Raw genomic sequence first — 57671 nt, 5'->3', positions numbered from 1 at the left:
CGACCGGCGTGACTACTTCGAGTCGGAAAAAGACGTCTGGGCAATGGTGCGCGCTATCATCGAACATCGTAAACGGCGTGAAGTAGACCCCACCCTGGAAATGCTGCGTGAGTGCGTCACCGAGGCAGAAAGCGGTGATATCGATGCCTACACGGTCAGCCGGATGAAAGAACTGCACGAGCTGATGGAATCCATGGCGCGCTTGTTCGATCAGGTCTCTACCCTGCCATTGCCGGCCCAGAAGAAAGTCCTGAAGATGGGCAACAAGATCCGCAAGCTCACCACCAGTTGATGCGCAAGCTGCTGGCGATAGTGGTTGCACCATTTGGCGCACTGGCGGCGATACTCCTGGTCACCGTGGTGCTGGGAGCCTTTGATGCAGACCAGATACTCCCTCGAGGCAGCTTCCACGAGCTGATGTGGTTCGCCTTTACGGTCGGCGTAGCAGCAACCGTGTTCGCCTACCCGGTCATGCTGACGCTGGGCCTGTTGCTGATCAGTTATGCCAATCACCGCGGCTGGAAAAAACCAATGCACATGGCGCGATTGGGAGCCGGCGCCGGGGCGCTGCCGTTTGCCTTGTACTTCAGCGTGATCCTGATTGATGTCGGCACCAGTAGTCAGCATGCGCTGCATGCGATGTTAGAGCACAGCGGTGCAGAAGCTGCTCAATGGCTGCTTTATGGCGGCGCAGCCGGCGCCCTTACGGCACTGTGCTACTGGTGGCTGGCCTGTCCCGACATCGCGGACACAGAAACGTACAGGGATTCGGCCTATACGAAGCAACTGCACGGCTGACCCCCGCCACAACCGACGCCCGCGGGTTCCGCCCGGCGAGTGCAAAACCGGTGGATTCGGATATAGTTCGCCCAATGAGTGCCAGCCTGCCCGAATTCCTGCCGAGCGGTCCGTTTCGGAATCCGCATTTCCAATCGATATTAGCGAGCATTCCGCTGCGCAAGCCTTTTGTTGCGCATCGCGCCCGCCGGCTGATCGATGCCTCGCGTGTGGAAATCATTACCACCGGCGACGGCGTCCGGCTGAAATGCCTGCGCGCGCGCCCGGCGGCGGCGGCACCGGTTGCCGTGCTGATCCATGGCTGGGAAGGCAGCGCCAATTCCTTGTATATGCTGTCGGCCTGCAGCGAGCTGTACAACGCCGGTTTCGACGTGTGGCGACTGCAGCTGCGTGACCACGGCAACACGCATGAGCTCAACGAAGGAATTTTTCATTCCTGCCGCATCGATGAAATGGTCGACGCGGTCGGCGAGATCCAGCGACTTGTCGACGGAAGGCCGCTGTGCCTGGGAGGTTTTTCGCTCGGCGCAAACTTCTCGATGCGTATTGCTGCACGTGCCGACGCTGCCGGGCTTGCGCTGGCACAGGTGGTCGCGTTGTGCCCGGTGCTGCATCCACCGGCGACACTCGATGCGCTGGAGAATGGTCCGGCCAGCTATAACTATTACTTCATGCGCAAGTGGCGCAGGTCACTGCGGCGCAAGCACCGCTTCTGGCCACACCTGTACGACCTGGAAATTCTGGATCAGCAACGCACCATGCGTGCACTCACCGAGTTTCTGGTAACACAATGCAGCAACTTCCCGGACCTGATGACTTACCTCAACGGCTACTCACTGCTGGGCGACGCACTGGCTCCGCTTACCGCACCTACCCTGCTGGTAGCAGCCGAAGATGACCCGATTATCCCGATCACCGAACTGGCACAACTGGCCCGGCCCGCAAATCTCGAGATTCTCACTACCGAGCTCGGTGGTCACTGCGGTTACCTGTATTCCAGCTTCGGCCCGACCTGGGCTGACGATGTGCTAATCCGGAAGTTCTGTGCCGCCACCGGCTACCGGCCAGCCAGGCGCGACGCCGCCTGAGGAGCAAACGCATGTACCGCCTGTATGACTATCTTCCGTCCGGCAACAGCTACAAGCCACGCCTGCTCCTGTCGCTGCTGGGTATCGAGTACGAGCGTATCGACGTCGATATCATGAAAGGCGAAACCCGCACGCCGGAGTTTCTGCTCAAGAACCCGAACGGACGTATTCCCGCGCTACAGCTGGAGAATGGTGAAGTCCTGTGGGAATCAAACGCGATCCTGTACTACCTGGCCCGCCACGGCACGCCCTACATGCCCACCGATCCGCTGCCGGCGGCGCAGGTCATGCAGTGGATGTTCTTTGAACAATACAGCCACGAGCCGTTTATCGCAGTCGCCCGCTTTATCCTGATGCATACCGATGTCGACAGCCCGCGCCGGGCAGAGATGGAACAAAAGATGACCGGCGGATACGCCGCTCTCGATGTGATGGAGCAGCATCTTGCCAGCAACAGCTATTTCGTCGATGACACCATGAGCATTGCGGATATCGCGCTGTATGCCTACACCCATGTTGCTGACGAAGGCGGGTTTGACCTGTCAGGATACCCGGCGGTCAACAGCTGGCTCGCTCGTATCGCGGCAACACCTGGCTACGTCGGTATCGACGCGGCCTGAACCATCCGCGCTGCGCGCACTCCCAAACTTCATGCGCACCATAGTCTTGTTGCTGATTGGCCTGACCGGCGGGCTGCTGCTGGCCCAGTGGGCGCAGAGACCGTCACCGGATCCGGCCCCGGGTCTGCAGCTGCAGACTGAGCCGGTTGCAGCCGAAACTGCCATCGAAGCGGCGCCGGCAACAGTTGCACTGCAGGTCGCGCGTCATGGCGAACGAACTGTTACAGCGCTGGCTACGATAGTAGGCGACGAACGCACCCTGCTCGCCCCTATCGCTGCTTTCGTCGGTGCGCAGCGACTGACGGCCCGGTCGGCATCCGGCCACCAGGCCGAGGCACCGGTAGTGCTGGCTGCAGACGAACGTACCGGGATAGCATTGCTGCAGCTGGACCGCCCGCTGCCCGACACGCAGACCCTGCAGCCAGATACCAGCGATGGTTCTTTATACATGGGACGGGAACTGCTTCTGCTTACCGGCGGCCCGCCGTACCGGGCAACAGTGGCGGCGGCTGGCGTGCGTGATGAACTCGGAGCGTATAACTACCAGCTGAGCATCGGCTCCTTTACCGGCGAGGGACCGGCCAGTGCCATCGTTGATCCCGCACAACAGGCTCTGCTTGGGCTGGTTCGGGGCGACCACAGCGCGACGACTGCGGTGGCGCTCGACATTGGCCCGGTAAACGCCCTGCTCGCACAGGCACAACGCGCGCCGCAACCGATGACATTGACTGAGTACGCCGACTATTACTACCGGCAGACCAGCGTCGGCCGCATTGCCTGGCTAAAAAACAGAATTGCGGTTGGCGATTACGAACAGGCAGTGGAATTCGGTCGACAGACTTTGCATCTTGACGAATACACCCGGCGGCACGGCAGCCGGCTGATGCATCAGGCCTACGCCTTTGCTGCGCAGCAACTGTTACAACAATCCGACTGGGCAGCAGCATTGGCGCTGCTGGATGATGCTGCCGTAACGGTTGGCCTGAGCGACAGCCTGCGTCTGATGCGGGTCGAGGCTCTTCAGGCCGTTGGCGACCTGCGTGGCGCGCTCAATGATCTGCTTGCGCTGTCAGATCCTGAGCCCCACAGGGTGCGCAGGCTGGTCATCGAAAACGCGCTTGCAGCCGGCCAGGATAGCGGCACCAGCCTGTCTTTGCTGCGCGAAGCGCTTGCTGCCGACCCGGACTACGCGCCCTATCACCGCCTGCTCGGTGAACTGCTGGCAAGGCGCGGTGATATGCAGGGTGCGCTGGCCTCACTGGAGCAGGCCCTTGCGCTGGATCCTGCACTGGCTGCGGAAATCGATCCGCTGCTGCAGCGGCTGCGGGCCAGGCGCAACACGCCACCTGTCACCACCGTACCAATCCAGCGCCGCCGCAACACGCTGTTCGTCAACGCACGAATCAACGGTTCAACCGAAACCTATCGCTTCCTGTTCGATACCGGAGCCAGCTACACCGCGATAACGTCCGCGACCGCGCTGCGTCTTGGCATTAATGATATTTTTTTCCGCGCCCCGGTTGTCGCACTGGAAACCGCCAACGGTCGGATCTATACGACCACGGCGCGGCTGCAGTCGATCGACGTCAGCGGAGCGCGGGTCGACAATGTCGAGGCGGTGATACTCGAATCAATGGGCGGCGTCGATGGCCTGCTCGGTCAGTCGTTCCTGCGCCACTTCGACATCAACATCGATCGCAGTGCAGGCGTCCTGGTATTCAACCGCCGGATAGGCGACTAAACCTACTGCGTGGCGCCCGGTCCCGGGGCCGAGAGAAAATACGCCCGCAGTATGGCCAGATCCTGCAAGTCCGTGTTGGCATCGCCGTTAAGATCGGTATCGAGGTCGCCGGCGGCAAGGAAGCTCGCGCGGAACAGCGCCAGATCCTGCAGATCGACAAAACCACTGTTATCGACGTCCGGGTCGCACATGTTGCCAAGACCATCGGCGTTGGTATCGCGCTGATCGCTGTTGGCAACCGTCAGACAATTATCCAGCGTGTCGATTACGCCGTCGGCATCGGTGTCGCCGGCGAGCACGCACTGGCTCCCGGCACCGCGCAGCCGGATGTCGTCAAGGTACCAGCCATCCTCGGTGACCGAAAAATCACTTTGCAGGCGGAAACGCACCTGGAAGTTTGCGGCACCTGCGTACTGGCTGAGACTGATAACCTGGTCCTGCCAGTCGGCGGCAACGCCGTCGTAACGCGCTACTTCTGACCAGCTGGCACCATTAGTGTCGCTGACCTCGATGATGCAGTAGTCGTAGCTCGCCTCCGTACGACACAGGCTGGCAAACTCCAGCCGCAAATCGCTGAGGTCCGTCACCATGATAGTCGGTGAGGTCAACGTGCTGTTTATGTTGTCAGAATACTCGCCGCCCGGGGAATCACTCCACGAACGCGTGGGCGAATTCGCGGCTTCGTCAGTAATAGCCCAGGGTGCCGCGGCCGACCAGCCCTGATCGCCGTTTTCGGCGTCATCGCTGAACACGTCGCAGTACGGCAGTAACTCAAAGTCCTGCACAATCGACTGTCCCTCTGCAACGGTGATTCCGCTTACGGTCGCCGGCGCGTAGTCGGGTGAATCAGGTGTTGCGGTGATACTGTATTCGCCCGCCGGCAACAGCAACGAATAGGTGCCACTTACATCGCTGGTGGCGACGAACGGCGCGCCCGCATCAATACTTGCAGCAACAGGCTGCCCGCTGCCCGCGGCAGTGACGGTACCGCTGATGACCGGTGCTATTGCCGGATCGACGACATAGACAAAAGCCGCGCTCACCGCACCCCAGTTGCCAGCGCTGTCCTGGCTGCGCAGGTAAATAATGTGCCGTCCCATCGCCAGGCCAGCGGTATTGATGCTGGCGGTGAGAGTCTCGGAGCTCGAATCAAAAGCGCCATCAGCGGCACTGACCGGCAGCGCCGTCGCCGCGGCCCCCGACCATGGCGGGTTGTCCAGGTAAAACTCCGCTGCACTGACGGACTGCACAGGCTCGGTTCCATTGGAATTATTGAACCGCGTGTCATCAGCAACTGCCGTCAGCTGCACGGTATCGCCTGGCGCAACCGCACCGGCCGACAGGTTCAGCGCCAGCGTGTCCGGCCCGGCCGGCGTCTGGTATGGCGTTCGCGCTACCTTGGCTGCGTAAAGCAACGATTCGAGATTATCCGGCAGGATAGTGTTTTCGAACGTGCTGCAATCCTGGAAAAAAGATGTTCCCAGCTCGTAGGTATAGGCCGCCAGACCGAGTTCGCCGTAGGCAAAATCGTCGGTGGTACCGTCTGTCGGGTAAAGACCAATCGCCTGCTCGGGGTAATAGTCGCTGAACCAGCTGAGCTTGCGCCCGAACGTCTGCAGCGCGGTGCCATTTGGCGCAACGGTTGGGCCCCAGCCCCACGGCCACAACACCAGCTGGCCATAGCTGTGCACGTCGAGAAATACGCCGGTAGCATCGTCAGGCGCCGGTGTCACCAGGTCGTCGGCACGCTGGTCGGGAAAAATGGAGCTCACATAGTCGCGGATTGCCATGGTCTCCGGCTCCGATCCCGCCGCGGTGCCGCGATAGGTCTCGCTGCACGGACTGGAACTGGAGCCACCACAACAACCCCATTGATAGGGGAAATTACGGTTGAGATCGATGCCACGACTGTTTGAAGTCGTCCCGCACGCATTCTGGTTTGTGTTCTTGCGCCAGAACAACCCGGTTTGAGCCTGTTTACGCCCATCCGGATTCGATTGCAGCGACAGATGTATCTCGTGCTCGTCGAGTAGCCAGGTAACATCGGCGTCAACGCCATAGTTGTCTACCAGGTACTCGGCAAAACGCGTGTTGAGTTCAGCGGTAGCCAGCTCGCGCGCGTGCACCGCGGTCATAACGAACAGTTTTGGCCGGTCGCCAGTACCGGCATCGTTGCCAAGCACCAGTACGCGCAGATCTTCGCCGTCCGACCCGTTTTGTTTTTCCCAGCTGTCGCCGATATCGAGCCAGCTGACCAGCCCCGGATTGTCCTGCGCCAGCGCCGCAGCATCAGCATAGGTTTCCGCCACTGTGCGATAGCAGGGAAAGCCTGCGATGCCGCGATTCTGGCCCGGCAGGCGTGTGTAGCTGCGGTTCAGTTGCCCGGTAAGGCGCTGGTCTATCTCGACGCGAAAACCTGCTTTTACCAGTGCGTCATAGTCCTGCTGCGTTGCCTCGATGGTGATGAAGTTCTTGTGGTAATCCACCTGCCACGGTTCGCGCTCCTGCGCTACCGCAGCGACCATCGCCGGGTCGTCAAAAAATGCGTTGACCACAACGATATCGTGTGAGAACCCGGGCTTGGCGGCACCGGACACGGACGGCAGCAGGCACGCCAGCAGGCAGGCGGCAATTAGGGAGCGCAGCATCAGGGAGTTGCCTCGTCTTGTAGTTATAGCCTGCGGTCGCAGGGCCCAGGAGCACAGGTTAGGTGACGGGGCTGGCGCCCGCAAGGCCGGCTCTTGCCATAATCGCCGCGAAACGCGGCGACTTGTTGTCAGGACGCTAAAACTGGGGGAACAGGTCGTCGAGCTCGATTTCGCTGTCGTCATCGCGACACAGCAGCCGCGCGCCTTTTTCGACACATATTTTCAACTGCTGCCGGGCAACGCCGATCGCCACCGTCAGTGCGCTCCACGAATCGGTACCGAGCCCGTCGCTGACGCTGCCAAGACCATCGAGTTTGAGCGGACAGGTCCAGGTCTTTTCGGCAACCTTGTAGGGGCGGCCGATTCGCACCTGGATCGGCGTGCGATCACCCTCGGGGGATTCGGCAACCAGCGCTCTTTCGGCGACAACTATGTCCATGTGGGGCAGCTCCGGAGTCAGGTCCTTAAACTTGGTTGGCAAGTTAGCACCGACCGGGCGCAGACACCTTGAAATGCATCACAGCTCGCGTGCATCGCACGGCTTATTGTCAAATAGGTCTCAAAGAACTGGTCGCAAGCTGTCGCGGCTGGAAGCCGCTCCCACAGGAACCTGTCGCTGGCAGTCGCGGCTGGCCGCACCTTAGTCTGAAGTCAGCGCCCCGGTGTCAAACCGGCATGGGCCGATAATTCCGTCGATACTGACGGTATAGCGCTCGACCACCCGCATTTCGCCGGTCTCGAATTGCACCAGCTGCTCGCGGGCAACAGGAAGGGCGGTATCAGGCTCGTACCACAACGTCACGGCGCCGGCAGGTTCGCCGGCGACAATCAAATCAAAATGCAGTCCGGCAACGGTGCGGCCGCCGATTCGGCGTGGCTGGTCGATAGCGCGAACGTTCGCCACGGTCACCCAGTCGCGAATGCTGCCGTCAGTCGCATCCGGCGGCGCGTCCTGAGTCAACATCGCGATGTTGTGCAGGACACCCATTCGCGTCAGTCCCAGCAGCAGCCCGTCACGCAATTGCGCCGGCGCCGGCTGCGAGAAATAACTGGCCGTTCCGCCGCGCATCGTCGTGCCGTCGGCAACCAGCAATGGCTGTACCGGCTGCGTCGCGAAATCGCCTGTCGCCCGCAAGGCTGCCAGTGCCGGCTGCTGCATTAGCAGGTCGCCGCTGATATCAGCCGACACCGCGCCGCGCGCCTCGATCTCGTAATCGATTCTCAGCACGCGGGCATCGAGCAACTGCTGTTCGATACGTGCCAGGGTCGCCTGCGCCTTCTTGTCCTTAACCGGTGTCGCTACGCAGGCGCAGAAGGCCAGCGACAGCAGCAACACGCACATTCGCACCCGCATCAGTCTTCCTTGAAAATCAGTACCACCGGATTGCCGGCACCGAGCCGATAGCCGCGATACATGCCTTCGCTGTTGAACGGCATGGCAATGTTGCCCTTGGTATCGATCGCGACTACGCCACCACTGCCACCGGCAGCAACGAGTTTTTCCATCACAACGTAGTCGGCCGCGGCAACCAGTGACGTGTCCTGATAGGCAAACCGGGCACAGATGTCATGCGCCACGGCATGACGAATGAAATACTCGCCATGACCGGTGGCCGAAACTGCACAGCTTGCGTTATCGGCATAGGTCCCGGCACCGATGATCGGCGAATCGCCCACCCGGCCCCAGCGTTTGGCTGTGGTGCCACCGGTCGACGTCGCGGCAGCGAGATTGCCACTCTTGTCCAGGGCGACTGCACCGACGGTACCAAACTTGTCGTCCGCATCGAGCGGATTAAGCATTGCCTGTGGATCTGCTGCCTTCTTTGCCTTGTTAAGCTGCTGCAGGCGAAAATCGGTATTGAACCAGCTGTTGTCGACCAGCTCGACGCCGGACTCGAGCGCGAACTCCTCTGCGCCGACACCCGCCAGCATGACGTGTGGCGAATCTTCCATCACCCGCCGCGCCAGCACGATCGGATTACGCACGTTGCGCACCGCAGCGACCGCACCCGCTCCGAGATCGCGCCCGTCCATCAACGAGGCGTCGAGTTCGTGAGTTTCCTCCCAGGTGTAAACGGAACCACGGCCGGCGTTGAACAATGGTGAATCTTCCATCACCGTCACCGCGGCGACCACCGCATCGACGCTGTCGCCACCACCGGCAAGGATGCGGTGGCCGGCATGCAGCGCATCGGTCAATACCGCACGAATCTGCTCCTCGGCCTCGGGCGTCAGGTTCTTGCGCTCGATGGTCCCTGCCCCGCCATGTATCACTAACCCATAATTGTCTTCAGCAGCCACACTTACCCCACTCGCCAGGACTATCGTCGCCGCGGCCAGGATCGTCCGGACAACGCTCAAAATGCCTGTATTCATGAATTCACACCCCCGACAGGACGCCGATTCTAACGCTTTAGCAGCCCCGTGGCTTTCCTTGACAGTGCGGGGCGGCGCATTCCTCTATAATGTGCGGCCCCGGCCACCGGCTCTGTGCCCGGCCGGCCTGGGTTTGTAGTTGGGCTGATTCAATAACAATGTCGGATACATGGCGGCGTTTCCTCGGTGCCGTATTGCTGGTTGTGACCATGGGCTTTGCTTCGTGCTCAGCCCTGTTGCACGTCAATGCCACTGACGGGCCAATATATATAAAGTCGGAGCGCTGAGCGGTGCCCGAGGTATACAAGCACGACAAGCACAAGGCGCGCTGGCCCGGTCGCGCCTACCTGCTGTACCTGCTGGCCATGCCGCTGGTGCCGGCGCTGATTGTCGTGCTGTTTATGGGCTCGCTTTCGAAGCTGCTCATTTTTGGCGGCGCCTTCGCCTCGTTCATCGCCGCTGCCCGTTTCATGCGCAAGGGACTGGTTGCCGAGGCGGAGTTTAATAAACGCAAGATCGCGCGGGCTTCGCGCACGCCACTCAAGGCCATCGGCTCGATGTTTGCCGGCCTCGGCACCTTCATCTGCAGCTGGCTTGCCATTGGCCACTCTCTTCCGTTCGCCGCTGTAATCGCGCTGCTGGCGTTTATCGGCAGCACTCTGTTTTACGGCCGCGACCCGGCCGGCAGCAAATTATCAAAATTGGGCAGCCACGGTTACACCACCGAGGAGATCATTGCCACGCTGAAAGAGGCCGAGAGCAAGATTCTTGGTATCGATTCGGCGCGCCGCGATATCCGCAATGCCGAACTGACCAATCGCCTGCGCCGCATAACGCAACAGGCACGCAAGATCCTCGGCCTTATCGAAGACGATCCCGGCGATATTCGTCGCGCGCGAAAATTTCTCAATGTCTACCTGGACGGTGCCCGCCGAGTCACCGAGGGATACGCCCGCTCACATCGCCGGGGCGCGCAGGTTGACGAACTTGAGGGCAATTTCCGCAATGTGCTGAACACAATCGAAGGTGTATTCGAAGAACAGCACCAGAAACTACTCGAACACGACAAGCTCGATCTGGACGTGCAGATCGAGGTGCTTTCCACGCAACTGAAAAAAGAAGGCGTAATCTGATTTTCCTGCCCCGGAGCTAGACTTATGAGTGACCAGACTGACACCAGGACAACCGTACAGACCCAGGCCACGGTGGGCGCAACCGCCGTTTCCGTGCCCGAGCTGAAAAACGAGGTGGTGCCCTACGCCGAGAGCCAGGGTGAAGATCGCCAGAAACTGGAAGCGCTAATCGCCGAACTGGACTTGCGCGATTCCAATTCGATCATATTCTTCGGCAGCAAAGCCCAGGAACAGCTGACCACGGTCTCCGACCAGATGCTCGAAGGGGTCAAGAACAAGGACCTCGGCGCCGCCGGTGATGCGCTCAGCGAGATGGTCACCACCCTGCGTGGCTTCGATACCGACCCGCTGGAGAAACCCGGCTTTTTTGCCCGCCTGTTTGGCAAGGCAAAGCCGGTGGTCAAGTTCCTGCAGCGTTACGAGGGTGTACGTCGCCAGATTGACAAGATCACCAACGATCTCGACAGCCACAAGACGAAGCTGCTCACCGACATAACAATGCTCGACCGGCTGTACGATGCCAACCTCGAGTACTTCCATGAGCTGGAGCTGTACATCGCGGCTGGCGAGGAGCGGCTACAGCGGCTGGATACGCATGAAATACCAGCGCTGGAACAGGCCACGGCCACTACCGATGAAGTTATCAAAGCGCAGGAGCTGCGTGACCTGCGCAGCGCTCGTGACGATCTCGAGCGGCGCGTCCATGACCTGCGCCTGACCCGCCAGATCACCATGCAGAGCCTGCCCGGTATTCGCCTGGTGCAGGAAAACGACAAGGGCCTGGTCACAAAGATCAATTCGGTTATGGCCAACACTATTCCACTATGGCGCCAGCAGCTGGCCACGGCCGTGACGATCTATCGCTCGGGGCAGGCTGCCGATAGCGTCAAGGCCGCAACCGACCTGACCAACGAGCTGCTCGAGTCGACATCAGAAGCATTGAAGACGGCCAATGCCGAGACCCGGCGACAGCTGGAGCGCGGCGTGGTCGATGTAGAGTCGGTCAAGACGGCAAACCAGAACCTGATCGACACGATCGAAGAGAGCCTGCAGATTGCCGATGAAGGCAAACGTGCCCGCGCAGAGGCGGTCACCCAGCTGCAGGAAATGGAAACACAATTACGCGAAACACTGGCGGCGGCCTCTGCCCGCGCCAGCGGCAAGACAGGGAGCTGAAGCATGGCATTCTGGGACAAAATCTTTGGTGAGTTCGTCGATGTAATCGAATGGACAGACGCCACCAGCGACACCATGGTGTATCGCTTTGAGCGGTACGGCAACGAAATAAAGTACGGCGCAATGCTCACGGTACGTGAGTCGCAAATCGCGGTGTTCGTCAACGAAGGCCAGATTGCGGATATCTTCGAGCCCGGCTTGTACAAGCTCGATACCAACAACCTGCCGATCCTGACCACGCTGCAGAGCTGGCCGCACGGCTTCAACAGCCCGTTCAAGGCGGAAGTCTATTACTTCAACATGCGTCAGTTCACTGACCTGAAGTGGGGTACAAAAAACCCGATCATGCTGCGCGACAAGGAGTTCGGCCCGGTGAGGCTGCGCTCATATGGCACTTACGTCGTAGCCATTGGCGATCCGGTGACTTTTCTGAAAGAGGTCGTCGGTACCGACGGACGTTTTACCACTGACGAAATAACCGCGCAGCTGCGCAATCACATCGTCTCGTGGTTCGCCACCAGTCTCGGCCAGTCAGGCATTCCGATACTGGACCTGGCCGCCAACTATGACGATCTCAGTGACTTCGTTACCAACAAGATTGCCCCCGAGTTCGGCTCGTATGGACTGGACCTGCGCAAGCTGCTGGTAGAAAACATTTCACTGCCGTCGGAGGTCGAGCAGGCGCTGGACAAGCGCACCAGCATGGGCCTCATTGGCAATCTGCGTGACTACGCTACATTCCAGGCGGCCGAAGCGATGACCGCAGCGGCAGAAAACCCGGCCGGCGGCGGTGCTGCTGCCGGCATGGGCATGGGTATGGGTTTCGGCATGGCCAAGCAGATGGTCGACACGATGTCCGCCGGCAGCGGTGGCGGCGGCAACGCGACGCCACCACCGGTACCACAGGAAACTCCGTGGTACCTGGCCAGCGAGGGACACCAGACCGGACCGTTCACCAAGGCGGAGATTCGTAACAAGCTGGAAACCGGCGACGTCAATCGCGACACGCTGGTCTGGCGCCAGGGCCTGGAAGAGTGGACCGCGGCCGAGCGGGTCGACGAGCTGGCCGCTATTTTCGCCCAGCTGCCGCCACCGGTGCCAAAGGGCTGAGCCGGGCCGGCTGAGCTTTTTTCGTGCCAAGCGAGGTACGCGCGCCCGGTACCGATCAGTTTCCGTGCGAACGCTGTGGGGCGCTGCAGACGTTTCAGCCCGGCACTGATCAGATCAGCTGCCCGTACTGCGGGCATACGACGGATATCGAGTCCGGCAGCGGCGTCCTGCGTGAATACGGTTTCCGCGAGGCGCTTAGCGAGCTGGCACAGGCACCGCCGGCCGAAGAGCGCGAAACGACCCAGTGCGAATCCTGCGCGGCCGAGTTTGACCTGGGTTCGCACATTCATGCCGGCGAGTGCCCGTTTTGCGGCACCCCGGTGGTCGAAGGCACCGGCACCGAGCGCCACATAAAGCCGGAATCGCTGCTGCCGTTCGAGATCGACGAAGAAAAAGCCCTCGCCAGCTTCAGGAAATGGCTGGGCAAGCTGTGGTTTGCGCCTGGTTCGCTGCGTCGTTACGCCGAGGGTGATGCGAGGCTTACCGGTGTTTACGTGCCGTACTGGACTTACGACAGCGCAACGGTGAGCCGTTATCGCGGACAGCGCGGCACGATCTATCACGTGCCACAAACCTACACCACAGTTGTCAATGGCAGACGCGTTACCCGCACCCGCATGGTGCAGAAAGTGCGCTGGAGACCGGCATCCGGCAGAGTGTCGCGATTTTTCGATGACGTGCTGGTCGGCGCCAGTCGCTCGCTGCCACGCAAGATTACCGACCGGCTTGCGCCGTGGGATCTTGCCAACCTGGTCAGCTATGACGAGCGTTACCTCAGCGGTTTTCGCAGTGAAGCCTACCAGGTCGGCCTGGACGAAGGATTCAAAACCGCAATACAAATTATGGATCGCGTGATTCGCCAGGATGTTGCCCGTGACATCGGTGGCGACCTGCAACGCATCACTCACGTTGATACACGCCACAGCGAGACTACCTTCAAGCACTTGCTGCTGCCGGTATGGTCGGCAGCATTCCGGTTTCGCAACAAGGTCTACCGCTTTGTGGTCAACGGCCGCACCGGCAAAGTGCAGGGCGAACGACCCTACAGCAAGTTCAAGATCGCGGCGGCCGCAGTAGCAGCAGCAATCGTGGTTGTGATCGTGCTGGTGCTGGGCAGCGAGTCGGGTGTAATTACTTTCTGACGAAGAAGTCCGCGCCAAAGCGATCGTAATGCCATGCAAATGCTGTTAGCGGAAAGAACAGCACGAGCAGCAGAGAGAAGTCCCACTCCAGCACCCGCTCCACGGTGTCCATGTCAGACAAGAACAGCGGCGCCGGTATTACTGCAAGCCCCAGCAACAGCATTGCACCGCAAAGCGACAGCTTTGCCACATAGATCCATCGTGGAATAGCAAGGCGACCCTCGCGCATCAGGGTTGCGATACGGCTGACAAACAGCAGCTGACCAAAAAATGTTGCCGACAGGTAACCCACGACGCCGATGCGCCGCTGGATCGCAAACCATTCGCCAACATGGCCGAGCACCGTAGTGTAAACCACCAGGAATACAGCAGCGACCAGACCCAGCCACGGCAGCGCCCGGCAGCGCAGCGACCTGTCACCGTGCGCGGCCAGCCAGCGACCGGCCAGGAACCAGTACACCAGCATAAACACAGCGGCCGGCATCATGGTGCCCTTGTAAACGAAACTGCCGGGCGGATTGCGACCGGTGGCACTGACCGAGGTGCAGCCGGACAGGTAAGGATTGCACTCCGGCACGAAGCCCGCGCTGGCTGACAATACATAAGCCGCGTTCGCCCCGACCAGCGGCAACAGCCCGGCCAGGACGGCTACTGCCAGGAAAGCGTGATTTGCCCGCATGAGTCTGTTTCCATGTTGCCCCGATTCTAGTGCGCCTGCCGCGTGACTGCACCGCTTTGTGTAAAGTGTTTTTCTCCCTATGCCTTGACATAACTGGAAGACGTCCTGCAACAACGTGACAACGATCACGGTCGTGAAACTTATGTTTGATACTTCGTCATTCGAAACGCGCAACTGATCACAGCAACAAACATGCAACGCTGATAACGTAGCCAAAGTTTCGTTAAGTACTACGGTGGTTTTTCAGTGATGCGTTTTGGCCTGGCTTGCATGTTGTTTCTTTGTGTCGGTATCGCACATGCTGATTTGTATGCAAGCCACCAGGCTGATGGCGTCATCAGCTACAGCGACCGGGCCAATTCGGACGCGGCGCGCAGCGATGTAGAGATTACTCACCCGCTTGAGGCCGCGCAGCTTCCCGGAACCTGGCATACCGACGCAGTCGACGGGGAACGAGCCGAGCTGCAGCTGGGCAACGACGGTTCTTTTGTATTTAACCAGTTTGGCGACAGCACGCGCACGTATATGTGCGGCGCCTGGAACGGCGATGTCGAGACGCTCAACCTCACCGTCAAGGCACTGAAGCGGCAGACTGAAGATGGCGCCATCGAACAGGCCGCCGGCACTTACCAGGAAACCGCGCCTATCCTTTCGTCGCAACGCGATCGCATGATCGTAGTAATCGACGGACAAAAACTGGTCTTCAACCGCGCCGGCTGACGGCTGACTATTACCCCGCGTCAACCTCGCCAAAAAATGCCAGCAGTGCGGCATTGACCTCATCCGGCTTTTGCAGGTGCATGGCGTGGCGCGCGCCAGGGAACGCCTGCACTCTCGCATTACTCATCAATGCAGCAAATGCAGCCTTCTCTTGCGGCGGAGTAAAGTCGTGCTCACCGGCCAGGAACAGGACGGGCGCTGTGATACGGTCCAGCCGGTCCACGACCGTCCAGCCGGCTACCGCATCGATGGCTGCCAGGTAAGGCGCAAGATCATTCCTGAACCGGCCCTGCAGGCGGCGTCGTGCCTCACGGTTGGCGGCCCCCGGGAAGTTGCGATAGAGCTGGATACGCGCCTCACGCTCCAGCCCCAGCCGGCGCGCCATCCAGCGCCGCGATGCGGCCATCATCCGTTTCCTGAATGTGTTGAGCTCGAAACTCGGCTGGCTGTTGATGATCGCCAGGCTGCGTACCCGTTGCGGATCATCAACGGCTAACTGGAACGACACTGCACCGCCCATCGAAATACCACAGAAGTGGGCCCGGTCAATTTCCAGGTAGTCCAGCAGCGCGCACAAATCCGCCGCATATCCTTCGATTGAATACGGACCCGGCGGGCGGGTGGAGCGGCCAAAGCCGCGCTGGTCCGGAGCGATTACACGGTAGCGCGATTCCAGCGCAGGATACTGGTACTGCCAGTCGGCACTGCTGGTACCCAGACCATGCACCAGCACCAAAGGACGGCCGGCGCCGCGATCTTCGTAATATAATTCGATGCCGTTGACGTTTGCGTGGGGCACGTGCGCACCTTGCCGGGCCAGCGGGCAATTTACACCACTGCAGCCGGTGAAGGCCAAAAACACATGATCAGTGAAAGTGACAGGACATTCCGTGAGCGGGTCGAGGCTTGTGACTGGAATGAGCCATTTACACACGAACACCACATACGGCTGGCATGGATCTACCTGCAGGAATTCGAACTCACCCAGGCCACCGGGCGGTGTCGTGCTGCCTTGCGTGGGCTTGCCGAATCCCATGGGGATTTCGACAAATATCATGACACTTTGACGGTTGCCTTCATGCAGCTGATTGCCAGGCACCGCGCGGCGGCGGCCCCTGGCGAAAGCTGGCCGCAGTTCCGCCTGCGGGCGCGGCCCTTGTTCGAGTCAGGCCGCCGGCTGATCGGCCGTCACTACAGTGACGAACGGCTTGCACATCCCGATGCCCGCCACGGCTTTGTGCCACCGGACCGGGAGCCGTTCTGAGCAAGGCAGTGTAAACTGTGCGGCCCGCCACATCGGGGGCCAGGAAAACACAGTGACCCGGGTAGCCGTAGCAGCCAGTTCCAGCATCGCCGCCGAGGCAGGCATTCGCATTGCCGCTGAGGGCGGCAATGCCGTAGACGCGGCCGTCGCATCCACAATGGTCTCGCTGGCGACAGAACCGGGCGTGGTTTCACCCGCTGCCGGCGGCTTTGCCACTGTCTGGCCGGCGCAGCAGCAAGCCACCGTCTTCGACGGTGTGCTGACCATGCCGGGCAACGGCATACCACCAGACCGTTTCGGCCGAGGCGCCTGGGAAGTACACATGACATACGGCGGTGGCATGTCCACCGTTATCGGACATGGCTCGGTCGCAACCCCGGGCGGCTTTGCCATGCTGGAAAGCTGCTGGCGTGAGTATGGCAGCCTGCCGTGGGAGGCCCTGATGCAGCCAGCCTACGAGCATGCGCGCGACGGTTTTCCTCTGGGTCAGGCGTCGTATAACTACCTGGTGCATTGTGGCGAGTCGGTATTTTCATGGCACGAAGACAGCCGCAAGGCATTATTCGATGAAGACGGCACTCTGAAGCCGGCCGGCGCACTGATTCACGTCCCCCATCTGGACGAAACACTGAAACGAATCGCTGACGAAGGGGTAGCTGCCTTTTACACTGGCGAGATCGCGCGCCGCATCGTTGCCGACATGGAAGCAAATGAAGGCCTGGTCAACGCCCGCGACCTGGCCGGGTACGAACTGGTGCGACGCGAACCGCTTTGCTTCCGGGTGGCTGACTGGACGATTGCGACGAATCCGCCCCCGGCCGTAGGTGGTGCTGCGCTTTGTGCCATGCTGGAGCTGATGGAGGGACGTCCTCACGGCGCCTGGACAGCTGCCGATGTAGCTCGCGCCGCTGAAGTGCAGAACGCTGTTTATGGTTATCGCCGCAGTCAGCTGGACCTAAGCGAAGATATTGCGACAGATATCGCCCAGCTGCTGCAACTGTGCCGTGACAATCCCCATGCACTGTTATCCCCATCGACCATACACGTATCGTCAGTCGACGCCGACGGGCTGGCATGCTCGACAACGATGTCGGCTGGCTACAGCTCGGGCGTTATGCCACCGGGCACCGGGCTGTGGATGAACAACGGGCTGGGCGAGCTGGAGCTGAACAAGCGTGGCCTGGTACCCGGACCACCGGGCACCAGGCTGACATCAAATATGGCGCCCTCCGTGGCGCGCAGCGATGCCGGGTCGGTTCTGGCAATCGGATCGCCCGGAGCCGACCGGATAACGACAGCGATCAGCCTCACACTGCTCAACCTGGTGCATGCCGGCCTGACGCTGGAGGCCGCGATAGAGCACCCGCGCCTGCATGTCGAATTTGCCGATGCCGGACCACGTATTGCCCTGGAACCTGGTCTCGATTCCGGCGACTGCCGTCTGCCATTACGCCAGTTCGACAGCCTGTCTATGTTTTTTGGCGGTGTCGGCGCGGCGCAACTCGATGCCGACGGGCGGATGCATGCTGCATCGGACAGTCGCCGCACCGGCGGCGCCCGCGTAGGCGGATGAACAGGCAACAGCGCTGGCGCATACGGCTGATTGCCATCGCGGGTGGCGCTGCCGTAGTCGGCGCATTGATCACAGCCGCATCCCTCACACCGCCCTATGACGGCCCCATCAGCGATAATTTCGACGGCAAGCGCTTTGCCAATATCCCGGCAAGTGCGACCATCAACAAGTCAGCGCTGGAAATCCTGCGTTGGGCGGTAACCCGCGAACCTGGCGCGTGGTCAGATCAGGCGGATGTTGTCTATCACGTCCCACCGCGCCGCAGCGCAGAACTGCGCGTCACCTTCGTCAATCACGCCAGCGTGCTGATCCAGGCTGACGGCCTGAATATCCTTACCGACCCGATCTGGTCGGAACGCGCCAGCCCGGTGCCGTTTGCCGGCCCGCAGCGATTCCGCCCGAGCGGTATGCGCTTCGCCGACCTGCCGCCGATCGATGTCGTACTTATCAGTCACAATCACTACGACCACCTGGACAGCGCCACGATTCGCGATCTGGCTGCAGCACACGATCCGCTGTTCCTGGTTCCGCTCGGTAACCGTCACCTCCTGGATAACACCGATACGCTGCAGATCGAAGAACTCAACTGGTGGCAGGAGTACGACGTTGATGGCGTCACCATATACGCCGTGCCGGCGCAGCACTGGTCGCGACGTGGCCTGTTCGACACCAACCGTGCGTTATGGGCCGGCTACGTAATCAACACCGTCCACGGCCCCGTTTATTTTGCCGGTGACACCGGCATGGGGCCGCACTTTACCGAGATCAGCGCACGTTTAGGTGCGCCGCGCCTGGCGATTCTGCCGATTGGCAACTACCTGCCGCGCTGGTTCATGGCACCTCAGCATATCGATCCGGCAGAAGCCGTGTCGGCGCATTTGTTGCTTGGCGCAGCGCAAAGTATGGCCATACACTTCGGTACATTCCGCCTCGGCGACGACGGCCAGACCCAGCCGATTACCGATCTGCGGCTCGCGCTGCGCGATGCGCAGCTGCCAGATGACATTTTCTGGGTACCATTCAATGGAGACTATCGCGTTTTCCCATCAGACCATGAACCCGTTGCAAGACTCACTTCCCGCTAACCCCCTCCAGGTTGTATCTGACTGGCTGGCCGACGCGCGTGACCGGGCGCTGACGCCAAACAGCAACGCCATGGTACTGGGCACCGTGGCAATGCAAAAGGGCGAAATATTGCCCTCGGCCCGAGTGGTACTGTGCAAGAAGCTCGATGTTACAAACGGCTACCTGGTTTTCTACAGTAATTACAATTCGCGCAAGGGCGACGAGCTGCAACAGATTGCAAATGCCGCTGCTGTTTTTCACTGGGATGTGCCTGGTCGGCAGGCACGTGTGGAAGGAATCGTCCTGCGCGCCCCGGATGACGAGAGCGACGGCTATTTCGCCGGGCGGCCACGCGAGTCGCAACTTTCAGCCTGGGCCAGCGCGCAAAGTGAACCGGTAGCAACACGCGCTGCGCTGAGCCAACAAATGGAGCAGGCGCGACAGCGCTTTGCGGGCGTCGATCCGGTGCCGCGCCCACCGCACTGGGGTGGCTATCACCTGTGGGCCACCGCAGTCGAGCTCTGGGTCGAGGGCGATAACCGGCTGCACGATCGGGCCCGCTGGATTCGCACTGTAGCCATCGATGACAACGGTGTTGCTCATCCGGACGCCTGGACTGCCAGCCGGCTGCAGCCGTGATGCAGGATTTACTGATCGACTGCACTGTCCGCTGTCCCACGTGCTGGGAACAACATACGGTGACGATCGATGTCACCGCACCGGATCGCTCGATAATCGAGGATTGTCATGTGTGCTGTAACCCGATGCAGCTGAGCTTCCAGCTCGATGGCGAAAATGCCTTGTACGACGTCGCGGTCGACAGCGCCTGATGCGAAACTTACGAATCCTGCTGCTGATTTACCTTCTGCTGTTTGTCGCTCTTGGCGCCTGGCTGGCGCGGGCGCGAACCACCGACTGGGATGACACGCTGTATGTCGGCATTTACCCGATTAACGGCGATAACAGCGAGGTCTCGACGCGCTATATCGGTGCGCTCGAACCCGGGCACTTTGCCGATGTCGAGGAATTCGTCAAACGCGAAGGGTTGCGCTACGGCGTAACTTACGCCGAACCGCTGCGCATTGAGCTTGGCCAGCCCGTTGCTGACTCGCCGCCGCAACCGCCGGCTGACCGCAACATAGCCGGCGTCATGTACTGGAGCCTGAAACTGCGCTACTGGGCCTGGCAGCAGCAACGCCAGCAGCCCGGGCCGGATCCCGATATTCGTATTTTCCTCATTTACAACGACCCGGCACAAAATCCGGTGCTGGCACATTCGCTGGGGCTGCAAAAAGGCCTGGTGGGCGTAGTCAATGCTTTTGCCAGTCGACGAATGGCCGGCAGCAACAACGTCGTGATTGCGCACGAGTTGTTCCACACGCTGGGCGCCACAGATAAATACACCCCCGTCACTAACCTGCCGTTGCACCCGCACGGCTATGCCGAACCGCTGCGCAACCCGCTGCACCCGCAAACATTTGCGGAGCTGATGGGCGGGCGCATCCCGCTCACTTCAACGCTTGCCGAAACGCCGGCGAGCCTGCGCGATGTCATTGTCGGCCCACTTACCGCCGCCGAAGTGCGCTGGAGTAACTGATGCAGGAGCTGCTGGGATGCCGCGAACTGGACGTTGCTATTGGCAGCATCCAACTGATTGCCGGCCTCGATCTGGAGGTCCATCCCGGTGAACTGGTTTGCGTGATCGGCTGCAATGGTGCGGGGAAGACCACGCTGTTACACACGCTGGCCGGGCTGCGTAGCGCTACCGGCATTACCCTGCTGGGCCAGCCGCTGGATTCGCTGTCACGGCGCAGTGTCGCAAGCAAGATCGCCCTGCTCACCCAGCAACAGGAAGACGCTTTCCCGGCCACGGCGCAGCAGGCAGTTCTGCTTGGCCGAAATCCGCATCTGGGGTTTTTCGAATGGGAATCACGCGACGACATCGCTGTCGCTGCTGATGCCTTGCAGCGCGTGGACATGACCGGGTTTGGCGACCGTGAGCTGCACACGTTATCCGGTGGCGAACGCCAGCGAATCGCGCTGGCAGCAACGCTGGCCCAGCAGCCGCTGCTTTACCTGCTGGACGAACCGCTCAACAATCTTGACCCGCAACACCAGCTCGGTGCACTGCGTTGTTTCAGCCAGCTTTGTGCGCAAGGCAAGGCTGTCCTGGCCAGTCTGCATGACCTGAACCTGGTGGCGCAGTTTGCCGATCGTGTCGTGCTGCTTTTCGGTCCGCAGCGTAACGGCGCATGGATGTCTGGCACCGTCGAAGAGTGCATGACCGCACAAAACTTAAGTGACCTCTACGGGACGCCGATCGAACGCGTGGCGAACGCAAACCGCAGCCTGTTCGTACACGCCTGATGCCGGAGGGGCCGGAAATTCGTCGCGCCGCCGACGAGGTTGCGACGGTGCTGCTTGATCAGCGAATAGTCAACGCCAGCTTTTCTTTCCCTGAGCTTCGCCGTTTTGAACCACGCCTGCGCGGCAGCCGCGTGACTGTCGTCGACACGCGTGGCAAGGCAATGCTGACACGATTCGCCAACGGGCTGACACTGTACAGCCACAATCAGCTCTACGGGCGCTGGTATGTCGTGCGTCGCGGCGACCGTCCTGAAACCGGGCGCAGCCTGCGCGTCGCCCTGCATACAAAAACGCACAGCGCGCTGCTTTACAGCGCATCCGATGTTGCTGTGCTAACGGCGCGCCAGCTTCAGGGTCATCCCTACCTGAGGCGCCTGGGGCCCGATATTCTGGATGCCGGGCTGGACAGCGCCTCGATTTACGCGCGTTTGCGGCAGCCCGCGTTTTGCGGTCGGAAGCTTGGCACCCTGTACCTGGATCAGTCGTTCCTGGCCGGCAACGGCAACTACCTGCGCTCTGAAGTACTTCACGCGGCAAGGCTGCATCCGGCCTGGCAGCCGGCCGGGCTGAAAGCGCCCGCGCTGCAGCGCCTGGCACGGCAGACACTTGCGGTTGCGCGACGCTCGTATCGCAGCGGCGGCATCACCATCGCGCAATCACGAATACGCAAGTTGCGTGCTGACGGGTTCTCGCCGCGACGTTTTGCCGTTTTCAGCCGCGAGGATGCGCCCTGCTTTTGCTGTGGCGACGACATCGTGCGTCAGACGTTCGCCGGCAGGCGCCTCTACTTCTGCCCCACATGCCAGCCGTCTCCGCAATGAGCACACAGGTGTTGCCACTGAATTTGTAACTGTCTTGTTACAAAACTGTTTCAGCGTGCGATTGATTTGCGCCGTCAACGCCCGCAAATTAACAGCATCCTTCGGTTTCAACATGGAAACGCAGAATGAAAGATGCATCTGACAAGGCCCCCAGGTCACCTGCCGCCAGTGGCGACTCGCTCGGCCGCTATCTCGACGCGGTTGGCCAGCATGACCTTATCGATGCTGCTCAGGAAGTGCGTATCGCACGTCGAATCGCCCGTGGCCGCAGCAGGACCCGCCGGCGGCTGGCACGATTCCGGCCGGCGCTGCAGCAGCTGCAAGCAGACCTGCAGCGCGTCCGCAGTGAAGAAATCAGGCCGACAGCGATCTTTACCAGCAGTGAAACCGAAGGCTACGCAGACAGGGTGAGCCTTGCCCTGGAGAGCATCGAGGCGGCTCTACGGGACAGCGGCCGGCCGTCGATCGTGCCGTTACGCAAGCTGCTCGCTGCACTGCCGCTTAATCCCGACTACCAGGACAGCCTGGTCGGGCTGTTACGCAGCGCGGCGGCCCGGGTGCGTGAGCAGGTCGAACGCGCCACCAGCCAGCTGGTCACAGCCGGGCTGCGTGCGGCGACCCACGACGACGCCACCCCCGTCCGCCCCCTCAATGCGACGATACTTGCGCACCTGATGCATGAGCACAATGCAGAACTTGGCAGCCGCCGCGCAGGACTCGCGCATGCGCAACGGCAGCTCGCTGCGGCCGAGTCAGAGTACGGTGTGCCGGCCGATGTATTGCTCGACCTTGACCGTACTGTAGCCGTCACTGAGATCGTCATGCGCCGGGCCCGCAATGAAATGGCGCGTGCCAATCTGCGACTGGTCGTATCCATCGCTCGGCGTTACAACGGAATGGGGCTGCCACTTGACGACCTCATCCAGGAAGGCAACCTGGGTCTGCTGAAAGCCGTCGAGAGATTCGATTACAGCCGCGGCTTCAAATTCTCTACCTACGCAACCTGGTGGATTCGGCAGGCCGTTGGTCGCGCGGTTGCCGACAAGTCACGCACCGTCAGGCTGCCGGCGCACATCAACGAAAAAAAGCGCGTCCTGGCAAATTGCCAGCGTGAATTCTTCCAGATCCACGGCCGCAAACCTGCGGTTGCCGAGCTCGCTGAAGTATCCGGATTTCCGCAGTGGAAGGTACGCCAGCTGCTCGGCCTGGCCGACCCGGTCTCGTTGCAAACCCCTGTCGGCAGTGACGGTGATTCGGAACTGGCAGACCTGATTCCCGACAGCGTGCAGCCGTCTGCAGAAGAGCTGCTGCACCAGCATGACGTTATTGAAACCACGCGCGAGATTGTCAGCCGCCTGCCTGATCGCGACGCCAATATACTGCGGTTGCGACACGGCTTTGACACCGGCGACGAGCCCAGCCTGCGCGACGTCGGCGCTGCGGTCGGTCTCAGCCGCGAGCGCGTGCGCCAGCTGGAAAAAATGGCCGCAAATCGGCTGCTGGATGAATACGGCGACGAGCTCGGCGCCCTGCTCGACTCCGATGGCTGAACGCAACGGCCGGCACGACTAGAGCCAGCGTCTTACCCGCTTCCTGTACTCAAGATAAGGCCGACCCAGAGACTGTTCCATGAACTGCTCTTCGGGCAGGATAAATCGGTAATGCATTATCAGCGGAAATACCGGCAGCAGCAGGAACGCGCTCAGGTCGCCCGTGATTATCGCCACGCCGGTCAGGCTCACCGTCATGCCCAGATACATCGGATTACGCGTATGACCAAAGATGCCGCTGGTTACGACGGTCGTTGCCTTGTCAAACGGCACCAACCCGGTGCTGGCCTTTCTGAACAGGACCACACCGGCTATGACGATCGCCAGCCCGCCCACCAGAACCAGCGCACCAAGGTAGCTGACCGGCGGCTCCAGCAGCGTAAACAGCGTTAAAAATTTTTTCGCCAGCACCATGGCCACGCCAACAGCAGCGAAATACATTGGTGGCAGTATCAGCGGTCGCTTATGCGCTGCCATTGAGGCGCTCGAAGATAACCCCGTGCAGCTGCCGGTTGGCAGCCAGAACGCTGGTTGTCCCGAGCGTCACTGACTGCCCCTGCAGGTCAGTAAAAATGCCGCCAGCTTCTGTAACAAGCAAACTGAGCGCCGCGATGTCCAGGATATTCACGTCGGACTCGATGACCGCATCGATACGACCGGCGGCCAGTAAATGATAGTGATAGAAATCGCCGTAGCCACGAATCCTCGATGACTCCGCCACCAGTTCACCAAGCCGCTGCCACGCCGGTGTGCGCGCGATGCTGTGGGTGTTTCCCAGTGACAGGCTGGCATCGGCCACGCTGCCGACATCACTGATGTGCGCAGCGGCACCGTTGATAAAGGCACCCGCACCTTTTTCTGCGTGCGCTATCTCGTCAAACAACGGGGCGTTTGACACACCAAGCACAATTTCGCCCGCATGCAGTAAAGCAATCTGCACCGAGAAGAACGGGTAACCGCGAACAAAACTCTTTGTACCGTCCAGCGGGTCTACCAGCCAGACGTAGTCGGCATCCATCGCGCTGCTACCGGTTTCCTCACCGTAAAAACCATCATCGGGGAAAGCACTCGTCAGCACTTCGCGAATAGCGCCTTCACTTTCCACATCAGCGACGGTAACTGGCGTCTTGTCAGCCTTTATTTCTACTTCGAGGTTGGCGCGAAAATAACCACGCTGGATTTCAGCCGCGGCAGCAGCGGCCTCCAGGGCTTTGGCCATTCGAGTATTGCCGTGCACTACATTGATTCCTCACACTTTGCGCATCAGCAGTGTAACGCAACCGGCCCGGCTTCTTGACACGCCGGATACAACTCAACCATCATCCCAGCGCGCCAGGTAACGGGAAGCCGGCACAGCCTCAGGGCCATTCCGGCGCTGCCCCCGCAACGGTGTTCGAGTCGGTCGCTGAAAGCGACCGTGACGTATCAGCGGTTTTTTCCGCAGCCACTGTGCTTATTGCATGGGAAGGTGACACGTCAGGCACAGCCGCTCGTCAGCCCGGAGACCGACCTGGCGCCAATGACCCATGCCGCGGCGGGCGGTGCAGTCGATAATCGACGCATCCTCCCCCCGGTTCAGCTCCAGTGTGCGGGAGGCACGCGTGAAAAAACTTGCACTGCTATTTCTCTTCCCTGTCCTTTCCGGCCCGCTGGCGGCTGGCGATCAGCTGCAACCCATAGTAGTTACGGCAACCCGCATGGAGCTGCCGGCAGATGAGGTTCTGGCGCCGACGGTTGTGATTGATCGCGAGCAGATCGAACGCAGCATGGCCAGCGATATTGCCGAGCTGCTACGGTTTCACGCCGGTCTGGAACTCGGCCGCAACGGTGGGCCGGGGCAGGCGACTTCCCTGTTCATCCGCGGCAGCGACAGCAATCATGCTTTGGTTCTTGTCGATGGCGTCGAGATTAACCCCGGCACCATTGGCGGCGCTGCTCTGCAGAACATTGTGCCGCACCTGATCGAACGCATCGAGATTGTCAAAGGACCACGCTCTGCCCTGTACGGCTCTGAAGCCATCGGCGGGGTTGTCAATATCATCACGCGCCAGAACGCAGGACTGGAGCTAAGCATCGGTGGCGGTCGCTACGGCACCCGCAGCGCCGCACTCAGCGCCGGGCTGGGGAATGACGAACAGACGGTGTCGGCATCCATTGGCACGCTAAGCAGCGACGGTTTTCCTACTCGCGACACCGATGGCGCGCCTGATCGGGGCTATACCAACAGGTCGGCCGGACTGAACGCGGCAACAACGATTGGCGGCGCCGACCTGTCACTGCGTCACTGGCAGAGCGAGGGCAATACCGAGTACCTCGATTTTTTTGTCAATCCTGTCGACCAGGATTATCGCAATCGCGCCACCGCCTTGACCGTTACGCTGTCCCCGGCAGCGGGCTGGTCCAGCAGCATCATGCTCAGTGCCATTGCTGATGACATCGATCAGCAGCAGAGCGCCGATACGGCCCGCACCGATCGCAATGTGGTTGACTGGCAGAACAACGTGCAGGCTGGAATGCACAACATCGTTGCCGGTCTGTATGCCGCGCGCGAGCAAACACGTGCGCTGAGTTTTGGCACGGGCTTCGATGAAAACACCGATATCGATGCCCTTTACCTGCAGGACTACATTGACCTCAGCCATGGCGAACTGCTGCTGGCAGCCCGCTACACCGACCACGAAACAGCCGGGAACAACACGACATGGAATGCGGAGTACGGCCATCGGTTTGCCAATGGCTGGCGGCTGATCGGGGCCATCGGCTCGGCATTTCGCGCGCCCGATGCCACTGACCGTTTCGGCTTCGGCGGCAACCCGCAGCTGCAGCCAGAGCAATCGGCCAGCATGGAATTTGGCCTGGACCGGGTCATGGGCCCCCACACGCTGCGCATTACGGCGTTTCGTAACACCATCGACAACCTGATTGAGTATGTCTTTGACCCAGTCAGCTTTGCAGGCAGCAATGTGAATATCGCCCGGGCACGGATAACCGGACTGGATGCCGGCTACCGCTGGCGCAATGACTACTGGCGTGTCGCGGCCAGTGTGCTGCTGCAGAATCCGCACGACCTGCAAAACGACACACAACTGGCGCGTCGCGCCAGGCGCAGCCTGACACTCAACGCCTCGCGGGTCTTTGACGTTTACACCCTGGGTTTCGATGTGCTGGCTACTTCACAACGCAGGGATTCACCGTTTAGCGATACAATCAATTCTGGTTATGTGCTGGCAAATCTCAGCGCCCAAATGCAGCTGACCCGAAACTGGTCGCTGCAGGGAAAAATCGAGAACCTGCTCGACACCAATTACCAGACTGCCGCCGGGTTTCGCTCGGCCGGCCGCGGCCTGTACCTGGCCGCTCGTTACCGGTTGCATTAACTGAGGCACAAACCAGTGGGACACAGACTGAGCAAGATCTATACGCGAACCGGAGACAGTGGCACCACCGGCCTGGGGGATGGCAGCCGGGTCGAAAAGGATAATCCGCTGGTCGAGGCATTCGGTACCGTCGACGAACTGAACAGCATTATCGGTATGGTGCTCGCACAAGATGTACCCGATGCGATTCGTGATTGCCTGGTCGTGGTGCAACACGACCTGTTCGACCTCGGCGGTGAGCTGTGCCTGCCTGGCACCATTCTGCTCAGCGCCTCGTATGTAACACGCCTGGAAGACCTTCTCGATCAACACAATGAAGCGTTGCCGCCGCTCAAGGAATTCATCCTGCCAGGCGGTGGCCCTGCTGCGGCCGCCTGTCACCTGGCGCGCACGGTTTGCCGGCGCGCTGAACGCCGCACCTGGACGGCCAGCCGTGACACGGATCTCAACCCGGTGGCGCTGCAGTACCTCAACCGGCTGTCCGACCTGCTGTTTGTCATCGGCCGGGTGCTGGCACGCCACGAGAACGGACGCGAAGTGCTGTGGCAGCGCGATCGCCAGCCGCCGCCGTAACCCCTTGTTTTAGCGCGCCTGGAAGTCATCCGCCCCACCCGCGGCTGACGGCATCCGCCCGATTGTGACCTGTTTCTCATTCGCTATGTCAATGAGTTGATAGGATTTTTTGTACCGGCAGCGCCCGCCGGAACGTACCGCGGGCCGGCAAGGGAATGTCACCGGGGTTATTCGCATCCAGGTGTCGCCCTTGCTTCGACTTCTTTGCATTTTTCTGGCCTTCACGGCCATGACCCTGCCGTCGGCCGCGCTGGCGGTGACAGTGAGCGTGCAGGTCAACAGCAACACTGACGATGCTGAGGAAGACCTGCCGGCAAGCGATGGCAGTGTCAGTCGCGGCAGCTCCGACCTGGAACTGGCCTATGAGGGCAGTCAGCCACAGCTGATTGGCATGCGGTTTCGCAATATTGCCGTGCCGGCCGGCGTTACCATTCTGAATGCCTACATCCAGTTCACGGTTGACGAAACCGATAGCGGCAGCACAAACCTGAACATTTTTGGCGAAGCCAGCGACGATGCGGGCGGCATCGGCGGCGGCACGCATGAATTATCGAACCGTCCACGTACGGCTGCCAATACAGCCTGGAACAACGTTCCGCCGTGGAACACTGTCGGCGCGGCCGGCCCCGACCAACGCACCAGCAACATCGCCAACATCATTCAGGAAATCACTGATCGCCCCGGATGGGCCAGCGGCAACGACATGCTGATCATGATCGAGCCGGGCAGCGGTTGTACGTCGTCGGCCTGCCAGCGCACGGCCGAATCACACAACGGCAGCAATGCCAACGCGCCGATACTGGTTATTGAATACGTCACGGTGGTACCAAACACCGCCGACCTGGCTATCACAAAAACCGACGCCGCCGATCCGGTAGCGAATGGTGACATAGTGAACTACACAATTACGGTCACCAATAATGGTCCGCTCGACGCCACCGGCGTCACGGTTACCGATGTGTTGCCGGCCGGCGTCGGCTTTATCTCCGCCTCGGCGAGCCAGGGCAGTTGCAGTGAGAACCTTGGCACCGTCACCTGCAACATCGGTGCAGTCAGCGCAGGCAATAACGCAATGATTTACCTGGTGGTAACCATGCCTGCTGTCGGCGGTTCAATCACCAACACAGCATCGGTTACCGGTGACCAGCCTGATGCCAACCCGAACAACGACACCGCTTCGGAAACGACCAGCGTCCGGCCCCTTAACAGCAACCAGCTATGCTACTTGGTTGCCGATAGTGGCGGCGGCGGTGGTGGTGACGACCTGCTCACCCGTATCGACACATCGGATCCTGACCCGGCTACCAACGAAACCGACATCGGCTCCGGCACAGGCACCAGCGCCGTGGAGGCTATAGCCTGGGACGCTGCTGCCGGCGTGCTCTATGGTGCCAATGCCGGGCGGCTGGGAACGATCAGCACCGTCAGTGGTGTGTTCACCAATCGACCGCAGTCGTTTGGCACCGGCAGTGGCTCGGCCGGCAACATCACGTTGGATGATATCGACGGACTGGCCTGGGATGCGACCAGCGGCTTACTCTATGGCTCGCACAGCCGCGGTGGCAATGACCTTCTGCTGGTGATCGACCCGGTCAGCGGCGCCCACATCCCGAATGCATTCGGGCCTGGCGTCGATTACGTCGAAATACAGCCGGTACTGGGTAATGACATCGTCGACGATATTGCGGTCGACCCCACCACCGGCGTCATGTATGCCGTCCTCAACTCGGGCGGGAATTCCGACCGGCTGATTATTATCGACAAGGCTAACGGTGCAACCACCGATATCGCGTTGCTGACCGTCCCGGATATCGAGGGCCTGGGTACGGACGCTTTTGGCCAGCTGTGGGGCACCAGCGGTACGCAGAATATTCTTTACGAGATCGACAAGAATACGGGCACCGGCTTCAACCCGCGCGCGCTGGACAATGGCAGCGATTACGAGGCGGTAGACTGCTATGCATCTTCGCCATCGGTTGTTGCTGATATCGGCGTTGTCAAAATCGTCGACGACCCTGCGCCGGCACCTGCTGACAACATCGCTTACACGATTACTGTGAGCAATGCCGGGACGGGCAATGCATCGATACTGCAGATAAGCGACGTGTTACCGGCCGGCGTTACCTACACCAGCAGCTCGACAGCGACCGGTGTCTATGACCCATCCAGCGGGGTGTGGTTTATCGGCACACTCGCTGCGGGCGCATCAACCATTTTGCAAATTAATGCGGATGTCGATACCGACGTCGATGGCAGCACTATCACTAATACAGCCAGCGTGCTGACGCTGTTCCAGATCGATCCGAATCCGGCCAATGACTCTGACTCGGCCGACATAAATCCTGCCGTTCCGGTAATCAGCTCATTCAAGCAGGTTACCACCCTGTCAGATCCGTTTAGCACCGGCGGCAATCCCAAAGCGTTGCCGGGCGCGATCGTCGAGTACCGCATCGAGGTCAGCAACGCCGGCACCGGCCTTACCGACTCGGGATCGCTTATCGTCACCGACCAGATTCCGGCAAACCTGGCGCTGGTCGTCAGCGATTTTGATGCGACGAACCCTGGTCCGGTCGCATTTGTCGATGGCTCGCCAGCCAGCGGGCTCAGCTACAGTTTTATCAGCCTGGGCGACGCCACTGATGACATTCGCTTTTCAAACGATGGTGGCGTCTCGTTCAGTTACACACCGGTAGACAGCGGTAATGGCACTGACCCTGCCGTCACCCACTTCCAGGTGCAGCTTGGCGGAAGTTTCCTGGCCGCTGCGGCCGGTGACCGTCAATTCGAACTGCGGTTCAAGGCCGAGGTTCAATAGCAACAGGGGGCGTCTCTGCGTCGGGGCTGCTGATACGCACCGCCTCCAGGTGGGCACAAAGCTGCTGTAGCCCCTGCAGCATGCGGGTGCTCGGCCGACTCACCAGCGACGCATCGACTGTATACAGCGCCTCGCCCGCAACCGCTGCCATGTCGGCCCAGCGGTGCCACTGCTGCAGCTCGCCACCGGGCATGGCAGCGATAATCACCTGCGGATCCCGGGCCAGTACCGCCTCGAGGCTGACAGCCGGTGCCAGCTGTTCCAGGTCGGCAAAGACATTCTGCCCCCCGCACAGCCTGATCATTTCACTGATCGGATGGCGTCCGCCTACCGTATAAAGTGGTTGCGGCGAGATCTGGTAGAACACCCGCAGAGGCCTGCCGGTCATGCTTTGCCGACGACGCTGCTCCAGCACCTGCAGGTACTCGTCGGCCATTGCCCGGGCCACAGTTTCGTGCCCTGTCAGCGCACCGATCTGCACCAGGTTGGCAGCCACGTCTGTCAGCGCGTCAGCTGGCAGACTGACTACGCGATAACCGCGATCGAGCAGCTGGTTGACCGTCTCTGCAGGATTACCCCCCGCCCACGCCAGCACCAGGTCAGGCTCGACGGCTGCCAGGCGCTCCGGGTCGATACGAAACGCATCACCAATAACAGGCAGGGACTGCGCCGCCTCCGGGTAATCGCTGTGCGCCACCACGCCAACCAGCTGATTGCCGGCGCCGACAGTAAAAACCAGCTCGGTCAGGTGCGGCGCGAGCGTGACGATGCGACTGGCCGGGCCGATATCTGCCGGGCCTTCGTGCCGTTCGCCGGTACAGCCACCCAGGCAGGCAGCAACCAGCATCGCGGGCAGGAGCTTCACACGGCAAATCCGAAAATGGTCAGAATTGCTATTGCGGTCAGCCAGATCCACAGCGTGCGTGATACCAGGCTCATTGCGCTGCGCGCGCCACGAATCTCCAGGCTGCCCGGGTCGCCGGCTTCACCGACTACATTGCCCAGGGCGCCCAGACCGGCGCAGGCAATTACATCGTCGTTCACATGGAAAAAATTCTCGGCACAGTCATTGTAGTACTCGCGCCAGTCGGCAACGGCGCTCTCGAAACTGCCGGCGAGCGCAAATGACAGAGCCAGCAGCCGCGCTGCCGGCCAGGCAATGACGCCGTGCACCCTTTGCGCCACCTCCAGGTAGCGCGGCGTGGTGCCATCATCCTCAGCGGCCCGCCCCGCTTCGAACATCGCACGCCGCCGAAACATGTCTGTTACCCGAAACAGCCAGGCACCCGCCGGGCCCAGCAGCATGAACCACAGGACTACACCAAACAGGCGATTGTTTGACTGCACAAATATTGCTTCTTCAATCGCCAGCGATCGTTTTTTCTTTTCCCGGGGCGCTTCTGTCTCGAGCAGTTCCTTGGCAATCCGGTCGGCTCGCGCCGCGTCCCCGGACTGCAACGACTCTACGTAATCCTCGACCTCGTCCTCCAGGTCACGCGGGCCCAGCGAGAACAACAGCATGATTACGGCGAATGCCAGGTAAGGCAGGCCGAGCAACGTCTCGCGAAACACGATAGTGAAGGCGGCAACGGGAATTACCGGCACCAGTACGACAAGGGCTGCGCCGACGTGGCTGAGCCAGCCGTTGCCCAGCAGGCGCAGGCCGCGGTCAAAATAGCTATCGAGCCAGCGTGCCTCGCGCAGGTGAAACAGGTGCGTCAGGAATCGCTCGATGAACAGCCCCAGCGCCAACGCCAGCAGGTTCATTCATGCACCACTATCGCCATCATGCGGCTATCCTAACACCCCGTCCCGGGCCGGCTGCCCCAACAGCGCAGCAAGCTGTTGCCAGTCGAAATTCGGGCCGGGATCAGTCTTGCGGTCAGGTGCGATGTGGCAGTGACCAACGATCTGGTCAAGACGGATGCCCGGATAGACGGGCTCGAGCGCCAGGCACAACGCTGCAAGTTGTTCGTACTGTTCTGTGGTAAACGGCGTTTCGTCATCGCCTTCGAGCTCGATACCAATCGAAAAGTCGTTACAGGCAGCACGACCATTGTGACAGGACTCGCCGGCGTGCCATGCACGCTGGTCGAGCGGCACGAACTGGACCAGCTCGCCATCGCGGCGCACCAGCACGTGCGCCGATACCCGCAAATCAGCGATCCGGGCAAAATAGGGGTGCGCCGATGGCTGCAGGCTGTTGGTAAACAGCTGCTCTATGTGTGGCCCGCCGAACTGGCCTGGCGGCAGGCTGATGGCATGCACCACTACCAGCTCCGGCGCGCATCCCTCAGGACGGGCATCGTAATTGCTGGAAGCGACCTGACGGGCCTGTCGGATCAGCCCGGTTTCCGTATCAATGTCGACTGGCATGGCGGCATTGTACCGCCTTGCGCCGCGACGATGCGCTGGACAAAATAGCGTATGCGATCACACCGGGTATTTGTGCGACAGCCGCTGGCCGGGCACAACAGCATTACCGTCGACGCAGCAACATCGCACTACCTGACACGGGTCTTGCGCCTGCGTGCCGGAGCCGCCCTTACCGCTTTCGACGGTAACGGCGGGGAATACGCCGCAAACCTGGAGCGCGCGACGCGCGACGAAGCAGTATTGTCGATTGGCGCACACAGCGCGCGCGAAGCCGAGTCGCACCTGGCAATGACGCTGGCACAGGGCATCGCCCGCGGCGAACGCATGGACCAGGTGATCCAGAAAGCGACCGAACTCGGCGTGCAGAGCATTGTGCCATTGCTGACCGACCATACCGTTGTGCGGCTGGACAAAAAACGCGCTGCACGCCGTCATGCGCACTGGCTGAAAATCGCGGTGTCGGCGTGTGAGCAGTGCGGCCGAAATCGCATTCCCGCAATGGCATCACCGATGTCGATCGATGATTGGTTGCGCACGACTGATGAATCCGCGACACGTCTGATGCTGCAACCAGGCAGTACAACTGGCCTGGGTGCCCTCGGGGCAAAGCACGACAATGTCACTTTGTTGATTGGGCCGGAGGGCGGGCTGAGCGGGCGCGAGCAGGAGCTGGCGGCTGGCCGCGGCTTTGCAGCGGTGTCTCTAGGGCCACGGGTATTACGAACGGAAACCGCAGCCCTGGCAGCACTGGCGATACTGCAGTCGCGCTGGGGCGACGCCGGTTAGGCCGCCTTGTCCAGCTCCACGGCAATCATCGTTTCCAGAAGCTCCAGATCGGGTATCAGCGGGCGCTGGTTAACCATCCGCACCTGGCACAACACCGGGCTGTCGGCCGGCCAGTCGGAACCGGTATCGGGAGCGAGCACCGCGGGATTTACCCGCACCAGCTGCGGAAAGCCCTGCGTTACCAGCCCGAAATAGCCGGTACGCAACTTGTCGCTGATTGCGCGGAAGACAACCACGCGTGAACGCGGGCCGGTGCGTGGCATTGCCTCACCGCAGGCGCCCTCGAACGAGATAAGCGGAATGGTGCGACCATTCCACTCCATCCTGCCAAGCAGCCAGTGTGGCGCTCCGTTGACCGGCTCGGGCTGGTTGTATCCGGCGACTTCCGCAATACAGGCACGCGGCACCACCAGCCGGCCCTCCGCGAGAGGCACCAGCAGGCTGTACAGCTCTTCGACCGCGGCAGTCATGATACGGCGGCCCGCTGTGCCAGCAGTGGTCTGATCGCTTCCAGCAACTGCGCCTCCTGGTAGGGCTTGCCGAGATAGGCATTGACCCCGATCTCGATAGCACGATTGCGATGCTTGTCGCCAACCCGCGAGGTCACCATGACGATAGGAACACCCTGCAGTCGCGGGCTGTTACGCACATGGGTCGCAACCTCGTAACCGTCCATACGTGGCATTTCGATGTCCAGCAGTATCAGGTCGGGCAAAAATTCCTGCATGGCGGCGACAGCATCGACACCATCTTTGGCCGTCGTCACGCGCATATCGTTGCGTTCCAGCAGCCGCTGGGTCACCCGGCGCACGGTTATTGAGTCGTCAACTACCAGCACCGCAGGGCGCTCGTCGCGTGGCTGCGGTGGCGGCTCCTGCAGCACCCGGGCAGGACGTGCACTGCGTACCAGCGCGTTGACATCCAGTATCACCACGATGCTGCCATCGCCAAGTATGGTGGCCCCCGCGACACCGCGTACTGCGGCGATTTGCGGCCCCACAGGTTTGACCACGATTTCGCGGCTGCCAACAATCTCGTCGGCAATCAGCGCGGTGGAATGCTCGCCGGCACGAACCAGCACCAGCGGCACTGAACTGCCGGCCCCATCGAGATCGGTACCGTGCCCGCCGAGCAGGTGACCAAGATGCTGGAACCTGTACAGGTGATCGCCGTATTCGAGCTGCGGCTCACTGGCCTCAAGATATTCGCGCAGCTCGCCAACCGGCAGGCGCGCAACGCCAGCAAGCGTTGGCACCGGAATGGCATACAACTCCTCGTGGGTGCGCACCAGCAATGCCTGGCTGATGGCCAGCGTCAGCGGCAGGCGTACCGTAAACGTTGCGCCCTGACCCGGGGTGGAGGCGATATCGAGCGAGCCACCGAGCTGCTTGACCACGTTGGCCACAATATCCATGCCGACGCCGCGTCCGGCCGCCTGCGTCACTTCGGTCGCGGTACTGAAGCCCGGCTCGAGTACCAGCTGCAGGATTTCACTGTCACTCAGCGCGGCGCTGCGGTTGATAAGGCCCTGTGCACTGGCACGCTCGCGTATTCGATCTACGTCAAGACCACGGCCATCATCACGAAATACGATGATCATCTCCGAGCCTTCGCGAGCCAGGCTGATGTCGATGGTGCCGACGGCCGGCTTGCCCATGCGCTCACGCTCGTCTACCGGCTCGATACCGTGCACCACGGCGTTACGCAGCATGTGCTCGAACGGCGGCAACATGCGCTCGAGCACCTGCCGGTCGAGTTCGCCACCTCCGTCGACTTTCAGCTCCGCACGTTTTCCTGTTTCGCCAGCGATCTGCCGCACCAGCCGGCTGAAGCGTGGAACATGACGCTGGAACGGAATCATGCGGGTACGCATGAGTCCGTCCTGTAATTCGGTGGTTACCCGTGACTGCTGTACCAGCAGGGTTTCCGCATCGCGGGTGAGCTCCTCCAGCAGGCCCTGGATACTGCTCAGGTCGCTGACCGATTCTGCCAGCGCGCGTGACAGCTGCTGGATGAGCGAGTAACGATCCATCTCCAGCGGGTCGAATTCGGTGCGCGTCTCGGTATCGTCATGATGCTTGTGCAGGATGTGCGCTTCGGTTTCCATTTCCAGCTTGCGCAGCTGTTCGCGCAGGCGCGTTACCGTCTGCGCCAGCTCGGCGGTATTGAAACCTATCGTGCTGATCTGTTGTTCCAGCCGCGAGTGATAAATGCTCACTTCGCCGACGTTGTTTAGCAAATCATCAAGCAGCTCTGCCGAGACCCGCGCAAACTCGCGGCGCTCGCCGGATTCATCGGTGAACAGCTCTTTAGCGGCCGAAAGCTGCTCGTCCGACTCTGCAGGCTCTTCTGCGGGCAGCTCCGGTTCCGGAGGTGGTGCTGCAGCCACCGGTTCTGCCGGCTCCGGCTCCGGTTCCGGCGGTCGGGCGAACTGCTCAGCGGCGGGCGCGGCAACCGGCGCCGCCAGGGCATGGATACGCTCCAGCAGATCGTCTGCCTCCCGCACTTCACGCCGGCCACGCAATGCGTCGGCCATCGCGTGCATGCGATCGAGACTTTCCTGGACAACACCCAATACCCTGCCATCGGTCTCGACGCGACCACCTTCAACAGCGATCAGCAGTGATTCGAGCTCGTGCGAGAGGTCGCCGATAGGACTGACACCCGCCATGCGTGCGCCACCTTTGAGTGTGTGCAGCTGACGCTGCAGTTCGCTGATCGCCACGCGGTTGGTCGCGGCCTGGCCAAGCCCCTGGAAGGAAATATCGGCGGCTTCCAGGATCTGTGTTGCCTCGTCACCGAATATCGATGCGATCTCGTCTGCACCCTCGTCCACAGGTGGTGCAGCTACATGAGCGGCAACCTGTTCCGACGCAGGCTCGTCTGCTACTTCGAGCGCTGCAATGCGCTCAGCCAACGCTGTCGTATCCGGCGCTGGCGCATCCTCATTGATCGTTTCGACTATCGCCCGAATCGTGCTGACCGCATCACCCAGGACTGCCAGCGCTTCCTCCGGCATTTGCGAGTCTTCGTCGTGAACACCGCGGATGTACTTGTTGACCGGGTCAGCAATTGCCGCAACATCGCGCGCGCCGGCCATATTGGCGCTGCCACTGAGCGTGTGCCATGCGCGCTGCAGGGTGTCGGTCGCCGGACACGGGCCACCCGCTTCTGCAGCATCGGTCAGGAACGCGTCGATGGCCTGCAGGTGCACATCGGTTTCATTACGGAAAATCTCGTAGAGCACCGGGTCCATACCGCGTGCCGGCGCCTCTGGCGCCACGGGAGCGGCGGGCGTAACTGGCGGTTGTACCGCTGCCGCTGGCTCTTCGCCTCGCGCCAGGGCCTGAGCCCGGTTCGCAATGCCTTCAACATCACCTTGTGGTTCAGTACCGACTTCCAGCTGCTCGAGCAACGAAGGCAGCGTGTCCGCTGCATCCTGCATGACCTGTATTACACCGGTACTGGCTGGCACCGTGCCGTTGAGCACCCTGTTACAAAGATCCTCCAGCGCCCAGGCAAACTCACCTATGCGCTGCGCGCCCACCATGCGGCCACTGCCCTTCAGGGTGTGGTAGGAGCGACGCAGCAACACTATTGGCTCTTCATCCTGCGACTCAATCCATACCGGCAGGTTCTTCCGGATAGCGAATATCTCTTCGCGAGCCTCGTCGATAAAGGTTTCCAGCAGCTCCGGATCGATGCTGTCGCTGTCGATTACCACGGGTTCGGTCTGCGCCGGCGTCGCGGCCGGTGCCGGCTCCGGTTCTGCTGCCGGCGTTTCGATCTCGACCGCAGCTTCGCGCCCGGCCGGAGCGATTACATCGAGACAGGCATCGGCGTTGTCCAGCATGTACCACGGGTCGCCACGATCCTTGTGTAGCGAATCGAGGTAATACTCCACACTGACGATTGCGTCGGCCAGGCGGTCCAGATGGTCATCAGTGACGTCCTCCGGCTCGCTGCCTCGCAGTTCGCCACGCGTGTAGTCGGCTACCCGGTCGATAACGCTCACTGCGCGTGTCTTGCCGAGCATGAGCAGGCCAGCGTTTATCGCCCGCAACAAATCCGCAACGTTGTCCAGCGCCTGGGTATTTGCAGCAGCAAACTGCGATATCGATTCTTTTACCCGCGACAGGTTCACCAGGCATTCGCGGATTACCGCCCGCGCCACCGCGCGGAAGTCGCTCTCCCGCAGCGACTGCGAGTCATCCGTCGCGTCATCGTCATCACGGACCACCGGATCGGGCCGGACCAAATCGAGCAACTCGTGATCGAGGCCATCCTCGATCGACAGCAGTACTGCGGCCGAAGCCATCATTTCGTCGTCGGCGACCTGTGTCTCGCCGCTGACCCACTGCGCAATACGGTCGCGCTCGGCCAGCACCGCTGCACGCAGATCACCGAGGCCCAGCATTGCCAGGGTGTCGGCAATGCGCTTCAGGGTGTCGTTCTGTGCCGCAAGGTCGGCCATATCTTTCTTGCCGGTACGGACGTAGATATCGAGCACGTCTTTGACTTGCCCGAGATCCTGCCGGATAGCCGCACCCACGGTTTCCATCAGGTGGGTGCTGGGCGCTGCCAGGCTGCTGCGCGCAGCTTCTACCTGATCGGCACCGGGCAGAACTTCGGCCAGGCTGAACGACTGCTTGACCTCTGTGATGAGCGGCCCATTCGAGTTGGCGCGCGCGGCATAGTAAAGAAGGTTATTGATGAGCTGCGACGGCGGATCGACGTTGAAACTTGCCTCGCCCTCATCGATCAGCCGCTTCAGGCAGCGATCCGACTGGCCGAGCAATCGCTTTACCGCGACGCTGCTGTCGAGGCCATCATCGCGCAGGGTCTCGGTAATCGCGCCCGCCACCCAGAACAACTGATACAAGGCCTCACTCGATGCTGCCTGCTGGATGTTCTCGGCAATCGCGCCCATGGTGGCCAGATTGCTGTCGATATGTTCGCCACGCAGCCAGCCAAGCAGGGTCGCCTGGTAGCGCGGACGCAGTTTTTTCGCAACGGCGACGACATCCTCACCGCTGGGTTCCGGTTTACCAACCGGCTCACCGCCGGAATCCATGTTGAGAATGAACAGCGTATTTTCCGACAGCAACGGGCTGCCGCGTACCGCGCGCAGGTCATTCAGCAATGGCAGCAGCACCAGTGGAATATCACGGCCGCCGTTCTGCACCCGATCCAGGTAGGTTGGCATCTGCACCATGGCGCGTGACAAGGCATCCAGGCCCTCGCGCGAATCTTTTATGCTCTCTTCGTAAAGCGCTGTGGCAACGTAGACCATCTCTTCGGCCAGCTGCGCCGCGCCGTGCACCTCGACCAGACGCAGTGCGCCATGCACTTTGTGCAACTCGGCGGAGACTTCCGCCAGCGGCTCGCGCTGCTCGGGTGCTTCGACAAAACGCTCCAGTCCGGCGCGCGCCTCACGCAGCGAAGCGGTCAGTTCGGCGCCAATCCAGCGCAGACCCTCCGCGGTATCGCAAACCTGTACCGACATCAGCGGACCTTAGCCCGTCACTTCTGCAGCAGATTTCCTGGCCTTCCCTGGTGGTGCGCTCATCCCCGGTACCGAAGCTGGCGGTTTGTCGGGCAGGGTAAAGCCTGCTACCGAGCGACGCAGTTCCGTTGCCATCTCGGCCAGCTTGGCAATTGCCGTTGACGTGGCATTGCTGCCCTCTGCCGTCTGTGAACTGATTTCCTGTAATACACCCATGTTGCGTGTCATGTCGGCCGCGGCGGTTGCCTGGGTCCGTGCGCTGCCGGAAATATTCTGCACCAGGCTGGCAATCTGGTTCGAAACTTTTTCGATTTCGTCCAAGGCGCTGCCGGCATTCTCGGCCAGCAATGCACCGCTGACTACGTCGGTAGTGCTGCGCTCCATCGAAACAACTGCTTCGTTGGTGTCAGACTGAATGGTATTTACCAGCACTTCGATCTGCTTCGTCGCATTGGCCGAACGCTCAGCCAGCCGCTGCACTTCGTCGGCAACGACAGCAAAACCACGCCCGGCCTCGCCAGCCATCGATGCCTGAATCGAGGCATTCAATGCCAGAATGTTGGTTTGCTCCGCGATGTCATTAATCAGCTCGACTATGTTGCCAATCTCCTGCGAGCTCTCGCCCAGCCGCTTGATTCGCTTGGAGGTCTCCTGAATCGTCTCGCGTATCGTGTTCATGCCGTCAATCGTGCGGCGCACGGCTTCGCCACCCTTGTGCGCGACCTCGACCGAGTGCCGGGCAACTTCAGATGAGCGCTCTGCATTGTGCGACACCTCTTCGATCGACTCGGCCATGTCGGAAATCGACTTTGTCGCTGCAGTGACCTGGCTCGACTGATTCTCGCTTGCCTGTGCCAGGTGTGATGCAGATGCCTGGGTCTGGCGTGCGGCCTCATCAACCTGGGAAGCCGCCTCGTCAATGGTAGTCACCAGATCACGCAGGGCCTCGATAGCGTAGTTGATCGAATCGGCAATAGCGCCGGTAATATCTTCGGAAACCGTCGCCTGAACGGTCAGGTCGCCGTCGGCAAGACTGCCCAGCTCGTCCAGCAGGCGCAATATTGCGTCCTGGTTGCGGGTGCTTTGTTCAACCTCGAATGCTGCGGCTTTTTGCGCCCCTGCAGCCCGACGCGATAACAGCGCGATTATCAGGAACAGCAATGCCGCGCCGGCGAGCAGGGCCAGCGGCACAAACCAGGGCAGCGCAACGCTTGCCGTGTCGGCGCCGGACGTGGTGGTGTCATCGACGATGACATCGCTGGCGGCTGCAATGGCGTCAGCATTGCCGAGCAACCCACCGAACTTTTCAGCTGTGACAATACTCTCGCGCACCGCTGCGCTGAGTCGATCGTAAATACCCTTGATGTCTGCCGCCTTTGCCTGCGGCGCGGCACCCTGCACAGCGGAAATGCCCAGGGTTGCGTCACCCTGCGATAACGCCCGCACAAACTGGCTGAGGTACTCATCGGTGCCAGCCAGCCGCCCGGCCAGCCGGGCAGGTTCACCCGCTGCCGCTGCCAGTGCCACGATATCCTGCTCCAGCCGCTGCGCGTTGATCTCAAAGCGCTGCATCTCATCGATCAGGCGTGCCTGGCCGGGCATCGCCGCCAGCTCTCCCATCTCGGTAAGCAGCGCCGGTAGATCGCTCGTCACGCTGGTTGCAGCCCGCTGTACGATGCCAACCGATTCGCGTCCAGCCAGCAATGCGTCGGTGTTGGTGACAAGATCATTCCAGCTGCTGCGCAATGCGGCAGTCTGCGTCGGAGCGCCGACGTTGCGCATTTGCGGCAGCATCGATTCGAGTTCGCCAAACGCCGTCGCGTCGCCACCCATGGCCTGTTGCGCCCGCAGCGCCGCAGCAGCCGCAAGCGACTCACGCTGCAGCGTGGTCTGCAGTGCCTGGCTGCCCGTGGTATCCGGGCGCGTCAGGTAGATACTTGCTGCCGCCAGTCCCAGTATCACCAACAACAGCCCGCCCAGCACTGGCAGGAGCTTCGTACCCGATGTCTTGTTCGCCATAGCCGTATTTTCCGTCAATTTGTTCCGCGTTTATTCCGCAGCCTGCAGAAAACGCTCACTCTCCACTAAATCAGTCAATCCCAACACCGGTATCACTTTGCCATCGCGGCTGAACGCGCCGGTAATCAGGGTCTTGTATTCATGTGCGGCCACTTCACTCATCGGCGCCCTCTCCGAATCGGCGTAGCGACGAAACCCGAGCACCTCATCGACAATCAGGCCGGCGGGTATCTGGCGGTGATTGACCACCAGCACTCGCGATGCACGGGTAGGACGGCTGCTCTGTGTATGCATGAATGCGCGCATGTCGGTAAGCGGCAGCAGCTGGCCGCGAATATTGGCCAGGCCGCTGATCCAGAACACCGCGCCAGGCACCCGCGTCGTGGCAGGTATCGGCAGCACTTCGCGCACCTCGTCGCGCGACGCCAGCAAATCGAGTTCGCCAATGCGAAACGCTACTCCAACCCATTCATCGCTGGCACTGCCTGGCGTATCACTACCGACTGCAGCGGCCCGACTGCGTCGCTCCAGTTCCTGCAGTAGTTCAAACGGTCTGTCTTTCCAGGCGCGCAGCTCGGATTCGGTCATCGTCAGCCGCCCAGGACTTCGCGTGTTTTGCCGACGAGCTCCTGCTCGCTGACCGGCTTGACCAGGTAATCGACTGCGCCCTGGCGCAAGCCCCAGATGCGATCGGTCTCCTGGTCTTTGGTAGTCACCATCACAATCGGAATGGCAGCGGTTGCCGGGTCGCGCGACAGTTCGCGGGTGGCCTGGAAGCCGTTCAGACCCGGCATCACGACGTCCATGAGAATGAGGTCGGGCCGGTTGTCTCGTGCCTTTGCCAGACCTTCCTCACCATCACCAGCCGAATCGGTGGTGAAGCCGTGCTTTTCCAGCGCCGTCTTCATTACGTGCACCTCGGTCGGCGAATCGTCGACGATCAGCACGAGCGCCATGGCATGAATCCGTTTTGCAGGTGGCAATACACAGGATCAGCGGCTGACATGACGCTGAATAGCGCCGAGCAGCTCATCCTTGGTGAATGGCTTGGTCAGATACTGCTCGGACCCGACGATGCGGCCGCGCGCACGATCAAACAGGCCGTCCTTGCTCGACAGCATGATGACCGGTGTGGATTTGAATAACTTGTTGTGCTTGATCAGCGAGCAGGTCTGGTAACCATCCAGCCGCGGCATCATGATGTCGACGAACACGATGTCGGGGTGATGATCGGCAACCTTCGATAGCGCATCGAAACCATCCTCGGCTGTGAACACCTCACATCCTTCCTTGGACAGCAGCGTCTCGGCAGTACGCCGTATGGTCTTGCTGTCATCGATGACGAGTACCTTGAGCCCGCTAAGCCCGCGCTGCTGCGCTTCCGCCACATGACCTCCGATATCGGCGGGATTCGCCCGCGTTCCTAAAAAAACGAAATGTGCTGCCGAACCCCGGTGAGTCGGGCTCGGCCGCCCGCCCGGGGCACCGCCCCCGTTCAGACCAGATTAGCCGGAAAACACAGGTTTTTTACCACATTGGCCCCAACGGGGCTACGCTCCAATACCGTATTTTACGGAATGGGACGATCGCCGTCGCGGTTGCGCCCGCCGGCCCGATGGTGATAGGGATAATTCCCTGTAACGCAGGCTTTTGCGAAGGATGAGCCAGATGCCACCAAAGCCAACCCGCAGCGACACCGGTAGCGGACAAACGCCGGTTTGCGCAACCAGCCGAGCCGCCCGATGACCGTGCAGCTCGGTGTCGTCATGGATCCGATCGGCAGCATCAAGCCGGTCAAGGATTCCACATTCGCCATGCTGCTTGCCGCCCGGCGACGTGGCTGGTCAGTCTGGTACATGTTGCCGGAGGACATCTGGCTGGAGGACGGCGTGGCCAGCGCACGAATGCGGGCCCTGACGGTTCAGGACGATCTCGCCGACTGGTACGACATCGGCGAAGAACGAACTGCGCCACTGGCGGAACTCGATATTGTCCTGATGCGCAAGGACCCGCCATTCGACATGGAGTACATCTACGCAACCTACATCCTGGAGATTGCCGAAAGCGCCGGCGTAGTTGTAAGCAACCCGCCACAGGCGCTGCGTGATATCAATGAGAAGGCCGCGATTGCGTGGTTTCCGGAGCTGGCGCCGGCGACGCTGATTACGCGGTCGATGAAACAAATGCGACGCTTTGCCGATGCCCACGGCAAAGTCGTGTTCAAGCCGCTTGATGGGATGGGCGGAAAATCTATTTTCGTGGTGTCGGCGAAAGACCCTAACACCAACGTCATTCTCGAAACTCTCACCGACTACGGCAAACGTTTCGCCATGGCACAGGCATTCGTGCCGGATATCAGCGCCGGCGACAAACGAATCCTGCTGGTAGATGGCGAGCCGGTGCCCTATGCGCTGGCTCGTATTCCGGCAGCCGGTGAGAACCGCGGCAATCTTGCGGCAGGCGCCACCGCCGTCGGCCAGCCATTAAGTGCAGCCGATATCAGGCTGGCGGAAGCGATTGGCCCGGCGATGGTCGAGCGTAGCCTGGTATTTGTCGGTATCGATGTAATTGGCGACCGTCTGACCGAGATAAACATTACCAGTCCGACCTGTATTCGGGAGCTGGACGCCGAATTCGGTCTGGACATCGCCGGTGATTACATGGCCGCACTGGAAAAACGCCTCACGCGGTAAGCAACGGCATAATCCCGCCGGCCGCTGCAGCGAACTGCGTCACAATCATTAATACAGCCAGGTTGGTATAATTTTCGGATGAGCTTTGCGGCTGCCGAAAACATTGCCAATGACAGGCTGGTATCAACCCTGTTCCTGGTCACGTTGTTTCACGGCCTGTTGATACTTGGCGTGTCATTCAATTCCGGCCTGTTCCCCGACAGCAAGGTCGATCCGACCCTCGAGGTGGTGCTGGTACAAACGGTATCGCCGGTGGCGCAACCCGATGACGAGGCCAGCTACCTGGCGCTGGAAAACAGCCTGGGCGCCGGCAACACCAGTGAGCGGGTTACGCCGGCCAGCCGGGCCAGCGATCCGGCGCCAGCCGATGCGTTGGGGCGCCCCGATGGCAGCGCGATCGACGAAGCGGCCACCGGTGAGTCCGACCCCGCCCTCGAGCTGATCGTTACCAGGTCGCTGTCGGCATTTTCGTTGATTTCACTGCGCGAAGCCTCAACACAGCAGGAAGAAGCATTGCTGATGCAAATGGCGCCGGACTCTGCCACGCCACTCAGTGACATTTACGATGAAATGCGCAGCCGCGATGAAGACCCGCGCGAACGCGTCGTTTCAGTCAGCACGCGCGAATCTGACATCGCGGGGTACCTGGCGGCGTGGAAACGCAAGATAGAACAGGTGGGCACACTCAATTTTCCCGCTTTGCACGAGATGAGCGCGAAAGCGCGCAATCCGGTGCTTGAGGTCGCCGTACGCTCCGACGGCCATCTGCACGACATTATCGTGCGCCGCTCATCCCGGGTGCGCGCCGTGGACGAAGCTGCAGTACAGATCCTGCGCCTGTCCTCACCTTTCGATCCGTTCCCGATCGACCTGCAAAATCAGTACGATGTGCTGCGTTTCGTGTACGAATGGCAGTTTATCGACGGTCCTGGCGGACGCACGAAACCCGTGACCGAATCGGATGTCTAAAAACTTGTCTGCGACCGAACGAGACGAGGATAATCGGCATATGACTGACTTTCAGGGCCTGACAAACCAGCTGCTCATTGCCATGCCGGCGCTGGGTGACCCCAACTTTCATCACACCGTGACGCTGGTGGTTGAGCACAATGCCGATGGCGCGCTCGGTATCGTAATTAACCGCCCGTTGACGGTAAAAATGGGTGAGATATTCGAGCAACTCGATCTGGCAGAGCCGGCAGGCAAAGTGTCACAGCGCGCCGTGTTGTCCGGCGGCCCGGTTCAGCAGGAGCGCGGTTTTGTGCTCCATCACCCAACGCAAAAATGGGAATCGACGCTTCAGGTCTCGGACGAAATCGGCGTCACCACCTCGCGCGACATTCTTTCCGCCATCGCCAGCGGCGACGGACCGCAGGAATCAATCGTCGCGCTGGGGTACGCCGGCTGGACTGCCGGTCAGCTCGAGGCAGAGATGCAGGCCAATGCCTGGCTCAGCGCCCCCGCCAGTGGCGAGATAGTTTTCACTACACCTTTCAAGAACCGCTGGCATGCGGCAGCCCGGCTGGTCGGCGTCGACATAGACCGCATCAGTCCCGAGGCCGGACACGCGTGAAGCAGCCGGCGGGCGGCGCGCCGCGCGGCACACTGCTTGCATTCGACTATGGCAGCCGGCGTATCGGTGTCGCCGTCGGTGAGTTGAGTCCGCCAACCGCGTCTGCGTTTGCAACTATCGGGGCCCGCAACGGCCAGCCGCAATGGGAGCAACTGGACCAGCTGATTGAAGAGTGGCGCCCGGTGGCATTGATCGTAGGCATTCCCCATCACGCTGACGGCAGCGAAAGCCCCGTCGGCGCCGCCGCGCGCGAGTTTGGCGCTGCTCTGGAACAGCACTACAGCCTGCCAATTCACTTTGTCGACGAAAGCCTTACTTCGCGTCAGGCTGATGCCGAGTTGCGCGAGAAACGCAAACGCGGGATGCTGCGGCGCCGGGTCAGGCGCGACGACAGCGACCGTATCGCTGCCCGGCTGATACTTGAATCCTGGCTGGCCCGCAACACGGAGCAAAGCTGAAATGCATTCGCCCGCTCACCGCGGCACGATATTCGTCGAAGACGCCGCCGTTGTGTCACAGCAGGAATATCCCGGCAGCCAGTATGTCTTGCGACTGCAGGCCGCAAAGTGCGCGGCGGCGGCACAACCCGGCAGCTTTGCCCACATTACCTGTGACCCGGCAGTGCCGATGCGGCGGCCGTTGTCCATCATGCGGGCCAATGCCGACGAAGGCTGGGTGGAATTTCTTTACAAGATCGTCGGCGAAGGATTGCGTCACCTGGCGTCGCGCCGCCCCGGCGACACTCTCAATATCATGGGCCCGATCGGCCAGCCCTTTCGGCCGGATCCGGCGCGGCCACGTCCGGTGCTCATTGGCGGCGGCGTCGGCATACCGCCCATGGTGTTCCTTGCCGAATGGCTCAAGGACGACAAGCGCCACTGGCAGCCCATGGTATTCATAGGCTCGGAAATTCCGTTCCCGTTCAGGTCGCGACCGTCAAAAATACTGGTGCCGGGCATTCCTGACGGCGCCATCGGATGCATGCCGCTGCTGGATGACTGGGGCGTGCCGAGCCGGCTGGCCAGCGGTAGCGGCTACGCCGGTTGCTACGAAGGATTTGTCACCGACCTGGCGCGCAGCTGGCTGCAGTCGCTGGATGCAAAAACCAGGGCAGATGTAGAAATATTCGCCTGTGGCCCGACCCCGATGCTGCGCGCAACGGCGAAGGTTGCCGCTGAATTGCAGCTGCCCTGCCAGGTTTCACTCGAGGAATACATGGCCTGCGCCGTCGGCGGCTGCGCCGGTTGCGTAGTCGAAGTGCGCACTCCGGACGGCCCGGCGATGAAGCGTGTTTGCGTTGACGGCCCGGTCTTCGACGCGGCCACCGTCTTTTAGTCTGCGCCAGTGGCGATCAGGTATCGCTGCAGGAACAGCATCGTAGCCTGCTGGTAAACATCACGGTTTTCTTTCTTGCGGTAACCGTGCCCCTCATTCAGCGCATTCATGTACCAGACCTCGTGACCGTTGTTGCGTAGTGCGGCCACAATCTGCTCCGCCTCTGTCACCGGGACACGAGGATCGTTTTGCCCCTGCACGACAAACATCGGCACGGTAATTTTGTCGACGTGGTTGAGCGGGCTGATTGCCTCGAGGTGCGCGCGCATTTCCGGGTCGCGCTCGTCACCGTATTCCGCCCGGCGCAGGTCGCGGCGATAATCCTGCGTGTTTTCGAGGAACGTAACAAAATTGCTGATGCCGACGATGTCGACGGCGGCACGCAGCCGGTCGCTGTAGTGGACCGCGCTGGCAAGCACCATGTAGCCGCCGTAGCTGCCGCCGAATACAGCCACCCTGTCCTGATCCAGATCCGGCCGGGTTTTAATCCAGTCGAGCAAGGCACCGATATCGCGCACTGAGTCCTCACGCCTGAATCCGTTGTCCAGCCCCATGTAGGCCTTGCCATAACCGTCCGATCCGCGCACGTTCGGTCGAATGACGGCGGCGCCGAGTTGCTGCAGCCACATCTGGTACGTGCTGCTGAATGAGGGGCGCGACTGCGCCTCGGGTCCGCCGTGTATCGCGATAATCACAGGGTGTGGCCCGGCACCGGCCGGCCGGTACAGCCAGGCAGGAATGGATTCCGGACCGCCGCGATCACTGTCAAAGGTGCTGTAGCTAATGAGTTCCGGCTGGATAAACGTGTCGGTATCCAGCCCGCCAACCTCGCTGAACGTCCAGCGGGTCAGCGCGCCATACTGCAGTGGCCTGCGGCCGAGATCGAGCACGAAAGAATCACTGGGTGTCTGCGCGGTGTTGAGCGTCATACCAAGCTGGCGGCCGTCAGGCCTGAATTCGAGGCCGAACACCAGGCCGACCGGCACATCATTAACTTCGCGAATCCTGCGCGTCCTGGCGTCGAGCAGGTACAGGCGTGAAAAGCCGTTTTCGTTAACGGTAAATGCGCCTCGGCTGCGGTCGGCGCTGAGTTCGCTGCCTTCCACGTGCCACGGGATACCGGCGGTGATGTATTCCGGTGTCGCCCCTTGCTGCAGCGAACGCCACGCAAGCTGCCGGAATTCACCGCTGTCATCAGTAAGATAGAAAAAACCCGTGCCATCACGATCGAATCCGACCGGGAAATTTGAACTAGGCTCATCCGGATCACCGGCGACCATCCGATGATTACCTGTTTCAAGGTCGAGCAGGTGAATGCGTGAATCCGCATTGCCGACGTAGTTGGTAACAAGCAGCCGGTTATTGTCCGGAGAAAAATCCGCCGGCCCCCACCAGGTGCCGTCCGGAGATTCCAGAATCATGCGCGCCGCGTCCGGGTCATCGACCGGCATTGACCAGATATCATTCGACGCTCCGTTGCGTCGCGTACTCTGGTAGGCAATGGCCGTGCCTTCTTCATTCCACACTACAACGCCGTTGCGGGACTCTCCATCAGTCAGCATCACCGCTTCACTCGTGCCGACCGGGTCGAGCAGGAAAACCTGGTTAAACTCGCTGCCACCAGCGTCCATGGAGAATGTGATTTTCCGGCCACCGGGCTGAAGCGCCACCCCGCCCGCCGGCTCATCGAAAAACGTGATCTGGCGCCGTGCGCCGCCGGGCTCCGCGACGTGGTGAATCTGGCTCACGTCGCCAAAGCGCGTCGTAATGTAAATGCCACCCTTATCGTGCGACCAGTCCTGGAAACTGGCGGCCCGAACATTCTGGTAGCGATTGAGACCATCGACGATCGACTGCGGGATGGGCGGCACATCTTCCATCACGAGGTTTCCGTTGTTGGCCTCCGTCAGGAATACCTCTGCGACAGCAGCCGGTACAGCCAGCCACAAACCAAGAATTACGAGGGTTTTGTTCACGCCGCAGCTCCTGAGAAACGGAGCACCGAGACTACCCCAAGCCGGCACGATCGAACAGATCTGCCACGTCGCGCAGCCCTGCATTTACGGCTGGTCACCGCTCCCACGTTTTACCCTGCCAGTTGCCGCAGCCAACAAGGCTCGCTGCAAGCAGCCGCGGCCGGAAGCCGCCCCTTCAGGTTGAACACGCGGGATGGTGCTGGTGGTACGTTACCCGACCAGTAGCAGATGAGCTGCGCTGTCCCGGGAATCGGGCTGCAGTTTGACAACAGGGCCGGCGGGCAGTGTCAGCTCCATCTGCATTCGTGCCACAACCCCACGATGGAAACTGAAGTCGCTCGCGCGGAAGGTCACAGGCGTGCGAGAGCGCTTATCACGCGAAGTTGATCTTCGCCTCGAGATTGGCACGCGAGTCGGCGTTTATCAGGGCCGCGTCGAGCTCGATCGCGCCGCGGCGATAAAGGTCGTACAGAGAGTCATCGAATGTCTGCATGCCAGGCTCGTTGCTTTCCTGGTGCGCCTCTTTTACACCGGCTATGTCGCCAACCTTCACCAAATCTGCAATATGCGGCGTGTTGATCATCACCTCCACTGCGGCGACACGCTTGCCGTCTTTTGAGGAGATCAGCCGCTGCGAAATTATCGCCCGCAGGTACTGCGACAGATCCATCAGAATCTGCGCGTGCTGCGCGTGCGGAAACATATTGATGATACGGTCCAGGGTTTCTGCGGTGTTGTTGGCATGCAGCGTGGAGATTGCGAGATGGCCGGTTCCGGCCAGTGCCAGCGATGCCTCCATGGTCTCACGATCGCGAATCTCGCCAACGAGGATGACATCGGGTGCCTCGCGCATGGCGCTTTTCAGCGCGCGTTCGTAAGACATCGTGTCCACACCAACTTCGCGCTGATTGATGATCGACTGCTTGTTGGGATGCAAAAACTCGATCGGATCCTCGATCGTCAGAATGTGATTAGCGGTGTGTTCGTTGCGATGGTTGATCATGCCCGCGAGCGTGGTCGACTTACCCGAGCCAGTTGCGCCTACCATCAGGATCAGCCCGCGCTTGCGCAGGGATAAGTCCTTCAGCACTTTTGGCACGCCAAGCTCATCCAGACGCGGCAAATCACCGGTAATGTAACGCATCACCATCGCCGGATTACCGCGCTGGTGAAATACGTTGACGCGAAAACGTCCGAGGCCTGGCTCTGAAATTGCGAAATCGATTTCGAGTTCGCGGGCAAAAGCATCGGCCTGGTCGTCGGTCATTAATGTCAGCGCGGCCTGCTTGATCATCTTCGGGCTCAATTCGGTCTGGTTGACCGGCATGATCTTGCCCTCGATCTTCACCATCACCGGCGCATAGGGGGTGAAGAATAGGTCGGACGCCTGCTTCTCAACCATCAGCTTGAACAGCGGTTTTGTATTCATCTGGTAATTACCGAGCTATCAGAAGCTCGAACCGCCCTGCTCGCCGTCCATGATACGCAGCGACTGGCCACCTTCTTCCGTAGCCTGGAACTCGCGCTTGCTCTCGAGCTTGATACGCAAGCGCAGCTCGTTCTTCGAGTCTGCGTTACGCAGCGCATCTTCGTATCCGATGAGGCCTTCCTCGTACAGATCGAACAGCGCCTGGTCAAAGGTCTTCATGCCGAGCCGGTTTGATTTCGCCATCACCTCCTTGATTTGCGCGACGTCGCCCTTGAATATCAGGTCGGCGATAAGTGGCGAGTTGAGCATGATTTCCATCGCTGCAATACGGCCCTGGCCGTTTTCCGTTGGAATCAGTCGCTGCGATATCAAACCCTTGATGTTCAGCGACAAGTCCATCAGCAGCTGGTCTCGGCGCTCCTCGGGAAAAAAGTTGATGATGCGATCGAGCGCCTGGTTCGCGCTGTTGGCATGCAGGGTAGCGAGACAGAGGTGGCCGGTCTCGGCAAACTGCACGCCGTATTCCATGGTGTCGCGGTCGCGAATTTCGCCGATAAGAATGACATCGGGTGCCTGGCGCAAGGTGTTTTTCAATGCCATGTGCCATGACTCGGTGTCGACGCCCACTTCGCGCTGCGTAATCACGCAGCCACGGTGCGGATGCACGTATTCCACCGGGTCCTCGATTGTGACGATATGGCCGCGGGAATTGGCATTGCGATGACCGATCATGGCAGCAAGTGTGGTCGACTTACCCGAACCGGTGCCGCCGACAATAATGACCAGGCCGCGCTTGCCCATCACCACATCCTTGAGTATCGGCGGCAGGCACAGCTGATCAAACTCGGGGATGTCAGTGGTTATCCGGCGCAGTACCGCGCCCATCATGCCCTGCTGTACGAAGGCGTTAACGCGAAAACGACCTATTGGCTTTGGGCTGATGGCGAAATTGCATTCCTTGGTGGCATCGAATTCCTTACTCTGCTTGTCGTTCATGATCGAACGTACCAGTGACGCGCTCTGGGCAGCAGTAAGCTGCGTATTGGCGACAGGCTTTACAAGGCCGTCGACTTTCAGTGCCGGCGGAAAACCCGCCGTAATGAACAAGTCTGAGGCCTCGCTGTCGACCATCTTTTGCAGCAGCTCACGCATGAGCTTTATTGCCTGGTCCCGCTCCATTCAGATCTCCTGATGCCCCATTAAAAGTTCTCTTTAATCACGGCTCTGTAGCGGGCTTCCTCGCGGGAAACCAGGCCGGCCTTGACCACGTCCTGCAGGCACTGATCAAGCGTTTGCATGCCTGACTGCTGCCCCGTCTGTATGGCCGAATACATCTGTGCAATCTTGCCTTCGCGAATCAGGTTCCTGATGGCAGGCGTACCAATCATGATCTCGTGCGCGGCAACCCGGCCGCCACCGTTCTTTTTCAGCAAAGTCTGCGAAATTACCGAGCGCAGCGACTCGGACAGCATCGAGCGCACCATTTCTTTCTCGCCGGCCGGAAACACGTCGACGATACGGTCAATGGTCTTGGCAGCGGAACTGGTGTGCAGGGTGCCGAATACAAGGTGCCCGGTTTCCGCGGCGGTCAGTGCCAGGCGAATGGTTTCGAGGTCGCGCATCTCACCAACAAGGATGACGTCCGGATCTTCACGCAGCGCCGAACGCAGTGCTTCGTTGAAGCCGAGCGTGTCACGGTGCACCTCACGCTGGTTGATCAGGCACTTCTTGCTTTCGTGGACAAATTCAATCGGGTCTTCGACGGTGAGCACGTGATCCGGCCGCGTGTCGTTGATGTAGTCGATCATGGCGGCCAGCGTGGTGGATTTACCCGAACCGGTCGGCCCGGTAACCAGCACAATGCCGCGCGCGGTAAGCGCAATTTCCTTGAAGATCTTGGGTGCGTTGAGATCCTCCAGGCTGAGAATCTTTGAAGGAATGGTACGAAACACCGCGCCGGCGCCCCGGTTGTGGTTATAGGCATTAACGCGAAACCGGGCCAGGCCCGGAATTTCGAATGAAAAGTCAGTCTCGAGGAACTCTTCAAAGTCCTTGCGCTGCTTGTCATTCATGATGTCGTACACCATGCTGTGCACTTCTTTGTGCTCCAGCGACGGCATATTGATGCGCTTCATATCACCGTCGACCCGGATCATCGGCGGCATTCCGGCCGATAAATGCAGATCTGAGGCGTTGTTCTTGACGCCAAAGGCAAGAAGTTGCGAAATGTCAACAGCCATAGGATTTTCCTGCGTGAGTTACATCAGGCAAAACAACGAGTTACAACATCGCCCAGAGCGCCTGACTACTGCGCGCGACGTAGTATAGCCGAGCACCCCATACGCCAGTATGACGCAAGTCACAGTCACACTTAGCAAAATCCATGATCGGATTGCCGCTGCCGCCGGGCAGGCTGGCCGGGATCCCGCTGAAATCCGCCTAATTGCTGTATCGAAGACCAAACCGCCGGAACTGATATCAGCGGCCCTCGATGCAGGTCAGCGTGACTTCGGTGAAAACTATCTACAGGAAGCAACCGTCAAAATCCAGAAGCTGCGCGATTCCGGCGCCGTCTGGCACTTTATCGGCAGGGTTCAGAGCAACAAGACCCGCGATATTGCGACCGAATTTGACTGGGTGCAGACGGTTGATCGTCAGCGTATTGCGCAACGACTGAACGACCAGCGCGGACAACATCAACCGCCCCTGAATGTCTGTATCCAGGTGCGGCTGAGCGACGACCCGGCGCGGCCGGGCGCGGCCATCACCGGGATTGACCAGCTGGCAGCCACAATCGCTGCGATGCCGCGCCTGCGCCTGCGTGGACTCATGTGCATGCCACCGCTGGAGACCGAAGCGCGGCTTGCCGCCGTTCATTTCGAGCGTACGCGGGACCTGTACGAGACATTGCGCGCCGCAGGCCACGGTCTGGACACGCTATCGATGGGAACATCCGGCGACCTGGAGGCTGCCATAGCCGCCGGTTCGACCATGGTCCGCATCGGAACAGCGGTGTTTGGCGCACGCGCCTGATTGCCCTGTAACTCTGCTGCTGGTTATCCTAAGTTAATGTCTGCAACCAACATCTGTTTCATCGGCGCCGGTAATATGGCGCGCAGCCTTATTGGCGGCCTCATCGCCGACGGTTCGGACCCCGCCTCGTTGTGCGCTGCCGACCCCGATCCCGATCAGCGTGATGTCCTGCAACAAACATTCGGCGTACGCACTGCGGCCACCAATGCCGCTGCCGCAGCTATGGCTGATGTCATCGTCCTTGCGGTGAAACCGCAGGTGCTTGCCGCAGTCGCCAGCGAGCTAGCGGCAGCTGACTGCAACGACAAGCTGATCGTTTCTATCGCCGCCGGAATACGCGAGCCTGATATACGCCGGTGGCTTGGTGGTAAGCCGGCAATCGTGCGCGCCATGCCCAATACGCCTGCCCTGTTACGCAGCGGCGCGACGGCGCTTTATGCCAATGCTCACACCAGCGAACAGCAGCGTGAAATTGCCGAATCTTTATTGCGTGCAGTCGGTGCCGTCGTCTGGCTTGATGATGAAACGCTGATGGATGCAGTTACGGCAGTCTCCGGCAGCGGGCCGGCCTATTTCTTCCTGTTCATGGAAGTGATTGCCCGGTCTGCCACAGAACTCGGCTTGCCGGCCGACATTGCACGACTGCTTACGGTCGAGACCGCGCTGGGAGCGGCACGCATGGCGCTGGAAACCGGCGAGGATATCGAGGTGCTGCGACACCGGGTTACCTCGCCGGGCGGCACTACCGCCGCCGCGCTCGCAACTCTCGACAGCGCAGAACTGCGCAACCTGATCAGCACCGCGATCCGCGCAGCGCGCGACCGGGGCATCGAACTCGCCGACGAATTTGGCCAGGAGTAACGCCGATGCGCGCACTGGAATTTATCCTCAGCACACTATTTGACCTGTACATCATCACTTTTGTGCTGCGCTTCATGCTGCAGTGGACCCGGGCCGATTTCAGCAATCCGCTGTCGCAATTTATCTTCCAGCTGACTAATCCGCTGGTACGGCCGGTGCGACGCTTCGTGCCAGGCTTTCGCGGCATCGACTTTTCCACGCTGTTGATCGCCTACCTGCTCACGGTACTCGCCAGCGTCGTCAGCAACCTGGTACTGGGACAACCGATCGTCAACGTTCCCGGCCTGCTGCTTGGCAGCCTGATAGCGCTGGGCTTCATGTTTCTGCAGATCATGATGTTTCTCATCATCGGTCAGGTGCTGCTGTCGTGGTTCGCTCCGTATCATCCGGTCTCCGAGGTACTCCGTACGCTGACCGCACCGGTACTGCGCCCGATCCAGAAAATTGTCCCGCCGATCGCTGGCATAGACCTGTCGCCGTTGTTTGCCCTGCTCGCCATCCAGGCTTTCATCATCCTGCTCAGCGAATGGATGTGAGCTGGTACCGCTGGGATGGTGCGGACCTGATACTGACATTACATGTGCAGCCACGCGCGAGGGTGGCCGGCATTGTCGGGCTGCACGGTGACGCGCTGAAACTCAAGGTAACTGCCCCGGCGGAAGCCGGCCGCGCCAATGAAGACGTCGTGAGCCTGCTTGCGGCCATGTGTGCGGTCACCCGTGCGGCAGTGACCATAGAAAATGGTACCGCCGGCCGGCGCAAGCGCGTGCGTATCAGGACACCCGCTGCCTTGCCTGACGGCGTCGAACCACGCGCACCCGGCTAGCGCGACGGGTTCGGAACGGCGTTCAAATACGCTATAGTACGCCGGATCGCCGCATCGCCCAGGGAGATATCGCGCATGAAAACCAGACTCGTGTGGGCCGCCAGCCTGCTGCTGGGATCCAGCCTGCTTGCCGCCTGTGGCGGCGGGAACCCCGATTCGAGCGCGTCAAGGCCCGCGGCACCCCAGGCAACGGAGCGCTCGAAGGACTTCGGCGACTACGTGCTGCACTATAATGCGCTGACCACCGATCAGCTGCCGGCCGACGTGGCGCGCAATTTCGGCATCACGCGCAGCAAGTCACGGGCGATGCTGAACATCGTCATGATCCGAAAGGAAGTGGGCACCCTGGGACGCTCGGTGAAAGGAAATGTCACCGCAAAGACAACGAATCTAACGGGGCAACTCAAGAACTTAGAGCTACGTCCTCTCACAGAGGGTGATGCGACTTACTACATCGGTACCATCAATGTGGCCGATGGCGAAGTACTGGTTTTTGATATCGAGGCCACGCCCGACGCAACGACCAGCCCGATGACCGTGCGTTTCCAGCAACAGTTCTTCACGCGCTAGGCGCCGATTCCGGCCGCAGACTGTTACGCGAAACAGCTTACCTTCCCCGGTATCTTGTGCTATTTTTCTCGCCGGAGACGTGGCACGATACTGCTTTATTTTCAGGTTAAAACACTTCTTTGAGGAGACGTAAATGGCTACCAAAAGCACTGCGGCGAAGCCGCCGACAAAGGGCGAAATAATGCGCTTTATTTCTGACGATACTGGTCTGACTAGGAAAGAAGTCGGTGCAGTATTCGACAGCCTGCAAACTCTGATCAAGAAAAACCTCGGCCGTCGCGGCCCGGGCGTTTTCTCGGTTCCCGGCCTGATGAAAATCAAGGTCGTGAAAAAACCGCCAACAAAAGAACGCGAAGGCATCAACCCGTTCACTGGCGAGCCGACTATTTTCAAGGCGAAGCCGGCACGCAAAGTGGTCAAGGTTTCCCCGCTGAAGGGTCTCAAAGATATGGTTTAACCTGCAGCCGCAGGACAGGAAAAAACCGGCGCCAGTGGCGCCGGTTTTTTTATGCCTTACCTGCGTCGAGTTCGCCGAGTACGCGATGCTTCAGCCGTACCAGGTCGGCATGGGAAACGTAAAGCAGGTCTGCGATTTTTCGCACTAAATGATCTTCGTGCTTGTCGAGCACTGCGTCTGCCAGCGCCACCCGCCATAGCATTTCGACAATTTTCTGTTTCTCTGGCGGCTCGAGCTGCTCGTGTAACAGGCGTGTGAACTGATGCAGGGAAACCGCCTTGTCAGCGCTGTCACCAGCACCGCGCAGTAGCTGCTGTGCTGCAGCGAGGTCCAGCGCGAAATGCTGCTGCAGCGCACGAACTATTTCCTCGTGCTCGATGCCGTCCTCGGAAAAATCGGCGCGCGCCATTTCCACCAGCAGGGCTGCAGTGGCTACCCGCAGCAGGCCATCGCCGTCTGCATCGTCAGCAGCCTCCGCAGCGACGCCGCCCAGTAACTCCCGCAGTTTTTTCAGCATGACAACATCACGTTGCCAGGTGCGGCTGCACAAGGCTCGTCACCACCTGGCGCAACTCACGCAGACGGCCATGAAAAAAATGGTCGACGCCCTCCAGGACCACCAGTTCCGGTCCGGGTTCGAGACTGTCGATCCAGGTGACAACCTCGTCTGCCTCGACCAGCTCGTCATGATCGCCCTGTATCACGATCCACGGACACTGTGGCTGCCGCAGTGCGCCGACATCAAAACGCTGCACCGGAACGGCTACCGAAACCAGCCCGTGTGGCTGCACCCGCGCGGCAGCGTGCAGCGAAACGTAAGAGCCAAACGAAAATCCGGCCAGCCACAGCGGCAGGTCAGCCCAGCGCTGACGTGCCCAGTCTGCCACCGCGAGCACATCGTCGGTCTCGCCAATTGCATCGGCATATTCGCCGCCACTGTTGCCGACGCCGCGAAAATTAAACCGTACTGCCGCGTAGTTGAGATCGTTGAAAGCGCGCGCAAGAGTGTGCACCACCTTGTTTGTCATGGTGCCGTGGTACAACGGATGCGGATGGCAGATAACTGCAACGCCCGCCGGCCCGGGTGGCGATTCCACCATCGTCTCCAGTTCGCCGGCCGGGCCCGCCAGCTGCAGTCGCTCGGCCTGTGGCCGGCTCATGCCAGAACCGGTGCCGGTGTTACGCCGTCGCTGTCAGTGTCAGGGCGCTCGCGTGCCACCTGGCGTTCGGGTGCAAAGTACAGAATCGTCTCGCCGACTGCGGGCTCACGGGTGTCGGTTGTCGACATCAGACGATAACCGCCGTCGGCGCGTAACAACATGATCTGGATGCCTTCGGCAGGAAAATCGCGCAGAAAATCACTGTACTTGTAGTTTTCGGTGATACGGGTGCGGTAGAACTTCCAGCCACGCACCTGCAGCCGCCAAAGCCGCTCGAATACTGCGTTTTGATCGAACGCCGGCTGGCCCCGTAGCGGCCGCGATACGCCACGTGGATCTTCCTCGTCACCGGCGCCCATCGGCAGCTGGAACACCTTACTGCGCCCGACTTCGTGCGACAGCGCAGTGCAAACCAGCGCGTTGTAGGCATCGTTG

General features: G+C 60.6%; 58 protein-coding genes and 1 riboswitch (2 of these 59 cut by a window edge). Of the genes, 34 read left to right on the top strand and 24 right to left on the bottom strand.

Annotation, left to right across the window (positions count from 1 at the left end):
* The 5 genes from HKN06_07005 to HKN06_06985 all read left to right on the top strand — a co-directional run.
* Window positions 1–292, top strand: the 3' portion of a protein-coding gene (locus HKN06_07005) for a MarR family transcriptional regulator (GenBank protein ID NNF61065.1). The gene continues 227 nt to the left of window position 1, outside the view; only the last 292 of its 519 coding nucleotides appear in the window; its start codon lies off the left edge, out of view; it ends in the stop codon at window positions 290–292.
* Window positions 292–798, top strand: a complete 507-nt coding sequence (locus HKN06_07000) for a hypothetical protein (GenBank protein ID NNF61064.1) — start codon at window positions 292–294, stop codon at window positions 796–798. The genes HKN06_07005 and HKN06_07000 overlap by 1 nt, the downstream gene beginning before the upstream one ends.
* 74 nt (window positions 799–872) lie before the next feature.
* On the top strand, window positions 873–1886 hold the full coding sequence (locus HKN06_06995; protein NNF61063.1) for an alpha/beta fold hydrolase: 1014 nt from the start codon (window positions 873–875) through the stop codon (window positions 1884–1886).
* A gap of 11 nt (window positions 1887–1897) precedes the next feature.
* The gene (locus HKN06_06990) at window positions 1898–2506 is read left to right on the top strand and encodes a glutathione S-transferase family protein (protein NNF61062.1); all 609 of its coding nucleotides are present in this window, start codon (window positions 1898–1900) and stop codon (window positions 2504–2506) included.
* A 31-nt stretch (window positions 2507–2537) separates the two neighbouring features.
* Entirely contained in the window at window positions 2538–4247 is a 1710-nt protein-coding gene (locus HKN06_06985; GenBank protein ID NNF61061.1) for a clan AA aspartic protease, read from the top strand.
* A gap of 2 nt (window positions 4248–4249) precedes the next feature.
* Here HKN06_06985 and HKN06_06980 read toward each other — a convergent pair whose 3' ends face one another.
* The 4 genes from HKN06_06980 to HKN06_06965 form a co-directional block, all read right to left on the bottom strand.
* Window positions 4250–6895 carry a hypothetical protein gene (locus HKN06_06980; protein NNF61060.1) on the bottom strand — a complete coding sequence of 882 codons (2646 nt, stop codon included), beginning with the start codon at window positions 6893–6895 and terminating at the stop codon, window positions 4250–4252.
* Between the two features lie 136 nt (window positions 6896–7031).
* Complete coding sequence (locus HKN06_06975; protein ID NNF61059.1) at window positions 7032–7376, bottom strand: hypothetical protein; 345 nt, start codon at window positions 7374–7376, stop codon at window positions 7032–7034.
* A 159-nt stretch (window positions 7377–7535) separates the two neighbouring features.
* Complete coding sequence (locus HKN06_06970; GenBank protein ID NNF61058.1) at window positions 7536–8249, bottom strand: hypothetical protein; 714 nt, start codon at window positions 8247–8249, stop codon at window positions 7536–7538.
* Window positions 8249–9271: an isoaspartyl peptidase/L-asparaginase gene (locus HKN06_06965; protein NNF61057.1), complete on the bottom strand. Its 1023-nt coding sequence runs from the start codon at window positions 9269–9271 to the stop codon at window positions 8249–8251. Before HKN06_06965 ends, HKN06_06970 begins: the two co-directional genes overlap by 1 nt.
* A gap of 290 nt (window positions 9272–9561) precedes the next feature.
* On the opposite strand from HKN06_06965, the gene HKN06_06960 reads away from it, so the two are divergent.
* From HKN06_06960 to HKN06_06945, 4 genes are read left to right on the top strand one after another with little or no spacing between them, the layout of a single operon-like run.
* The gene (locus HKN06_06960) at window positions 9562–10404 is read left to right on the top strand and encodes a 5-bromo-4-chloroindolyl phosphate hydrolase (GenBank protein ID NNF61056.1); all 843 of its coding nucleotides are present in this window, start codon (window positions 9562–9564) and stop codon (window positions 10402–10404) included.
* Window positions 10405–10428: 24 nt separating this feature from the next.
* A complete protein-coding gene (locus tag HKN06_06955; protein ID NNF61055.1) occupies window positions 10429–11580 on the top strand; it encodes a toxic anion resistance protein in 1152 nt (383 codons plus the stop codon).
* 3 nt (window positions 11581–11583) lie between these two features.
* Entirely contained in the window at window positions 11584–12690 is a 1107-nt protein-coding gene (locus HKN06_06950; protein NNF61054.1) for an SPFH domain-containing protein, read from the top strand.
* A 23-nt stretch (window positions 12691–12713) separates the two neighbouring features.
* Entirely contained in the window at window positions 12714–13832 is a 1119-nt protein-coding gene (locus tag HKN06_06945; GenBank protein ID NNF61053.1) for a primosomal protein N' (replication factor Y) - superfamily II helicase, read from the top strand.
* Here the strand turns inward: HKN06_06945 and HKN06_06940 are convergent.
* A complete protein-coding gene (locus HKN06_06940; protein ID NNF61052.1) occupies window positions 13822–14511 on the bottom strand; it encodes a hypothetical protein in 690 nt (229 codons plus the stop codon). The genes HKN06_06945 and HKN06_06940 overlap by 11 nt on opposite strands.
* 246 nt (window positions 14512–14757) lie before the next feature.
* Between HKN06_06940 and HKN06_06935 the strand changes: the two genes are divergently transcribed.
* Window positions 14758–15231, top strand: a complete 474-nt coding sequence (locus HKN06_06935; protein ID NNF61051.1) for a hypothetical protein — start codon at window positions 14758–14760, stop codon at window positions 15229–15231.
* Window positions 15232–15241: 10 nt separating this feature from the next.
* On the opposite strand, the gene HKN06_06930 is transcribed toward HKN06_06935, so the two are convergent.
* A complete protein-coding gene (locus tag HKN06_06930; protein ID NNF61050.1) occupies window positions 15242–16030 on the bottom strand; it encodes an alpha/beta fold hydrolase in 789 nt (262 codons plus the stop codon).
* On the opposite strand from HKN06_06930, the gene HKN06_06925 reads away from it, so the two are divergent.
* From HKN06_06925 to HKN06_06885, 9 genes are all read left to right on the top strand, one after another.
* Window positions 16022–16495 carry a hypothetical protein gene (locus HKN06_06925; protein ID NNF61049.1) on the top strand — a complete coding sequence of 158 codons (474 nt, stop codon included), beginning with the start codon at window positions 16022–16024 and terminating at the stop codon, window positions 16493–16495. The two genes, HKN06_06930 and HKN06_06925, sit on opposite strands and share 9 nt — an antisense overlap.
* Entirely contained in the window at window positions 16452–18068 is a 1617-nt protein-coding gene (locus HKN06_06920; protein NNF61048.1) for a gamma-glutamyltransferase, read from the top strand. The genes HKN06_06925 and HKN06_06920 overlap by 44 nt, the downstream gene beginning before the upstream one ends.
* The gene (locus tag HKN06_06915) at window positions 18065–19153 is read left to right on the top strand and encodes a hypothetical protein (GenBank protein NNF61047.1); all 1089 of its coding nucleotides are present in this window, start codon (window positions 18065–18067) and stop codon (window positions 19151–19153) included. The genes HKN06_06920 and HKN06_06915 overlap by 4 nt, the downstream gene beginning before the upstream one ends.
* Window positions 19122–19772: a pyridoxamine 5'-phosphate oxidase gene (gene pdxH, locus HKN06_06910; protein ID NNF61046.1), complete on the top strand. Its 651-nt coding sequence runs from the start codon at window positions 19122–19124 to the stop codon at window positions 19770–19772. The genes HKN06_06915 and pdxH overlap by 32 nt, the downstream gene beginning before the upstream one ends.
* On the top strand, window positions 19772–19963 hold the full coding sequence (locus HKN06_06905) for a CPXCG motif-containing cysteine-rich protein (protein ID NNF61045.1): 192 nt from the start codon (window positions 19772–19774) through the stop codon (window positions 19961–19963). Before pdxH ends, HKN06_06905 begins: the two co-directional genes overlap by 1 nt.
* Window positions 19963–20730, top strand: coding sequence for a hypothetical protein (locus tag HKN06_06900; GenBank protein ID NNF61044.1), 768 nt, complete (start codon window positions 19963–19965; stop codon window positions 20728–20730). Before HKN06_06905 ends, HKN06_06900 begins: the two co-directional genes overlap by 1 nt.
* Window positions 20730–21500, top strand: a complete 771-nt coding sequence (locus tag HKN06_06895) for an ABC transporter ATP-binding protein (protein NNF61043.1) — start codon at window positions 20730–20732, stop codon at window positions 21498–21500. Before HKN06_06900 ends, HKN06_06895 begins: the two co-directional genes overlap by 1 nt.
* The gene (gene nei / locus HKN06_06890; protein ID NNF61042.1) at window positions 21500–22321 is read left to right on the top strand and encodes an endonuclease VIII; all 822 of its coding nucleotides are present in this window, start codon (window positions 21500–21502) and stop codon (window positions 22319–22321) included. The genes HKN06_06895 and nei overlap by 1 nt, the downstream gene beginning before the upstream one ends.
* A gap of 125 nt (window positions 22322–22446) precedes the next feature.
* Window positions 22447–23871 (top strand): sigma-70 family RNA polymerase sigma factor, encoded by a 1425-nt coding sequence (locus tag HKN06_06885; protein ID NNF61041.1) that lies wholly within the window; start codon window positions 22447–22449, stop codon window positions 23869–23871.
* Between the two features lie 18 nt (window positions 23872–23889).
* On the opposite strand, the gene HKN06_06880 is transcribed toward HKN06_06885, so the two are convergent.
* Both HKN06_06880 and HKN06_06875 read right to left on the bottom strand, forming a co-directional pair.
* The gene (locus HKN06_06880) at window positions 23890–24348 is read right to left on the bottom strand and encodes an isoprenylcysteine carboxylmethyltransferase family protein (GenBank protein NNF61040.1); all 459 of its coding nucleotides are present in this window, start codon (window positions 24346–24348) and stop codon (window positions 23890–23892) included.
* Window positions 24335–25090, bottom strand: a complete 756-nt coding sequence (locus HKN06_06875; protein ID NNF61039.1) for an inositol-phosphate phosphatase — start codon at window positions 25088–25090, stop codon at window positions 24335–24337. Before HKN06_06875 ends, HKN06_06880 begins: the two co-directional genes overlap by 14 nt.
* Window positions 25091–25188: 98 nt before the next feature.
* A riboswitch (cobalamin riboswitch) is annotated at window positions 25189–25400 on the top strand.
* Window positions 25401–25472: 72 nt separating this feature from the next.
* Between HKN06_06875 and HKN06_06870 the strand changes: the two genes are divergently transcribed.
* The 3 genes from HKN06_06870 (at window position 25473) to HKN06_06860 (ending at window position 30636) form a co-directional block, all read left to right on the top strand.
* A complete protein-coding gene (locus HKN06_06870) occupies window positions 25473–27248 on the top strand; it encodes a TonB-dependent receptor (GenBank protein NNF61038.1) in 1776 nt (591 codons plus the stop codon).
* A 15-nt stretch (window positions 27249–27263) separates the two neighbouring features.
* A complete protein-coding gene (locus tag HKN06_06865) occupies window positions 27264–27821 on the top strand; it encodes a cob(I)yrinic acid a,c-diamide adenosyltransferase (GenBank protein NNF61037.1) in 558 nt (185 codons plus the stop codon).
* A 190-nt stretch (window positions 27822–28011) separates the two neighbouring features.
* A complete protein-coding gene (locus HKN06_06860) occupies window positions 28012–30636 on the top strand; it encodes a DUF11 domain-containing protein (protein ID NNF61036.1) in 2625 nt (874 codons plus the stop codon).
* Here the strand turns inward: HKN06_06860 and HKN06_06855 are convergent.
* The 3 genes from HKN06_06855 to ampD are packed head-to-tail and all read right to left on the bottom strand — an operon-like array spanning window position 30617 to window position 33012.
* Window positions 30617–31501, bottom strand: coding sequence for a cobalamin-binding protein (locus HKN06_06855; GenBank protein NNF61035.1), 885 nt, complete (start codon window positions 31499–31501; stop codon window positions 30617–30619). The genes HKN06_06860 and HKN06_06855 overlap by 20 nt on opposite strands.
* Complete coding sequence (gene ampE / locus HKN06_06850) at window positions 31498–32403, bottom strand: regulatory signaling modulator protein AmpE (GenBank protein NNF61034.1); 906 nt, start codon at window positions 32401–32403, stop codon at window positions 31498–31500. Before ampE ends, HKN06_06855 begins: the two co-directional genes overlap by 4 nt.
* A gap of 27 nt (window positions 32404–32430) precedes the next feature.
* Complete coding sequence (gene ampD / locus HKN06_06845) at window positions 32431–33012, bottom strand: 1,6-anhydro-N-acetylmuramyl-L-alanine amidase AmpD (GenBank protein ID NNF61033.1); 582 nt, start codon at window positions 33010–33012, stop codon at window positions 32431–32433.
* Between the two features lie 51 nt (window positions 33013–33063).
* On the opposite strand from ampD, the gene HKN06_06840 reads away from it, so the two are divergent.
* Window positions 33064–33798: a 16S rRNA (uracil(1498)-N(3))-methyltransferase gene (locus HKN06_06840; protein NNF61032.1), complete on the top strand. Its 735-nt coding sequence runs from the start codon at window positions 33064–33066 to the stop codon at window positions 33796–33798.
* On the opposite strand, the gene HKN06_06835 is transcribed toward HKN06_06840, so the two are convergent.
* The 6 genes from HKN06_06835 to HKN06_06810 are packed head-to-tail and all read right to left on the bottom strand — an operon-like array spanning window position 33795 to window position 42711.
* The gene (locus HKN06_06835; GenBank protein ID NNF61031.1) at window positions 33795–34268 is read right to left on the bottom strand and encodes a chemotaxis protein CheW; all 474 of its coding nucleotides are present in this window, start codon (window positions 34266–34268) and stop codon (window positions 33795–33797) included. The genes HKN06_06840 and HKN06_06835 overlap by 4 nt on opposite strands.
* Window positions 34265–39304, bottom strand: coding sequence for a response regulator (locus tag HKN06_06830; protein ID NNF61030.1), 5040 nt, complete (start codon window positions 39302–39304; stop codon window positions 34265–34267). The genes HKN06_06835 and HKN06_06830 overlap by 4 nt, the downstream gene beginning before the upstream one ends.
* 9 nt (window positions 39305–39313) lie before the next feature.
* Window positions 39314–41323 carry a methyl-accepting chemotaxis protein gene (locus HKN06_06825; protein ID NNF61029.1) on the bottom strand — a complete coding sequence of 670 codons (2010 nt, stop codon included), beginning with the start codon at window positions 41321–41323 and terminating at the stop codon, window positions 39314–39316.
* Between the two features lie 30 nt (window positions 41324–41353).
* The gene (locus HKN06_06820) at window positions 41354–41911 is read right to left on the bottom strand and encodes a purine-binding chemotaxis protein CheW (GenBank protein NNF61028.1); all 558 of its coding nucleotides are present in this window, start codon (window positions 41909–41911) and stop codon (window positions 41354–41356) included.
* A 2-nt stretch (window positions 41912–41913) separates the two neighbouring features.
* Window positions 41914–42279, bottom strand: a complete 366-nt coding sequence (locus tag HKN06_06815) for a response regulator (GenBank protein ID NNF61027.1) — start codon at window positions 42277–42279, stop codon at window positions 41914–41916.
* A 36-nt stretch (window positions 42280–42315) separates the two neighbouring features.
* The gene (locus HKN06_06810) at window positions 42316–42711 is read right to left on the bottom strand and encodes a response regulator (GenBank protein NNF61026.1); all 396 of its coding nucleotides are present in this window, start codon (window positions 42709–42711) and stop codon (window positions 42316–42318) included.
* 354 nt (window positions 42712–43065) lie between these two features.
* Between HKN06_06810 and gshB the strand changes: the two genes are divergently transcribed.
* The 5 genes from gshB (at window position 43066) to HKN06_06785 (ending at window position 46924) form a co-directional block, all read left to right on the top strand.
* Complete coding sequence (gene gshB / locus HKN06_06805; protein NNF61025.1) at window positions 43066–44016, top strand: glutathione synthase; 951 nt, start codon at window positions 43066–43068, stop codon at window positions 44014–44016.
* A 78-nt stretch (window positions 44017–44094) separates the two neighbouring features.
* Window positions 44095–44985, top strand: a complete 891-nt coding sequence (locus HKN06_06800) for a hypothetical protein (GenBank protein NNF61024.1) — start codon at window positions 44095–44097, stop codon at window positions 44983–44985.
* A 40-nt stretch (window positions 44986–45025) separates the two neighbouring features.
* Entirely contained in the window at window positions 45026–45589 is a 564-nt protein-coding gene (locus HKN06_06795; protein NNF61023.1) for a YqgE/AlgH family protein, read from the top strand.
* Window positions 45586–46047, top strand: coding sequence for a Holliday junction resolvase RuvX (gene ruvX, locus HKN06_06790; protein NNF61022.1), 462 nt, complete (start codon window positions 45586–45588; stop codon window positions 46045–46047). Before HKN06_06795 ends, ruvX begins: the two co-directional genes overlap by 4 nt.
* 1 nt (window position 46048) lies before the next feature.
* Window positions 46049–46924 carry a dihydroorotate dehydrogenase electron transfer subunit gene (locus HKN06_06785; GenBank protein NNF61021.1) on the top strand — a complete coding sequence of 292 codons (876 nt, stop codon included), beginning with the start codon at window positions 46049–46051 and terminating at the stop codon, window positions 46922–46924.
* On the opposite strand, the gene HKN06_06780 is transcribed toward HKN06_06785, so the two are convergent.
* The 4 genes from HKN06_06780 to HKN06_06765 all read right to left on the bottom strand — a co-directional run bounded on the left by HKN06_06780 (window position 46921) and on the right by HKN06_06765 (window position 52569).
* Window positions 46921–48804, bottom strand: a complete 1884-nt coding sequence (locus tag HKN06_06780; GenBank protein NNF61020.1) for a S9 family peptidase — start codon at window positions 48802–48804, stop codon at window positions 46921–46923. The two genes, HKN06_06785 and HKN06_06780, sit on opposite strands and share 4 nt — an antisense overlap.
* Before the next feature lie 469 nt (window positions 48805–49273).
* Complete coding sequence (locus tag HKN06_06775; GenBank protein ID NNF61019.1) at window positions 49274–50329, bottom strand: PilT/PilU family type 4a pilus ATPase; 1056 nt, start codon at window positions 50327–50329, stop codon at window positions 49274–49276.
* 18 nt (window positions 50330–50347) lie between these two features.
* Entirely contained in the window at window positions 50348–51508 is a 1161-nt protein-coding gene (locus HKN06_06770) for a PilT/PilU family type 4a pilus ATPase (protein ID NNF61018.1), read from the bottom strand.
* A 20-nt stretch (window positions 51509–51528) separates the two neighbouring features.
* Window positions 51529–52569, bottom strand: coding sequence for a type IV pilus twitching motility protein PilT (locus HKN06_06765; protein ID NNF61017.1), 1041 nt, complete (start codon window positions 52567–52569; stop codon window positions 51529–51531).
* A 109-nt stretch (window positions 52570–52678) separates the two neighbouring features.
* Here HKN06_06765 and HKN06_06760 point away from each other — a divergent pair, with 109 nt between their 5' ends.
* From HKN06_06760 to HKN06_06735, 6 genes are all read left to right on the top strand, one after another.
* Window positions 52679–53362 carry a YggS family pyridoxal phosphate-dependent enzyme gene (locus HKN06_06760; GenBank protein NNF61016.1) on the top strand — a complete coding sequence of 228 codons (684 nt, stop codon included), beginning with the start codon at window positions 52679–52681 and terminating at the stop codon, window positions 53360–53362.
* A gap of 36 nt (window positions 53363–53398) precedes the next feature.
* A complete protein-coding gene (locus tag HKN06_06755; GenBank protein NNF61015.1) occupies window positions 53399–54223 on the top strand; it encodes a pyrroline-5-carboxylate reductase in 825 nt (274 codons plus the stop codon).
* Between the two features lie 5 nt (window positions 54224–54228).
* Complete coding sequence (locus tag HKN06_06750) at window positions 54229–54759, top strand: YggT family protein (protein ID NNF61014.1); 531 nt, start codon at window positions 54229–54231, stop codon at window positions 54757–54759.
* Window positions 54756–55049, top strand: a complete 294-nt coding sequence (locus HKN06_06745; protein NNF61013.1) for a YggU family protein — start codon at window positions 54756–54758, stop codon at window positions 55047–55049. The genes HKN06_06750 and HKN06_06745 overlap by 4 nt, the downstream gene beginning before the upstream one ends.
* 75 nt (window positions 55050–55124) lie before the next feature.
* Window positions 55125–55619, top strand: a complete 495-nt coding sequence (locus tag HKN06_06740) for a DUF4426 domain-containing protein (protein ID NNF61012.1) — start codon at window positions 55125–55127, stop codon at window positions 55617–55619.
* Between the two features lie 133 nt (window positions 55620–55752).
* Window positions 55753–56076: a DNA-binding protein gene (locus HKN06_06735; protein NNF61011.1), complete on the top strand. Its 324-nt coding sequence runs from the start codon at window positions 55753–55755 to the stop codon at window positions 56074–56076.
* A 49-nt stretch (window positions 56077–56125) separates the two neighbouring features.
* On the opposite strand, the gene HKN06_06730 is transcribed toward HKN06_06735, so the two are convergent.
* The 3 genes in view from HKN06_06730 to HKN06_06720 are tightly spaced (at most 7 nt apart) and all read right to left on the bottom strand, a layout consistent with a single transcriptional unit that may run on beyond the window.
* A complete protein-coding gene (locus HKN06_06730) occupies window positions 56126–56593 on the bottom strand; it encodes a TerB family tellurite resistance protein (GenBank protein NNF61010.1) in 468 nt (155 codons plus the stop codon).
* A gap of 7 nt (window positions 56594–56600) precedes the next feature.
* The gene (locus HKN06_06725; protein ID NNF61009.1) at window positions 56601–57236 is read right to left on the bottom strand and encodes an alpha/beta hydrolase; all 636 of its coding nucleotides are present in this window, start codon (window positions 57234–57236) and stop codon (window positions 56601–56603) included.
* Window positions 57233–57671, bottom strand: the final stretch of a protein-coding gene (locus HKN06_06720) for a sodium:proton antiporter (GenBank protein NNF61008.1). Its footprint extends 1439 nt past the window's final position; only the last 439 of its 1878 coding nucleotides appear in the window; its start codon lies off the right edge, out of view; it ends in the stop codon at window positions 57233–57235. The genes HKN06_06725 and HKN06_06720 overlap by 4 nt, the downstream gene beginning before the upstream one ends.

It is taken from the genome of Gammaproteobacteria bacterium (assembly GCA_013003425.1).
Lineage (GTDB): Bacteria > Pseudomonadota > Gammaproteobacteria > Steroidobacterales > JABDKV01 > JABDJB01.
This window is presented reverse-complemented; position numbering and strand designations above follow the sequence as displayed.

Excerpts from the sequence above, each read along its gene's own strand:
- HKN06_06830 (NNF61030.1), bottom strand. The coding sequence starts at position 39,304 with ATGTCGGTACAGGTTTGCGATACCGCGGAGGGTCTGCGCTGGATTGGC.
- HKN06_06875 (NNF61039.1), bottom strand. The coding sequence starts at position 25,090 with ATGGCCAAAGCCCTGGAGGCCGCTGCTGCCGCGGCTGAAATCCAGCGT.
- HKN06_06885 (NNF61041.1), top strand. The coding sequence starts at position 22,447 with ATGAAAGATGCATCTGACAAGGCCCCCAGGTCACCTGCCGCCAGTGGC.
- HKN06_06795 (NNF61023.1), top strand. The coding sequence starts at position 45,026 with ATGACTGACTTTCAGGGCCTGACAAACCAGCTGCTCATTGCCATGCCG.
- HKN06_06840 (NNF61032.1), top strand. The coding sequence starts at position 33,064 with ATGCGATCACACCGGGTATTTGTGCGACAGCCGCTGGCCGGGCACAAC.
- HKN06_06905 (NNF61045.1), top strand. The coding sequence starts at position 19,772 with ATGCAGGATTTACTGATCGACTGCACTGTCCGCTGTCCCACGTGCTGG.
- ampE (NNF61034.1), bottom strand. The coding sequence starts at position 32,403 with ATGAACCTGCTGGCGTTGGCGCTGGGGCTGTTCATCGAGCGATTCCTG.
- HKN06_06880 (NNF61040.1), bottom strand. The coding sequence starts at position 24,348 with ATGGCAGCGCATAAGCGACCGCTGATACTGCCACCAATGTATTTCGCT.
- HKN06_06765 (NNF61017.1), bottom strand. The coding sequence starts at position 52,569 with ATGGCTGTTGACATTTCGCAACTTCTTGCCTTTGGCGTCAAGAACAAC.
- HKN06_06760 (NNF61016.1), top strand. The coding sequence starts at position 52,679 with ATGACGCAAGTCACAGTCACACTTAGCAAAATCCATGATCGGATTGCC.
- HKN06_06985 (NNF61061.1), top strand. The coding sequence starts at position 2,538 with ATGCGCACCATAGTCTTGTTGCTGATTGGCCTGACCGGCGGGCTGCTG.
- HKN06_06980 (NNF61060.1), bottom strand. The coding sequence starts at position 6,895 with ATGCTGCGCTCCCTAATTGCCGCCTGCCTGCTGGCGTGCCTGCTGCCG.
- HKN06_06820 (NNF61028.1), bottom strand. The coding sequence starts at position 41,911 with ATGACCGAATCCGAGCTGCGCGCCTGGAAAGACAGACCGTTTGAACTA.
- HKN06_06730 (NNF61010.1), bottom strand. The coding sequence starts at position 56,593 with ATGCTGAAAAAACTGCGGGAGTTACTGGGCGGCGTCGCTGCGGAGGCT.
- HKN06_06815 (NNF61027.1), bottom strand. The coding sequence starts at position 42,279 with ATGGCGCTCGTGCTGATCGTCGACGATTCGCCGACCGAGGTGCACGTA.
- HKN06_06895 (NNF61043.1), top strand. The coding sequence starts at position 20,730 with ATGCAGGAGCTGCTGGGATGCCGCGAACTGGACGTTGCTATTGGCAGC.
- HKN06_06970 (NNF61058.1), bottom strand. The coding sequence starts at position 8,249 with ATGCGGGTGCGAATGTGCGTGTTGCTGCTGTCGCTGGCCTTCTGCGCC.
- HKN06_06965 (NNF61057.1), bottom strand. The coding sequence starts at position 9,271 with ATGAATACAGGCATTTTGAGCGTTGTCCGGACGATCCTGGCCGCGGCG.
- HKN06_06920 (NNF61048.1), top strand. The coding sequence starts at position 16,452 with ATGCCCGCCACGGCTTTGTGCCACCGGACCGGGAGCCGTTCTGAGCAA.
- HKN06_06995 (NNF61063.1), top strand. The coding sequence starts at position 873 with ATGAGTGCCAGCCTGCCCGAATTCCTGCCGAGCGGTCCGTTTCGGAAT.
- HKN06_06800 (NNF61024.1), top strand. The coding sequence starts at position 44,095 with ATGAGCTTTGCGGCTGCCGAAAACATTGCCAATGACAGGCTGGTATCA.
- HKN06_06835 (NNF61031.1), bottom strand. The coding sequence starts at position 34,268 with ATGACTGCCGCGGTCGAAGAGCTGTACAGCCTGCTGGTGCCTCTCGCG.
- HKN06_06915 (NNF61047.1), top strand. The coding sequence starts at position 18,065 with ATGAACAGGCAACAGCGCTGGCGCATACGGCTGATTGCCATCGCGGGT.
- HKN06_06955 (NNF61055.1), top strand. The coding sequence starts at position 10,429 with ATGAGTGACCAGACTGACACCAGGACAACCGTACAGACCCAGGCCACG.
- HKN06_06775 (NNF61019.1), bottom strand. The coding sequence starts at position 50,329 with ATGAATACAAAACCGCTGTTCAAGCTGATGGTTGAGAAGCAGGCGTCC.
- HKN06_06950 (NNF61054.1), top strand. The coding sequence starts at position 11,584 with ATGGCATTCTGGGACAAAATCTTTGGTGAGTTCGTCGATGTAATCGAA.
- HKN06_06825 (NNF61029.1), bottom strand. The coding sequence starts at position 41,323 with ATGGCGAACAAGACATCGGGTACGAAGCTCCTGCCAGTGCTGGGCGGG.
- HKN06_06750 (NNF61014.1), top strand. The coding sequence starts at position 54,229 with ATGCGCGCACTGGAATTTATCCTCAGCACACTATTTGACCTGTACATC.
- HKN06_06780 (NNF61020.1), bottom strand. The coding sequence starts at position 48,804 with ATGGAAGATGTGCCGCCCATCCCGCAGTCGATCGTCGATGGTCTCAAT.
- HKN06_06755 (NNF61015.1), top strand. The coding sequence starts at position 53,399 with ATGTCTGCAACCAACATCTGTTTCATCGGCGCCGGTAATATGGCGCGC.
- HKN06_07000 (NNF61064.1), top strand. The coding sequence starts at position 292 with ATGCGCAAGCTGCTGGCGATAGTGGTTGCACCATTTGGCGCACTGGCG.
- HKN06_06990 (NNF61062.1), top strand. The coding sequence starts at position 1,898 with ATGTACCGCCTGTATGACTATCTTCCGTCCGGCAACAGCTACAAGCCA.
- HKN06_06735 (NNF61011.1), top strand. The coding sequence starts at position 55,753 with ATGGCTACCAAAAGCACTGCGGCGAAGCCGCCGACAAAGGGCGAAATA.
- HKN06_06940 (NNF61052.1), bottom strand. The coding sequence starts at position 14,511 with ATGCGGGCAAATCACGCTTTCCTGGCAGTAGCCGTCCTGGCCGGGCTG.
- HKN06_06785 (NNF61021.1), top strand. The coding sequence starts at position 46,049 with ATGCATTCGCCCGCTCACCGCGGCACGATATTCGTCGAAGACGCCGCC.
- gshB (NNF61025.1), top strand. The coding sequence starts at position 43,066 with ATGACCGTGCAGCTCGGTGTCGTCATGGATCCGATCGGCAGCATCAAG.
- HKN06_06725 (NNF61009.1), bottom strand. The coding sequence starts at position 57,236 with ATGAGCCGGCCACAGGCCGAGCGACTGCAGCTGGCGGGCCCGGCCGGC.
- HKN06_06740 (NNF61012.1), top strand. The coding sequence starts at position 55,125 with ATGAAAACCAGACTCGTGTGGGCCGCCAGCCTGCTGCTGGGATCCAGC.
- HKN06_06900 (NNF61044.1), top strand. The coding sequence starts at position 19,963 with ATGCGAAACTTACGAATCCTGCTGCTGATTTACCTTCTGCTGTTTGTC.
- nei (NNF61042.1), top strand. The coding sequence starts at position 21,500 with ATGCCGGAGGGGCCGGAAATTCGTCGCGCCGCCGACGAGGTTGCGACG.
- HKN06_06770 (NNF61018.1), bottom strand. The coding sequence starts at position 51,508 with ATGGAGCGGGACCAGGCAATAAAGCTCATGCGTGAGCTGCTGCAAAAG.
- pdxH (NNF61046.1), top strand. The coding sequence starts at position 19,122 with ATGAACCCGTTGCAAGACTCACTTCCCGCTAACCCCCTCCAGGTTGTA.
- ampD (NNF61033.1), bottom strand. The coding sequence starts at position 33,012 with ATGCCAGTCGACATTGATACGGAAACCGGGCTGATCCGACAGGCCCGT.